This is a genomic window from Pasteurellaceae bacterium RH1A, assembly GCA_012221805.1.
In the GTDB taxonomy this organism is placed as follows: domain Bacteria; phylum Pseudomonadota; class Gammaproteobacteria; order Enterobacterales; family Pasteurellaceae; genus RH1A.
Genome location: CP015195.1, coordinates 2,245,074 through 2,302,021 on the forward strand (window position 1 = coordinate 2,245,074; position 56,948 = coordinate 2,302,021).

A 56,948-nucleotide genomic window follows, 5' to 3' on the forward strand; every position below is an offset into this window, starting at 1 on the left:
TGACAAGCCCCCAAGAGAGCTTTTAGAATGCAGTATTTATTACCCTTTGTTTACAAAAATGACGAAAAAGATCCTGCTGATTTCCTATTCCCAAACCGGCCAACTGACCCAGCTAGCCGACAACTTCATCCAGCCCCTAAAAGAGGTAGGTCTTGACGTGGAAGAATATGTGGTCAAGCCCCTGGATCCCTACCGCTTTCCTTGGAAATTTGAGACTTTTTTCAACACCTTTCCTGAAACGGTGCATTTGCAGCCTAAACCCATCGAAAAGCCGGTTTTTCAGCGTGAAAAATACGATCTGATCATCATCGCCTACAGCGTTTGGTTCCTCTCGCCCGCCCAACCCATTACTGCCTTTATGCAGACAGCAGAGGCCAAAAAGATCTTGCAAGACACGCCAGTTATTACCCTAATTGGCTGTCGCAATATGTGGCTCCAAGCCCAGGAAAAAATGAAGAAATTGATTGCAGATGGTGGCGGCAAGCTGGTGGGCAATGTGGTGAAAGTGGATCAGTCTAACGCTTGGGCCAGTTTTATCACCACACCGGCCTGGATGTTTACCGGCAATAAACAGCACTTTGCCAGCCTGCCAAGTGCCGGAATTAGTGAGGCAGAATTGGCTGATATGCAACGTTTCGGCCAGGCACTCTTGCAAAAAATTCAGCAAAATCAACCGCTTGATCAGCCTCTTTTTCAAGGAATGGGAGCGGTTAAGATTGATGAAAAGCTGATGATGAGCGAAAAGGTTGGCCACCGCAGTTTTTATCTGTGGGGGAAATTACTGATCAAATGCGGTCAAATCTCACCGCACCTACGCCGTTTTATGCTCTATTTTTATATTGTCTTTTTGGTCTGCTTGATCCTCACCGTAGTGCCGATTTCGGCGGTGCTTAAGCATTTATTAAGACCGCTCTTAAAGAAAAAATTAGCCCAGCAAAAAGAATATTACGCCCAACCCAGCGGTGAATAATAATGGAAAATAACGCAATGCTCTCTGATGTTTATATCAACCGAATTTCTGCCTTTTTACCCAATGCGCCAGTCGAAAATGACCAAATGGAGCAGGTGTTGGGGATGGTGGGTGATGTGCCTTCCCGTGTACGCAAGATGATCTTGCGTTCCAATGCCATTAAAACCCGCCATTACGCCATCGATCCAACCACCCGCCAAGCCACCCATACCAGCACCGAGCTGGCGGTGGAGGCCATCAAGGGCTTATTCGAGCAGGGCTTGTCGCCAGATGAGGTTTCTTGCCTGGCCTGTGGGACGTCTTATCCCGATCAAATTCTGCCTGGCCAAGGGGTAATGGTGCACGGGCTCATTCCCAACGCACCGCCCTATGAAGTGCTAACCACCGCAGGCGTTTGTGTGGCAGGAATGGCAGCGATGAAACACGCTTACAATGCCATTCGCACCGGCGAGCATAAAAGTGCTATTGCCGTGGCTTCTGAAGCCGCCTCTGCCATTATGCGGAGCGAAAATTTCCAATCCGAAATCAACCAAAAGCAGCTAGAAAATGCCAAGCCCGATATTGGTTTTGAGAAAGATTTTTTACGTTGGATGCTTTCAGACGGTGCAGGCGCAGTACAACTCAGCAACCAGCCCAATCCGCAGGGGGTGAGCTTTAAGATCCACTGGATTGATCTGATTTCCTACGCCAATGAAATGCCGGTGTGTATGTATGCTGGGGCGGAAATCGAAGATGGCAAGTTTGTTAGCTGGAAGCAGGTCAGCCCCGAAGAGCGAGACCAAAAGAGCCTGATGGCCATCAAGCAGGATGTGAAGCTGCTTAACGAAAATATCGTCCGCTGCACGGTGGAAAATGCCCTACTTCGCCTGATTCCCAAATATAACCTGAAGGCAGAGGAGATCGACTATTTCCTCCCCCACTATTCTTCGGGCTTCTTCCGTGACCGCCTGCTGGAGGGCTTACGCAAGGTCGATTTTGAAATTCCGCAAGAAAAATGGTTCACCAATTTAGAGAGCAAGGGCAACACAGGATCAGCTTCTATTTATATTATTTTGCAAGAATTTGCCCAAATCTATCCGCTTGAAGCTGGCCAAAAGGTGCTTTGTTATATCCCCGAGAGCGGTCGATTTTCCTCTTGTTTTATGTTGTTGGAAGTGGTGAAAAATGGAAATTAAGGACATCCCCCAAGACAACAGCAAGATCTTCCAAGGCCAACGCAAGGTCATTTATGCCACTCGAGACGGCAAATTCGAGGCAGGCAAAACCACTGGCTGGGCAGATGAGGAATTTGCCACCCAACAAGCGGTGGAAGATCTGAATGAACTGACAGCCCAAGCCCTCCAAGCCGTGAAAAGGGGGGAGAAGTCAGTGCTCTATTATTTGATGTACAAGTACCGCTTTGACGAAACCAGTCTCGCCCAGGCGACAAGCTTGTGGAAGTGGCAGGTGAAGCGGCATTTTAGGCCGGAGGTGTTTGCTAAATTGAATGAAAAGACCCTTGCAAAATATGAAGCTGCCTTTAATTGCCCTTTGGAGGTGGCGTAATGCAAAACTTCCCCCACCAACACACTGCCCACTGCGAAAGTGGCGTGATGTCCACCCTACTTAAATCCCACGGGCTGGACTTTAATGAGGCCCTAGTTTTCGGGCTGGCTTCTGCCCTCACCTTTGTCTATATTCCCCTGGTCAAGGTCAGCGGTATGCCTTTGATTTCCTACCGAATGCCGCCTCGTGCCATTATTAAATCCCTGACCAAGCAGCTGGGCATTGGGCTAAAAATGCAGAAATTCCGCTCCCCACAGGCAGGATCTCAAGCCCTTGATCAGGCACTTGCTGAGGGCAAGCTGGTAGGCTTGCAGACCTCGGTCTTTTGGCTGCCCTACTTTCCTCCTGAAATGCGTTTTCACTTTAACGCCCACAATCTTTTGGTTTATGGCCGGGAGAATGAAGAATATCTCATCAGCGATCCTGTTTTTGAAGAGGTGCAACGTTGCAAGGCAGAGGATCTAGAACGAGCCCGTTTTGCCAAGGGGGCCCTGGCTGCTAAGGGCTTGATGTATTATTTTGAAAACCAGCCCAAGTTAGATGCCCTTGATTTGCCCAAACTGGTGCGAAAGGCCATTCGCAAACAGGCCAAACAGATGTTAGCACCGCTCTTTTTTGTGGGTGTGAAAGGCATCCGCACTATCGCCAAGCAGATCGAAAAATTAGGCAAGAGCAAGCAATCAGACAAGTACAAAAAGCTCTACTTGGGCCACATCGTCCGAATGCAGGAAGAAATCGGCACAGGCGGGGCTGGCTTTCGCTACCTCTATGCCTATTTCCTAGAACAGGCCAGCCAAATCTGCCAAGACCCAGCCCTAAAAACCGCCTCAGAACATATGACCCAAATCGGCGACCAATGGCGACAATTTGCCAGCCTTTGTGTGAAACAGTGTCGAAAACCAAGTGCTGAGGGCTATCAGGAAGTGGCTACCTTTTTGAGGGGGATTGCAGAGCAGGAAGAAAAATTATGGCAGGGGTTGAAACAATAAAATGATCCAAATCCACCACCTCACCCACCGCTATCCCAACGCCGATAGCCTTGCCCTGCAAGACCTTAATCTCACCCTCAAACAGGGCGAAACTGTCGGCCTGCTAGGGCCTAACGGAGCAGGCAAAACCACCTTAATGTCCTTGATTTCGGGCTTGCAGGCGGTGCAAAGCGGTCAGGTTTTATTTGAAGGCCTGCCCTTTGAGCAACTCAGCAAAAAACAGCGTCATCAAATTTCCCTAGTGCCACAAGATTTCGCCTTTTATCCCCTGTTGAGCGTCTGGGAAAACCTGAAATTTTTTGCCTCCCTCTATGGCATTTCAGATAAATCATACCTTCAAGAACTGCTCAAAAAGGTGGATTTAACCGCCCACCAGCACAAACTGGCCAAACATCTTTCAGGCGGGCTTAAACGCCGGCTTAACTTTGCCATTGGGCTGATTAACCGCCCCAAGGTCATTTTTTTAGATGAAATCACGGTTGGGATCGACCCCGAATCCCGCCAGTTTATTTTGGAAAGTGTGGCAGAGCTAGGCAAACAGGGCGTAACCGTGATTTACACCTCTCATTACCTGCAAGAAATCGAACAGCTTTGCCAGCGTTTGGTACTGCTTCATCAAGGCAGGCTCATCTATGACGGCGATATTCCCACCATTCTTGCCCAAAACCAGCACCATTCTCTGGAGCGTTTTTACTTGGATTTTCTAAGCCAGGAGGCCAGAAAATGATGCTATTTGCCTCGATCTTAAAGGAAATGCGACTTTTAAGCCGAGATCTACACGGCGTGGCAGTGCTCTTTATTATGCCTATTCTCTTTATGCTGATTATGTCGGCAGCCTTGAGCGATAATAGCGATCTCAAGACAAGTTCTAAAATCGCCCTCTTAAGTGATTCTGAAAACGCCCTGAACCAGGCCTTGTTTAAGGCACTTCAAGGCGAAAATTTGAGTATAGAAGAGGGCAATCTCGCTGAGCTTAACCGCTTCCAAACCGCCCTACAAGCGGGGGAATTTGAGCTAATTATTGCAAATCCTAATTCAGGCAAGAAGGCATTGGATGAAGAGGACAGCCTGCAACTATGGATCAACCCTAGCGTGGATCGAGCCTGGCTCTTGGGCGTGAAAGGGATCTTGCAAAAGCACTACACCCAACAGCGTTTGGCGGTTTATTTGGAGGATAACCACATCCAGCTGGCCAATAATAAACGCAAGCAAATCAAACAGATAGAAAACCAGGTCAATAAAGATTTAGATAAGAAATTCGCCCAAATCAATGCGTATTTGGCCCAAGACTTGTGGGCTGAAACCTACCTCAACCGCCAGGGGCAGGAGGTGGCCAAGCCCAATTCTGTGCAGCATAGTGTGCCGGCCTGGTTGATTTTTGGAATGTTCTTTATCCTGATCCCGCTTTCCAACGTGATGGCAATGGAACGCCAAACTAACACCATCACCAGGCTCAGAATGGCCCGTGCTTCTGCTTTCAGTCTGATGTGTGGTAAGTTTATTCCCTATTTTCTGATTAACCAGTTGCAGTTTGTGGGGATGATTGCTCTGGGCTATTTTGTCCTGCCTCAATTGGATATGCCAGCCTTTGAACTGACGGGAGACTGGCTGCCCTATGCCCTCTTGTCGGTGGCGGTCAGCCTATCTGCCTTGGGCTATGGCCTGCTGATTAGCGTGATTGCCCGCACCACGGAACAAGCGGTGGTCTTGGGCGGTGGTGGTATTATCATTATGGCCGCCCTAGGTGGCATTATGGTGCCGACCTATGTAATGCCGGAAGTGATGCAAACCATCGCCCAATTTTCGCCTATGGGCTGGGCCTTGACCGGCTTCCAACAGCTTCTGCTTAACCAATACACGCTGGCCCAAATCCAAACTCCTTTATATTTATTGATGAGCTTTGGGCTGGTGAGTTTGGCCTTGGCAATGGGGATTTACCAGCACCAGTTAAAGACTCAGGTGCGGTTTTGATAAGAAGAATAGCATTGTAGGGGCGGGTCCTGTGCCCACCCCTTTTACCCTGTGTTTTCGGGCGGGCACAGGACTCTCCCCTACAAATTTTGAATAAATAAGGAATGATAGATGGCCTATACCTTTACCTTGGAACAAGCTGCCCTTGAGCAGGAACTTAAAAAACTTATCCTACAAGAAAGTGAAAAAGACGACTTCGAGCCTGAAGAAATCAGCGATGACGAATACCTCTTTGGTGAGCAAAGCCGAATTCAATTAGACTCGCTAGACGCCCTGCAAATTGTGGTCGCCCTGCAAGCCCATTTTAAGGTGCGGCTACAGGGCGATAGAATGGTGCGTAAGCATATGATGACGGTCAGAGATCTGGCCCATTTTATTCGGCAAGAGCACAGCAAATAATGGCCGTTTACCTCCACACGGCAAGCGCCCGTTTTGCAAAAAACCGCCAAAAACGCACCGCTTGTGCCCTGGGCCAGGCGGTGGATTTGCCCTATTTCAATGCCTTTGATGAACCTCTTTTAAGCCTTGACCAACTCTACGGCTATTTGGAGGAGCAAATTGCCCAAACCCTAGAAGAAGCTGGCTGGACGGAGCAAGACTTCAGCCAAATGCCCATCCTCTTGGGATCGACCGCCTATGTCATCAGCGACTGCGAAGCCCGTTTTGCCCAGCAGGAACCTATGCCCAGCCAATACAGCCTGGCTGTAATTGCTGAGTATTTGCAGGCCCGCTACCAAACCCAGGTCTTTAGCCTTGCCACCTCCTGCACCTCTTCCGCCCAGGCCATACAGACGGCCTATAAAATGCTTAAAAATGGGCTATATGACAAGGCGCTGGTGGTTGGTTTTGAGATGTTTAACCGCCTGACCTTTGAGCATTTTTTTGCCATGAACCTGCTGTCTTTCGAGGAGGATTACCAGCCCTTGGTTCGTTCAAATGGGCTAGTTCTAGGTGAGGGCATTGGCTGTGTGGCACTTTCCAGCCAGCCTTCTGATGTTCCCTGTGAAATTCTGGCGGTTGAAGGGGTAACGGATAACCTCAACCTGACCAACAACAGCCAGCAGGCCTTAGAAGATCTCTTAAGCCAATGCCTAGCCAAGGCCAATGTGCAGGCAGATCAGATCACTTGCGTCAAGCCCCACGGTGTGGGCGGGGCCAGTGATGAGATGGAAAAAAGCCTGCTTGCCCGCTTTTTCCCTAAAGCCCAGGTACTGGCCCTTAAAAGTCAGTGTGGCCATACCCTAGGAGCCAGCGGGGCCATTGAAACCGCCCTACTTTTGCAAGAAATTCGCCAAAATCCCCCGCTTGCAGAGGGGCCTTGCCTTAGCTATTTCCTGGGTTTTGGGGGGAGCAATGTGGCTTGGATCTTAAAATGGGGAAATGATGATGCATAAGGTTTATTTGCAACAAGCCAATGCCTGGATTGGCCAACCGATGGACGACAAAAGCCTGCGACAAGCCCTTAAAGAGATGGGGATTGATGCCCGCCGCCTTAGCCGTTTTACCCAGCTGGCTCTCTTGGGAGCCCTGCCCCTTAAGCCCTACTTGACGGCGGATACGCCCATCTACTTAGGCTCGCCCTTTAACTCACCCAGCAAGTTTAATAAGCTCTTCCAAAACCTGATGGGACATAACCTGCCCAGCCCGCTGGATTTTATGGCCAATATCAATAATGCAGCTACCTTTCATTTGGCAGAACAGTTGGGGATTAGGGCCAATAGCCTCTTTTTGTCCGTCAATGGACAGACCTTTCTCCAGCCCCTAGAACTAGCCTGCCTTGATTTGCAGGAGCATTCTTCTGTGTTAGTGGGTTGGGTTTTGGAAGATAACGAGCAGAAGGAAGAAGGCTATGTTTGGTGGTTGGTTTCTTCTGATCAGGGTAAGGCAATAGAAGGCCTTGAGGCAAGCGATTTGCCTTTTATAACCCAAATGAAGGATTTAGCTAGAACTTAATTTAGGAAAAAACCTCTAAAAACCTATTCGATTTATCAAAGGACACGTATGAAAAAATCCCTCCTCTGCTACGCCCTGTCGGCCATTTTTGCGGCCACGTCGCTGCCCCTTTCTGCCCAAGCACCTCAAGTTAATCAAACCCAGGTGCAAAACCAGTTAGGCTTTGAGCTGATTAAGCAAACCATCAACAAAAGCCCAACTGACAAGGCCATCTACCAAGGCATTAAGCTGGCCAATGGCATGACGGTTCTGTTAATTTCCGATGAAAAGGCCAATAAGTCGCTTATGTCTCTGGCTTTGCCCATTGGGTCCATGGAAGACCCAGTCTCCCAACAGGGCCTGGCCCATTATTTGGAGCATATGGTGCTGATGGGGTCTAAAGACTTCCCTGAAACCAATGGCTTGGACAAGTTTCTCAGCCAAAACGGGGGCTATAACAATGCCTCCACCGCCCCTCACCGCACGGCCTACTATTTTCAGGTCAATAACGAGGCCTTTGATGAGGGCGTAGCCCGCCTGGCTGATGCCTTGGGCCAGCCGCTCTTGCTGGAGTCTAATGCCAAGAAGGAGGTCAATGCGGTCAATGCCGAGATGGTGCGGGCCAAGTCTAATGACGGCTGGTTGCTGCGCAGTGTCGATCTAGCCACCTCCAACCCCGCCCACCCCATGACCAAGTTTGCAGTGGGCAATAATGAAACCCTGTCCGACAAGCCTGACAGTAAATTGCAGGCTGAGCTGGTCAAGTTCTACGACCAATATTATTCGGCCAATCTCATGAAGGCGGTGCTTTACTCCAACCAGCCCATCGAAAAGCTGGCCAAGTTGGCCGAAAGCACCCTGGGCAAGGTTAAGAATAAAAACCTGACCGCCCCAAGCGTGGATGTGCCGCTCTATCGAGATCAGGACAAGGGGCTTTTTATCTCCTACAAGCCTATTCAGCCGGTGAAATTGCTCTCCATTAACTTTGACTACCCTAATGATGAGGGCGAGTTTAAGCACAAGACCGCCCAATATCTGGAGTATGTTTTTAGTAATAATACTGAGGGCACACTTTCGGATTATTTGATTAAGAACGGCCTGTCTGACAGCGGGATTCAGGCCTCAAGCGATCCCAACACCAGCCGTAATCGGGGGGATTTTTCCCTCTATGTGGTGCTGACCGACAAGGGCCTGGCAGAGCAGGACAAGATTATCTCTCTTATCTTTCAACAGATTGAGCTGGTGAAAAAGGCCGGCGCTCAACCCAGCTATTTCAATGAAATCAAGGAAAGTTTGAGCCAGTCCTTCCAGCACCTGCAAATCGAGAAAAATGCCCGCTTTATTGAGGGCTTGGCAGACCAGATGTTGCTCTATCCGCTGGAAAACATCATTGACTCGGCCTATGTGGTGGAAGAGATGGATGAAAAGGCTATCGAAGCCAAACTGGCCGGTATGACCTTGGACAATGCCCGAATTGTGCTGATGAGCGACAAGGCCGTAACCGATAAAACCACGCCCTATATGCAAGCGGGTTATTCTGCCCAAAAATTTACAAATGAGCAGAAAGCACGTTGGTTGGATTTCAGCAAAAATCCTGAGATTAAACTGCCGGAGCTTAACCCCTACTTTGCTACCGACTTTAGCTTGAATAAGGTGGATAGGGAGCGCACCAAGCCTGCCCTGATCGAAAATGGCAAGGGCACCAAAGTCTATGCCATGCCAAGCCATTATTTCGGCCAGGAGCCCAAGGCCAAGCTGCTGATGGTCTTTACCATCAGTGAGGAAAAACACGATCTCAAATCGGCCATGGCCGCCGCCCTGCTCAACTATATGCACGCCCTGGAGCAGAGCAAGCTCCTCTTCCAGGCTTCAGTGGCTGGGATTTCGGCCGACTTTACCTTCGGCCAGAACGGAGCGGTGCTTAGCCTAGAGGGCTACACCCAGCACCTGCAAAAATTGCTGGAAAATGGCCTGGCTAAGACCCAAAACTTCGAGCTAACCGAGGCCACCTTTGCCCAGGCCAAGCAACGGATGTTAGAAGGCATTGAGGCGGAAAACAAGGCCAACAGCCTACGCCAGGCCACCAGCGTACTAGGCAAGATCACCAGCTTCCCTTATTTTGAGCAGGACAAGCGCCGGGCCATGGTGGAAGAATTGACCCTGGCTGATGTGGCAGCCGCCCGTGAGCGTTCTCTGACCCAAGCCAATGGGGCAGGCTTGCTCTCGGTGGGGAATTTGTCGGACGAGCAGGTTAAATCCCTCCTGCAAGCGGCTGAAAAAGTGGTCAAAAATGCAAATGAGGGCCTTAACCTCAGCTCCTATGTGGATCTTAGCCAGGTAACAGATAAGGTCTCTTATATTCAGGCCGTGCCGCATGAGGACAATGCCTTGGCGCTGAGCTACTTTGTGCAGGGCGATGAGGAAATCAAGCAATCGGTGCAGGCAGGCTTGGTGAAAGACATCATCGCCCGTTGGCACTTCAATGATTTGAGAACCGAAAAACAGCTGGGCTATGTGGTTTACGCCACGGCCACTAAGGTGGGCAAGACCTCCGGCCTACAGTTTATGGTTCAAAGCCCCAACGCCACACCTGAAATCATCATGCAGCACAACCAGCGCTTCTTTAAGGAAACCTGGGACAAGCTGCAAACACTCAGCGATGAGGAGTTTGAAAAATACCGGGCCAGCCAGCTGGAAAAACTCCACTACAAGCCTGAATCCCTGGATCAGGAATTTGGCCGCTATGTGGCCGACTTCTCCCGGGGCCTAGACAAGTTCGACACCCGTGAGCAAATTATTGAGGCTCTCAAAGCGGTCAGCAAGCAGGAGGTGATTGACTTCTACAAGCAGGCTGTGATGGAGCAAAAGGGCTTCGTGCTGGCCAGCCAAAGCCTGGGTACCAAGGCCACCAAGGCCGATGCGGCGGTGCTAGAGGGCTTTAAGTTGATTGATAAACTTGAGGATTATCAGAAGGGCTTGCCAAGGACGGCTTGGTAACCGAGAAAAGCAAACGGCATTTACCCCGATAGTGCCAGCCTTCGGGCTGGTGCTGGGGGATTTGTCACTAGCGAGGGTGGTGGTAATATCGGGGATTAAGGATTTATGGAATATAATTATGATGAAGTAATAAATGAACTTTGGAAACTTATGCCTCATGAAGCATCTGAGTATGTGTTTTTTTGTTATATATATGATGGAGATGAGAGTATCAGGGCATTCTGGAAATCTAATACAGGGGAAAAGATAGAGTATGATCTAAAAAACTTTCCTCATGAAATATTATACAAAGTATTAGATCTAATTAAAACGTATAAGAAAAAATATGAGCAGAGTTGGACTCATTGTCGAATTTCCATAGATAACTTGGGAGAGTTTCTAATTAATTTTTCTTATATTGCAGAAGAAGATAGTTGGCCAGGGTTATTTATGAAGGGAATAAGTGATTTATCTTGGGAAGAAACATATGAGCATTTTATTCCTGAAGATGTTTGGTTGGATAGAATAAAAAGAAGAGAGGAGATTTACTCTCCCCGATAGGGACAGACTCCAGGCTGGTGCTGGGATATTTATAATACAAGCGGAGAATTATGCTTAATATTTTGCAAAAATCGACCTTAGGTTTACCGCTTGTATTTGTCGCCAGTGAAGGTGCGGGTAATAATTGTGTTGGTGCATTTATGATTTTAGTAGCAAAAGAAACATCAAGTAGTATAACAAAAAATAAAAAATACATTTGTTTAGGTATATATGTATATATTGATAGGAAAGAGACCTTCGCTTTGATTAGAAGGAATAGCGATCTTACCCCTGTGCTAGAAAAATTTGAGCATTTTAGCCTTTATGATATGGCAAGTTTTTCAGAATGGAATATTAAGTCTTTGTGTGGTAATTTAAGAATTAGCATTGAACCATTGGAACTAGCTGATTTCGACTGGGATTTATACTATGATGGTAATGAGAAGATAGTTGCTATTTTTGAGAGTATTTATAAAAATATGGAAGATAAATATGGACTAAAACGATGATTGACCTTGAAAGATATGTAGAAGTATATAGTAATGCCACTGATGAATTATTGGATTCATACCCTATAACCTTACCAGATAGTGAGGCTATTCCTTATATTAACCCAGTTAATGATGATGAATATGCTATTTATGTTTATGTCTTAAATGAATCTCAAGTGATAAGTTTAGTCGGCGAGGAGATCGTTAAGAAATATCAGGGGCATGATATTGAATATCAGGCAGCGTGTTATGCTAGTTATGAGAGTGAGTAAAATATTTAATAAGCGGTAAATTATGCTCAACATTTTGCAAAAAAGAAAAACGGCATTCTAAACAGAATGCCGTTTTTTATGGAGGGGGATTAAGCGTTAGCGAGTGCTGGTGCTGCTGGTGGTGCGGCTGGCACGTTTACGCTCAACTTCGGTTAAGAGTTTTTTACGCACACGCACGGAGCTTGGGGTCACTTCCACCAACTCGTCATCGTCAATAAATTCTAGGGCCTGTTCCAGGGTGAATTTAACTGGCGTGGTTAAAGTTAAGGCATCGTCCTTGCCTGAAGCCCGCATATTGGTTAATTTCTTACCTTCTAGGGCGTTTACGGTGAGGTCGTTAGAACGGCTGTGGATGCCGATAACCTGGCCTTCGTAAATTTCTGCCCCGTGGCCGATCATAAGCTTACCACGGTCTTGCAGGCCAAAGAGGGAGTAGGCAAGGGCCTTGCCTTGGCCGTTGGAAATCAATACACCATTGACCCGCTGGCCGATTTCGCCTGCTTTAACATCGTCATAGTGGCTGAAGCTGGAGTAGAGCAAGCCTGTGCCGGAGGTCATGGTCATAAATTCGTTACGGAAGCCGATCAGGCCACGGCTTGGGATGATGTATTCTAAACGGGTACGGCCCTTGCCATCTGGGATCATATCCCGCACTTCGCCCTTACGGATACCGAGTGCTTCCATCACTGCCCCTTGGTGCTGCTCTTCAATATCGACTGTGACCTGCTCGAATGGCTCTTGCTTACGGCCGTCGATTTCCTTAAAGATAACCTTCGGACGGGATACGGCTAATTCATAACCTTCACGACGCATATTTTCAATGAGAACGGACAAGTGCAATTCGCCACGGCCAGACACACGGAAGGCATCTGGGTCTTCGGTTTCTTCCACACGCAGGGCCACGTTATGCACAAGCTCTTTTTTCAAACGTTCTAAAATTTGGCGAGAGGTCACGAATTTGCCCTCTTGGCCACAGAATGGCGAGGTGTTTACGCAGAAGAACATGGTGACGGTTGGTTCGTCCACACTCAAGGCTGGTAGAGCTTCTACGCTGTTGATGTCGCAGATGGTGTCAGAAATGTTAAGTTCGCCCAGGCCAGTGATGGCTACGATGTCGCCAGCAAAGGCCTCAGTTGCCTCAAAACGTTGTAAGCCCAAGTGGCCCAAGACTTGGCCGATACGGCCGTTGCGGGTTTTGCCGTCAGCGCCCACGAGGGTAATGGCTTGGTTAGGTTTAACTGAACCACGCTTGATACGGCCAATCCCGATGACACCCACATAGTTGTTGTAGTCTAGCTGGGAGATCTGCATTTGGAATGGGGCATCTAATTCCACTTTAGGTGGCTCAACGTGCTTCACAATGGCTTCAAAGAGCGGGGTCATATCTGGGGCCAATTCTTCGTGCTCTAAGCCCGCTACGCCGTTAAGGGCAGAAGCATAAATAATCGGGAAGTCTAGCTGTTCGTCTGTTGCACCCAAGTTTACAAAGAGATCGAAAACCTGATCCACCACCCAGTCAGGGCGGGCGCCTGGTCTATCCACCTTGTTGATAACCACAATCGGCTTTAAGCCGTGGGCAAAGGCCTTTTGGGTCACGAAACGGGTTTGCGGCATTGGGCCATCAAAGGCATCAACAACCAGTAAAACCGAATCCACCATGGAAAGTACCCGTTCAACCTCGCCACCGAAGTCGGCGTGTCCAGGGGTGTCCACGATGTTGATATGATAATCCTGCCAGTTAATGGCGGTATTTTTGGCAAGAATGGTAATGCCACGTTCTTTTTCCAGGTCGTTGGAGTCCATAACCCGCTCATCCACATCGCCCCGCATTTCGCCGAAGGTGCCAGATTGTTGGAGGAGTTTATCAACCAGAGTCGTTTTGCCGTGGTCAACGTGGGCAATAATTGCGATGTTACGCAATTTGTTAATATCAATTTGTTGCATTGTAAAGTCTTATTTGAGGGAAAAGATGTGATCGAGATCACAGGTAAAGGTGGGCGATTATACCGATTTTTTGCCGAGATTGCGATCAAAGCCGCAGAATAATTTGTAAAAGCGGGCTGACATTTATAAAATGGCCTGACTTATTTTTGATCATTTGGAGGAATATTCCATGCAAACCCTCGAACTTCAAGTCCAAGGCATGACCTGCGGCGGCTGTGCCAAGAGCGTGCAGAAGGTTTTAAGCGCTCTGGATGGCGTTAGCCAGGTAGAAGTGGATTGGCAGGCCGGCCTGGCTCGGCTGATCTTTGATCCTGCCAAGATCGAGCAAGCTGCCCTGATCGAGGCCATCGAAGAAGCGGGCTTTGAGGCTAGCTTATCGTGAAAGCTCACAAGCGGTCTATTTTTGTAAAAAATTTGCAAGAATAGACCGCTTTCTTTTCCCTAAAATGGTGCTTTTCCTGTACAATAGCGACATTTTTGTAAAATCTGAGCAAAGAGGCTCGAATGGCGAAAAAATTATTAGTGATGGCTGGCGGCACAGGGGGGCACGTTTTCCCTGCTATTGCCGTGGCCCATACCTTACAAGCACAAGGCTGGGAGATCCGCTGGTTAGGCACCAAGGATCGGATGGAAGCCGATCTGGTTCCCAAGCATGGGATCCCCATTGAATTTATCCAAATCTCTGGCCTGCGGGGCAAGGGACTTAAGGCCCTTTTAACTGCCCCTTTTGCTATCTTCCGTGCCATTTTACAGGCCCGTAAAATCATTAAAAACTACCAGCCCGATGCTGTTCTCGGCATGGGGGGCTATGTGTCTGGCCCAGGTGGCATTGCGGCCAAATTATGCGGTGTGCCTGTGGTGTTGCATGAGCAAAATGCCGTGGCAGGTCTGACCAATGTGTGGCTGTCGAAAATTGCCAAGCGGGTTTTGCAGGCTTTTCCCTCTGCCTTTCCTGAGGCAGAAGTGGTCGGCAACCCTGTTCGCCAAGATCTCTTCCAACTTCCCCCGCCAGATGTGCGTTTTGCCCAGCGCCAGGGGCCGATTAAGATCTTGGTGATGGGCGGCTCTCAAGGGGCGCGTGTTATCAACCAAACCGTGCCTGTGGTGGCCAAGGTTTTGGGGGAACAGGTGGAAATTGCCCACCAGGCCGGCAAGGGCAGCCTTGAAACGGTGGAAGCCGAATACAACAAGATCTTCCCCCGCAATGCCTTTGTTAGCGAATTTATTGACGATGTGGCCAGTGCCTATGCCTGGGCGGATCTGATTATCTGCCGTTCAGGGGCCTTGACTGTGTGTGAAGTGGCGGCAGCCGGCCTGCCGGCTATTTTCGTGCCCTTCCAACACAAGGACCGCCAGCAATACCTCAATGCCAAATATCTGGCGGATGCAGGAGCAGCGGTGATTATTGAACAGGCCGATTTTAGCCCTGAAAGCCTGCTCAATGCCCTCCAGCCGCTCTTGGCCGATCGCAATCGTTTATTAGACATGGCCCTTAAGGCCAAACAAATGGCCACCCCACTTTCGGCTCAACGTGTAGCGGAAGTGATTGAGGAAGTGGCCAGCCAAAAGTAGATAGCGCCAGCCTCCAGGCTGGTGCTGGCAGCAAATAAGGCACAAGCGAGGACGCTTGCGCCATCCAAAAATAAAAAGAATGAAGGAATAAATCATGGTCAAACATTTCCAAGATAAGGTGAGAAAAATTATCCCTGAAATGCGGCGGGTTCAGCAGATCCACTTTGTGGGGATCGGCGGGGCAGGCATGAGCGGCATTGCTGAAATCCTGCTCAACGAGGGCTATGCTATTTCAGGATCGGACATTGCCGAAAGCCCCGTAACCCAACGTTTGGTCAATGCCGGGGCCAAGGTTTTTATCGGCCACCAAGCGGACAATATCGCAGGCGCCAGTGTGGTGGTGGTTTCTAGTGCCATTAACCACGAAAACCCAGAAGTGGCCTCTGCCCTGGAAAAGCGAATCCCAGTGATTCAGCGTGCCCAAATGCTGGCTGAAATCATGCGTTTCCGCCACGGCATTGCGGTGGCCGGCACCCACGGCAAGACCACAACGACTGCCATGATTTCCATGATCTACACCCAGGCCAAGCTTGACCCAACCTTTGTAAATGGCGGCTTGGTTAAATCCGCTGGCAAAAATGCCTACCTAGGGGCCAGCCGTTACCTAATTGCCGAAGCAGACGAAAGCGATGCCTCCTTCTTGCACCTGCAACCGATGGTGTCGGTAGTCACCAATATCGAACCCGACCATATGGAAACCTACGGTGGTGACTTTGAGAAGATGAAGGACACCTATGTTAAGTTCCTGCATAACCTGCCCTTCTATGGTTTAGCGGTGATGTGTGCTGATGATGAGGTGCTGATGGAATTAGTGCCTAGGGTTGGTCGTCAGGTTTTGACCTATGGCTTTAGCCAGCAGGCCGATTATCGGATTGAGAACTACGAGCAAACTGGCTTCCAGGGCCACTATACCGTGATCTGCCCTAATGGCGAGCGGATTGATGTTTTACTCAACGTGCCGGGTAAACATAATGCCCTTAATGCTACAGCTGCACTTGCTGTGGCCAAGGAAGAGGGGATTGAAAACGAGGCCATTTTAGCGGCCTTGGCTGATTTCCAAGGGGCGGGCAGACGCTTTGATCAGTTGGGCGAATTTATCCGCCCTAACGGCAAGGTGCGTTTGGTGGACGACTACGGCCACCACCCAACCGAGGTGGATGTGACCATCAAGGCCGCCCGTCAAGGCTGGGAAGGCAAGCGGATTGTGATGATCTTCCAACCCCACCGCTATTCCCGCACCCGTGATCTTTTTGATGACTTCGTGCAGGTTCTCTCCCAAGTGGATAGCCTGATTATGTTGGATGTCTATGCCGCAGGCGAAGCCCCGATTGTGGGGGCGGACAGTAAGGCTCTGTGCCGTTCTATCCGTAACCTGGGTAAGATAGATCCGATTTTAGTGTCGGATACGGAACAATTAGGCGAAGTCTTGGATCAAATCATCCAAGACGGCGACCTGATCCTGGCCCAAGGGGCGGGCAGTGTGAGCAAGATTTCCCGTGGTTTGGCGGAGAGTTGGAAGCACTAAGGCTTTCATTCGGAGTCTTAGTAGGGACGCACTGCGTGCGTCCGCAAACATCTTCACAACATAGATATCGCACGGACGCATGCAATGCGTCCCTACAATATATCAAGGAATATATAAGATAATGACCATCAAAAACGAAAAAATCGCCGTCCTCTTTGGCGGGGTGTCGGCAGAGCGGGAAGTGTCGCTCAATTCTGGGGCGGCTGTGCTAGAGGCCCTCAAAAGCCAGGGCTATAATGTAGAAGGCATCGACACCAAGGACTTTCCTATTGAAAAACTCAAAGAACGGGGCATCCAGCGGGTCTTTAATATCTTACACGGCGGCATTGGCGAAAATGGCGTGCTGCAAGGGGCTTTGGAACAACAGGGGATTCCCTACACGGGCTGTGGCGTGATGGCTTCTGCTATTACTTTAGACAAATTCCGCACCAAGCTCTTGTGGAAGGCTGTCGGCCTGCCAACGGCTGACATGGTGGTGATTCGCCGTGGGCAAGTGGTGGATTCTGAGGCTATTCTTGCAAAATTAGGCCTGCCAGTCTTTGTGAAACCGTCTAGCGAAGGATCCAGTGTCGGGGTCAGCAAGGTTAAGACGGCCGAAGCCCTGTTACCTGCCATTGAAGAAGCCCTCAAACATGATGAGATCGTTTTGGTGGAAGAAAATTTATCGGGCAAGGAATACTCCGTGCCGGTCTTAGATGGCCAGGTGCTGCCTGCGGTGCAGATTATTCCTGAAGGGGAGTTCTACGACTATCATGCCAAATATATTTCAGACAATACCCAATATGTCTGCCCGGCCCTGAGCGATGAACGCCAGGCCCAGGTAGCGGAATTAGTCAAAGCGGCCTACGATGTGGTGGGTTGCCGGGGTTGGAGCCGGATTGATGTGATGGAAAATGGCAAGGGCGAGTTCAACCTGGTTGAAGTCAATACCTGCCCAGGCATGACCAGCCACAGTATCTTTCCTAAATCAGCCGCCCAGGTGGGCTATTCCTTTGAAGCTTTAGTGGCTAAGGTCTTGGAGTTAAGTGCCTAATGTTTGGTCGTAAGAAACAGCCCGCTGCCGTTAAACGCAGAACCAGCCTGGATCAGCCCAAGCGATCCATTTCTTGGCTGGCCTTTGTGAAGCCGCTTCTGGCCTTATGTGGGGTGCTTCTGGGTTATTCTCTTTATAGCAACTGGCAAGCGGTGCTGGAAAGTTTCGACCGCACACCCATTCGGGCCTATGCCCTAACCCATAAAACCCAGTTTACCACCAATGCCGATATTCGGGAGTTTTTGGCGGCAGAACCAGCACTCAAAGGCTATTTTGGGCAGAATATTGATGAGGTGGAGCAAAAATTACAGGCCATTCCCTGGGTTAAGGCCGTGGTGGCTCGTAAGCTCTGGCCAGACAGGCTAAGCCTTACCCTCTTTGAATACCAGCCTGTGGCCGTGTGGAACGACAACCATTTTGTCTCCAGCCAGGGCGAGGTTTTTACCCTGCCGGCCAATCGAGCCAGCAAGGAAGGCCTGCCCATCCTTTATGGGCCTGATTCTGAGGGCAAACGGGTGCTAGAAGCCTGGACAAAAATCAAGGCGGATTTGACCTCCCGCCATCTTGGGTTAAAATCGGTTGCCATTGATAACCGAGGCTCTTGGAGCATTACCCTAGATAATAATGTTCAGCTCCGCTTAGGACGGGGTGAATGGACACCGAAAATTGACCGTTTTGTGGCCATTTTTCCCCATATTTCTGTGCCCGAAAACAAGCGTTTAGCCTATGTGGACTTACGCTATGAACACGGGGCAGCGGTTGGTTTTGGCCCTCAATTTTAACCATAAGAGATAAGAATAGAGAAGATGTCGAATGTTGCAGAATCCAGAATTGGAGTAAGTTTAGAAGTCGGTTCCTCCAAGGTGATTGCCGTGGTGGGCGAGGTTTTGCCTGATGCGGTGGTCAATGTCTTGGGGTGGGTGTTAGCCCAACCAAGGGTATTGAGCGAGGCAGCGTGATTGATTTGGATGCGGTGGTCAATTCCATTCGCCATGCCATTGAACAGGCCGAGTCCATGTCGGATTACGAAATTAGCCACGTTACCCTGTCCATCACAGGCCAGCATATCCGCACGGTTAATCGCAGCACCTCCCTGCCGCTGCAAAATGGCGAGGTGACCTATGACGATCTTGAAGAAGCTATTCAGCGGGTAAAAAACATCAAGTTTTCCGATGGGTCGGAAGTCCTGCACGTTATTCCACAAGAATATATGGTGGACAACCTGCCCCGCACCAAAAACCCCCTCCACTTGCAGGGCATGGACTTGCACACCCAGGTTCACCTCATTACCTGCCATAAGGATTGGCTGACCAACCTAGAGCGGGCGGTGGAACGCAGCAAACTCAAGATTGAACGTACGGTCTTCTCTGGCCTGGCTTCGGCTTACTCGGTGCTGACCGAGGAAGAAAAGGAGCTGGGGGTTTGTTTGATTGATATTGGCGGCGGCACCATGGACATTTGTGTTTATACGGGCGGCGCCCTGCGTTATAGCAAGGTGATTCCCTTTGGTGGGAACGATATTACCGAATACATTGTCCAAATGTTCGCAACCTCCCGCAATGAAGCCGAAAACATCAAGGTTCGCCATGCCAGTGCCATTTCCCCGCCAACCTTTGCAGCGGATAAGAAAATTGAAATGGCAGGCCTGGGGGGGCGTGCCACCCGCACCTTTACCAAGACACAGCTTGCCAGCACCACGGCCAAGTGTTATAACGATTTATTGCAGGTCGTACAACAAGATTTGAATCAATGCAAGCTAGAATTGACCCGAAATGGCATAAAATCTGATTTAATTGCAGGAATTGTGCTTACAGGTGGTGGTTCAGAAGTGCAAGATATTGTAGAATGTGCAAAATCTGTCTTTGGGGCACAGGTGCGCGTTGGAAGCCCGCTTAATATTAAGGGGCTAACAGATTATGTTAATAAACCCAAATATGCAACCGCATTAGGTTTATTGCAGTATAGTTATTTGGCTGATAGTGATGTTTCTACCTACCAAACGCCTAAACCTGTAGGACACGCATTGGATTTTACCAAAAAAATCGTGCGTTGGATAAAATCAAATTTCTAAAATGGACACAAGAGTGCGAGTTTGGTGCTTGCACGAAGGGAGAATAAATAATGTTTGAACCTGTTTATGAAACAACCCCTGATGCAATCATCAAAGTTATCGGTGTAGGCGGTGGCGGCGGTAATGCCCTCAATCACATGGTGGATGCCAACAATGATATGGGTGGCGTGGAGTTTTTCTCTGTTAATACCGATGCCCAGGTTTTGCGTAACAGTGCGGTACGCCAAACCGTTCAAATCGGTGCCTCTATTACCAAGGGTTTAGGTGCAGGTGCTAACCCGAATGTGGGCCGCCAAGCTGCAGAAGAAGACCGTGAAGCCCTCACCAATATGTTGGCGGGTGCAGACATGGTCTTTATCTCCGCAGGTATGGGCGGCGGCACGGGGACAGGTGCAGCGCCAGTGATTGCCGATATTGCCAAAAATGATCACAAGGCCTTAACCGTTGCCATCGTGACCAAGCCCTTCCGTTTTGAAGGGGCCAAGCGTATGAATTACGCCGAGCAAGGCATTCAGGAGCTTTCTAAGCACGTTGATTCTCTCATCATTATCCCAAATGACAAGCTCTTAAAGGTTCTACCAAAGAACACCAAAATGACCGATGCCTTTAATGCGGCCAACGATATTTTACGCAATGCGGTCTTGGGCATTACCGATATGATCACCTCCCCAGGCCTGATTAACGTGGACTTTGCGGATGTGAAAACCGTTATGTCTGAAATGGGCCGTGCCATGATGGGAACAGGCCTAGCAGAAGGCGATGACCGTGCAGAGCGTGCAGCCCAAGAAGCGGTAGCCAGCCCACTCTTGGAAGATGTGGATTTATCAGGTGCCAAAGGTATTCTTGTTAGTATTTCATCAGGCTTGGATATTGAATTATCTGAAGTTGATACCATTATGGCCCATATTCAGCAATTTGCCGCAGAAGATGCTACCATTGTATTTGGTACTTCAGTTTACCCAGAAATGGAAGGCAGTGTGCGTGTCACGCTAGTTGCAACAGGCATTGGCATGAACGAGCCTGTGCAAGTGGCTAAGGTGCCGCCACGCCCAATGCAGCCTACACACCAAGATCCTCCGATTAATCGCCCAGGCTTTTTAAATGAAAGCGGTGGTTATGCAGCCCAACATCAGGCTGAACCACAACCTGTTCAACAATCTTACGGTGGATACGGCCAGCCTGTTCAACAGCAACAACCTGCCGCTCGCCCACAATCGGTTGATTCAGGCAACCTATTTAGCCCAAGCAGCATTCCGGGCTTTATGAAAAATCGCTAAAGCGAAGACAAGCGGGGCAAATTTGCGAAAAATCTGCAAATTCCACCCGCTTGTGAGGTAAGTATATGATTAAACAAAGAACACTCAAGCAAAGCACCAAGGTGACTGGCATTGGCCTTCATAGTGGCAAGAAAGTGACCCTGACTTTGCGCCCAGCTCCAGCCAACACCGGCATCATCTATGCCCGCACGGATTTAGACCCAGCGGTCTATTTCCCTGCCAGTGCCGAGTCCATTCGGGACACCCAGCTCTGCACCTGTATGATCAACGATGATGGCGTGCGGATTTCCACGGTTGAGCACCTTAACGCAGCCATGTCTGCCCTAGGTCTAGACAACCTGATTGTGGAAGTGGATGCCCCTGAAATCCCGATTATGGACGGCAGCTCCAGCCCTTTCATCTATCTTTTATTAGATGCAGGCATTGAAGAGCAAAATGCAGCCAAGAAATTCATCCGCATTAAAGAAACCGTGCGGGTGGAAGAGGGCGACAAATGGGCAGAAATCAAGCCTTATAGCCAAGGCCTCAAATTGGATTTCACCATTGATTTCACCCACCCCATGATCAGCAAGAATGTGCGCAACTACAAGTTGGAGCTTTCCCCAGAAAACTTTATCCAGCACCTAAGCCGTGCCAGAACCTTCACTTTCATGAAGGATGTGGAATACCTCCAATCCATCGGCCTGGCCTTAGGCGGAAGCCTGGACAATGCCATTGTGTTGGATGAATACCGCATTCTTAACGAAGACGGCCTACGCTTTAAGGACGAGCTAGTCCGCCACAAAATGCTAGATGCCATCGGCGATCTCTTTATGTGTGGCTACAATATTATCGGCGACTTCACCGCCTATAAATCAGGCCACGGCCTTAACAACAAGCTCCTGCGTGCCATTCTAGCCAATGAAAAGGCCTGGGAATTTGTGACCTTTGAAGAAAAAGAGGCCGCTCCACAAGGCTATCGTATTCAGCAAGAAATTTATATCTAGTTTGAAGATAATTAAAAAAGGGAAATCTAACGATTTCCCTTTTTGTTTTATACCAATCCCTTCTTTAACCGCTCAAAATAATTCTTGGTTTCCTCAATCACCACGCCACGCAGGGCCACCAAGGCCACCAGGTTTGGGAAGGCCATAAGGCCGTTTACAATGTCCGCCAAGGTCCAAATGGTATTCAAATGAATAAAGGGCGCAGCGGCGATTAGGCCAATAAAGACCATGCGGTAGAACTTTATGCCCCGGGTTTTGCCGCCTGTGAGATAAACAAAGCAACGCTCCCCGTAATAGCACCAGCCCAGAATGGTGGTAAAGGCAAAGAAAATCAGGCCTAGGGTCACAGCAATAGCCCCCCAGTTGCTGCTCAGGCCCTGGGAAAAGGCCAGATTGGTAATGGCAGCCCCTTGTACACTGCCCTTCCAGGCACCTGTCATCACAATCACCAGGCCTGTCATGGTGCAGACAATAATCGTGTCTAGGAAAGTACCAGTCATAGAAATCAGGCCCTGGCGGACAGGTTCCTTGGTTTGGGCGGCGGCGGCTGCAATCGGGGCAGAGCCGAGGCCAGACTCATTGGAGAAGATCCCCCGAGCCACGCCTGACTGAATGGCCTTCATCACGCTAAAGCCCAAGACCCCGCCCAGGGCCGATTGCGGATCAAAGGCAGCGTGTAAGATTAAGCCAACGGTTTCAGGTAATTTATCGGCATTTAGCACCAAGATCAGCACTGAAATGCTCACATAGCTAACTGCCATAAAGGGCACAATCACACTGGCAATTTTGGCAATTCGCTGCACCCCGCCTAAAATAATCAGGGCAACCAAGAGGGTTAAGATCACCGCACTGGCAACAATGGGCAAGTCAAAGGTATTGTGTAGGGAGTGGGTGATGCCGTTAATTTGCGGGAAGGTGCCAATGCCAAAGAGGGCAACCAGTACGCCAAAGAGGGCAAAGAGCTTGGCCAGCCAGCGCCACTTAGGCCCCATACCCAACTCAATGTAATACATGGGGCCGCCTGCTATATAGCCGTCCTTATCCTTGGTGCGGAACTTGATGGCCAGCAGGCATTCGGCATATTTGGTGGCCATACCAAAAAGGGCAATCAGCCACATCCAAAAGAGCGCCCCAGGCCCGCCCGCCTGAATGGCCGTGGCCACGCCCACAATATTGCCGGTGCCGATGGTGGCGGCCAGTGCCGTGGAAAGGGCGGCAAAGGCGGAAATATCCCCCTTTTGGTTGCTGCCCTTTTCAGGCTTAAACATATAAACAAAGGCACGGGGCAGCTGGAAAACCTGCAAAAGCCCCAGCCGAAAGGTGTAGTAAACCCCCACACCTGCAAGCAGGATAAGTAGCGGCGGGCCCCAAATAAAGGTATTGATAGCATTAAGAATGGTGTCGATTGACATAATGATTCCTCGTAAAAACTGCTTACAAGGAAAGAAAAGCGAAGGGCAAGCGGGCAGGCATTTGCAAAATCTTGCAAATTTTCAACCGCTTGTAGTAGGGCGTGTCCTCAATTTTCTTACGGCGGTATTTTCGGCAAAAATTCGCCATCTACTTCGTCAAAAATACTGGCCAACATTTCAATTTGGCTGCGTTTTTTCCTCGTATCTGTCGTTTTTTGCTCGAAAAACCGACTCGTTTTCAAATTGAGGACACGCCCTAAAACTTTTCTCCCCTGTCCTTTTGCCTGAGCGTTTCACGGCCTTGCCGCTTGCGCCTTCGGCGTCCATTTTCCGCACTGCGGAGTGGATCTCTCCAAGGGTTCGTCCAGTAACTGTCCTCGCACTTGCACCTGAAAGAGTTTACCTCGTCGGTATGGGCTTCCCCATTCTCCAGCTACCTTCATCCGAACGTGCTTTTTCTCAAAAGCGGGGAGGGATTTTAGCAAGTTTCCTTATGGGGTCAAGAGGAAGGGCAGAAAATCTTGATCAGACGCAAGGGAAGTAAGTAGGCAAAGCCACAGGCTCGCTCTTTGGCTGGAAATAGAGGTTTACAAGCGGTGAAATAATGCTAAGATTTTGCAAAATTTGGCTTCAAATCACCCGCTTGCACGGGTCAAAAGTGTTAATTTTGGAGTAACCACGATGCCTTCTCTTTATGATCAACCCGATATGCTTTCTTATGTTCAAGAGGTCAAGGATTTTTACCTCAATCTCGATCTTAAGCAGATCCAAGCCTCTTATCATGCCTTGGATTTTGAAAAGATGGATTGGTTTTATGCACGTTATACTTCATATTATGATTATGCCCATTTATATAATGAGTTGAATGAGATTAAATATAGGGTCTTGAAAAGTAAAAAAGTTAAGAACCTCTTAGATGCCATTAACCAAAAAATAGATGTTTCTGGGGTGATTGATAATACCCAAATTATTTTCTTCAGTGGCACTGGTATTGCCTCCAATACCAATTATATTCCAGCTACAATAAGGATAAAGGAATACTATGTGAATGTAGAGATATCAAAAGATTTATTGGAAGTTAAAAAAATAGTATCTGTGTTTAAAAAGTTCATATTAAATGCTGATATAACATTAGATGTTGGTATCGGTGGCGACTATAAAGGAGAAAGAAGTGCTTTAACACTTGATGAATATAAAAAGGGTAAAAAATATAAAACCATTAGTGCAAGTAACGATGAAATGTTTTTTAACCCTCATACGCATAAAATCAACAATGAGTATTTTTATGAGTTTGAGGGTGAAAAATTAAAAAAAATTTATTTTATTGGGAAAGATGGGAGTGAGGTAAGTAGGTATTTTTAACACTCACCCCCCGATGTCGCCAGCCTCCAGGCTGGTGACAAATACCCCAGAACCAGCCTGGAGGCTGGCACTATCAGGGGCCATATCTCCCACCCCACGCATACTCATAGTCAAGCCCAACAACTCCCTACCATCATCCGTCAGCTCCTGCGGTGTGCCTAAATGGTTGTTGTGGTGATGATAGATTTTAAATAATAAAAAGGTGCGTGGTATTCACCCTGTGGCAACTATTCTTATTTTAATAACCTTATCCAAAAATACTTTTTACAAAATTATTTATTTGATTCCTAGTACATATTTTATGTAGTTTATATGTTAATTCTTCTATGAAATTGCTATTAACTTCATAGTCTTTATCTAATATATTTTCTTGAAAATCAATATAATAAGTCTCTATGTAAATCTTAATTATGTGTAAGAAATTTTTTATATTATTAGATATCTCTATTGTAGTCCAGTAACCTATGCCATGCTGAGCATAAAGTATTTGTCCCCGCTCTACATCTAAGATAAAGGGATTGTTGATAGCATCAGCAACAACCAGCCAAGATTTATTCCAACCAACATCGTTGTTGTAGGCAATCTGTCTTTGGTGTATGCTGGTTTTACCATATATTGTTAAGTATTCAGCTGACCAATCAATAACAACATCGTTGTTTTTTATGATTGCACACCATAACTCAGATGTTGAGTAGGTATACTGAATGCTGTTATTCAACTTTTCTATGATTAAGTCTATTTCATTTAACAATTCTGATTTTTTTGCCATTGTCTAATCATCTCCCCGATGTCGCCAGCCTCCAGGCTGGTGACAAATACCCCAGAACCAGCCTAGAGGCTGGCACTATTGGATGGTTACCACTCTCCGAATTTTTCTTTTAAATCTGCTTTACTATGAGTAGATTTTTTGGATATTTTTTTGATATAAGCTTTCTCAAGCTCTGAAAAAAATATAGGGGTAAGGTCTCCACTTGTAACTTCATTACAAAATAGTATTTTTAAATCAGGCATAGCTTCAATAAAATTACAATTACCCACTTTTGTCCTCAAATATAGTGATTCGATCGTTTTGCAATTTATTAGATCATCAAATTTACATTTATCATTTATTTTTTCCAGTTCAAGAGTTTTTAATTTTAAGTTTTTTAAATAAAAAACACTTTCCAATTTTTTAGCAAAAATTAATGTGAAATCATTGATATTTGGAAAGGCATTTTCAATATTCTTTAAGTCTATACTTTTATATCCAAGTATTTTCAATTTTTTTACAGAATTAATTGTTGGTATTTTTAAAAAATCTTCCAAATCTCTAATAAATATATTTTTGACACTATGGCAACCTTCTAATAAAACATTACTGTTTCCGTTAAAAGCAATATTTTCTAAATTTCTAAATTGCTTAATTTCTATTTGAGAATCTAAGTTATTAAAATCTAATGATGTTAAATTTTTTAAAGAGTATATGGGTTCAATGTTTATATCTTTAGATAATTCTGGTACTGATAAACTTTCCAAAAAACCCATTTCATACAAAAACTCTAAATTATTAATTTTTGCATCAAATCTAATAAATAATTTTTTTAGATTGTTTTGTTTTAAATAAGATGTCAAATAATTAACATCAGATCCTAAAAAGTAAATTTGATCATCTATTTGATAGAACTCATTTTCGTCTAATGAATTTAACATTGATACTCCAAATTGTTAAATAACCCCCGATGTCGCCAGCCTACAGGCTGGTGACAAATACCCCAGCATCAGCCTGGAGGCTGTCCCTATCGGAGGGACAAGCACCCACTCTACGCAGGGTTTTTAAACTCACACAATACTTAAATAATCCAATTTCATATTATTTATAATGTCTTTTTCTTCTTCTGTTGGATTGAATTTACTATAAGCAATCTCTAAGGCCCTTAAGGAAGGGATAAGGCTAATCGCAGCAATATTTTCAAATTTTTTACTGTTCCAAATGGTGATTTCTTTAAGTTTGCTTGCGCTTTTAAAAATTTCAAAATCAATCGGCATGGCGATGTTATTAATAAACAGGCATTCCAACTCACTCAGATCAATGATCGATAATAAAGATTGCTTTTTGTGGAAATTATATAAAATGGACAGGCCAGTTAATTGTAATTCGCTTAAGATCGATAAATCCAGCTTGGTGGAAATACTTTCTAATTGTAAGTATTTAACTTGTTTTAAAAAACCAATCTTGCTTAGATCATTCTTAACTCTGTCTTCCAAGTTAATGGAAAATGCTTCAATATTTTTTGGAATATCTGTATTAATCAAACGGTGATTATAGGCCATAACTCTTAATCTTTTTAGATTGATGAATTTGCTACAATCAATGTCAATCATGGTGCTTATATCATGAGAATGTGTGATATCTAATAGGGTTAAATTTTGCAAAAATTCCGATTGAGTGAATTTTTCATCAAGAAAAAAGTTAATTGGAAGGGACAAATAAGAAACCTGCTTGGTTTTATAAAACCATTCAGGTACTTCATGAGTTGAAAAATCTCCCATGCTTCTTATAAATCTAATATTTTTTATCTTATTTAAGATACTTTGGTTAGGGATTTCATCTATAAAAATATAGTTTTCTTGATGTTTTCCATACTCATCGGTTAAATTAACATTTCTATGTAGCACATGAAAAATATCTTTATTTTTGCCGCTGATCATTTGTGGGTTGTTTAGCGGATTTCTAATCGGTTGATATGGTCTATTCACTAAGTTTACCCTCTTTTAAAGATTGGGGGAAAAAATGCTTAATGAGCATCTCTTCTTAAAAGCCTTTAAAGCTAGCTTATAAGAGGATAATACCAAGAGGAAGGATAAAAATAAAGGAAATATAAATGGTGCCCGAGGCCAGACTTGAACTGGCACGCCCCGAAAGGCGAGGGATTTTAAATCCCTTGCGTCTACCGATTCCGCCACTCGGGCACAATACGAAAGAATTTGGAGCGGGAAACGAGGCTCGAACTCGCGACCCCGACCTTGGCAAGGTCGTGCTCTACCAACTGAGCTATTCCCGCATAGGTAAGATAGATGAAATGGTGCCCGAGGCCAGACTTGAACTGGCACGCCCCGAAAGGCGAGGGATTTTAAATCCCTTGCGTCTACCGATTCCGCCACTCGGGCACAATAAGAAAAAATTGGAGCGGGAAACGAGGCTCGAACTCGCGACCCCGACCTTGGCAAGGTCGTGCTCTACCAACTGAGCTATTCCCGCTTTTTTGTCTCTGCTGTGCAACAGAAAACGAGGCGTATTTTAGCGTGTTAAAAAATTTCGTCAAACCTTATTTGCAAAAAATTGTTTGGATGATGAAAATTTATTGATATTTTCGCTAAAAATTCATCAAAGAGCGGATCTTGGCCGAAAAATAGGCAAAATTCCAAGCAAAAAAGGGGTTGTTGGCTGTTTTCCTGAAATCTTGCTTAAATTTAACTCAACAGATCCGACAAGTCAGCTTACACTTGTTCGCTGAATTGAAAGGGCGTATGATGGCCCTCATTCAAAAAGGCTGAAAATAAGGCCTTTTTTCTTATCATATAAAGGAAGAATTCATGAACACCTGTACACCCAACATCAAACCAAGCTATACCTACGAAGATCTATTAGCATCAGGGCGGGGCGAGCTTTTCGGCAAAGAAGGCCCACAATTACCTGCACCCACCATGCTGATGATGGACAGAATCACCCGTATGAGCGAAACCGAGGGCTTGTTTGAAAAGGGTTACATTGAAGCAGAATTAGACATTCACCCAGACCTGCCTTTCTTCGGCTGCCACTTTATTGGCGACCCTGTTATGCCAGGCTGCTTGGGCTTAGATGCCATGTGGCAGCTGGTCGGCTTCTATTTAGGCTGGATTGGCGGCAAGGGCAAGGGCCGGGCCTTGGGCGTGGGTGAGGTTAAATTTACCGGCCAAATCCTCCCAACCGCTAAAAAAGTCATTTACCGCATTAATATGAAGCGGGTCATTAACCGTAAATTGGTCATGGGCATGGCCGATGGTGAAGTGGAAGTGGATGGCCGTGTGATTTATACGGCAACCGATCTGAAGGTCGGCCTCTTCCAAGATACCAGCGCTTTCTAAGCATAGCAAAATCCCCCAAGTTGAGCATTTGGGGGATTTTTGTTTTTAGGCCCGGCTTATATAATCGCTGGAGCAGACCCATTTATAGGTAGTCAGCGCTTCCAAGCCCATAGGCCCCCGGGCGTGGAGTTTTTGGGTACTAACTGCCACTTCTGCCCCCAGGCCAAACTGGCCGCCATCAGTAAAGCGGGTGCTGGTATTAACATAAACCGCTGCACTGTCCACCGCTCGCACAAAGGCCTCAGCCATTTGTGGGTTCTGGGTCAAAATGCCATCAGAATGCTGGCTGCTGTATTCCCGAATATGGGCCAGGGCTGCTGCAAAATCCTCTACCACCACCACGTTAAGATGGGTTGAAAGCCATTCCTGCCGTAATTCCTCATCTTTGACCGGCTCAACCTTGGCTCCGGCCTGGCTGAGAATCCTGCAAGCGGTCGGGCAGGCGTGAAAACCTGCAATTTTTTGGCCCAGTTCTTGGGCTAGACGCGGCAGAAATGTTTCTGCAATGGAGGCCTGAACCAAGAGGGTTTCTAGGGTATTGCAGGTGCTTGGCCGCTGGGTTTTTGCGTTTTCAATCAAGGGGATAGACTTAATCAGGTCAGCCGTTTCTTCCACAAAGAGATGGCAGATGCCAATTCCGCCCACAATCACGGGAATGGTGGCGTGCTGTTTGCAAAGTTCCTGCAACTTGGCCCCGCCCCGAGGGATAATCATATCTACATATTTGTCGAGTTTGAGCAAGTCCATGACCAACTGGCGATCAGGATCGGTAATGGCCTGCACAGCCGCACTTGGCAACCCCGCCTCTTCCAAGGCCTGCTGGATAACTTCCACCAAGACCTTGTTGGTATGCTGGGTTTCGCTCCCGCCCCGCAGGATAACCGCATTGCCGGTTTTGAGGCAGAGGCTGGCCACATCCACCGTGACATTAGGCCGGGCCTCATAAATCGTGCCAATCACCCCAAGCGGAGTGGCGACACGTTGAATTTGTAAACCGCTATCCAGCCGCCCGCCATCTAAGATCTTGCCCACAGGATCGGCCAGGCTAATGACCTGGCGGACATCATTGGCAATGCCCTGCAAGCGGGCTGGGGTTAAAAGTAAGCGGTCAATCAAGGCCTCGCTCAAGCCCCTGTTTCGGGCGGCTTTAATATCCTTGCAATTTTCGGCCAAAATTAGCCCGCTTGTGGCCTCTAATTTATCCGCAATCAGCGCCAGGGCCTGGTTTTTTTGCTGGGAAGAAAGCTGGGCCAGCTCAAATGCGGCCTGCTTGGCCGCTTTTCCCAGTTGAATCAGATCTGTCATGGTTATTCCTCGTAAAAAATTTCCTAAAAATTACCTGACAAGCCTCAATTTGTCGAGCTTTAAAATAAATTTGTGACATGGATCGAGAAATTGTGCGAGCCTTATCGCTTTTTTAGTCAGCTTTTCTTAAAATAAGAGCGTATGCGTGTTTGGAGGTAAGCAACGAAATGAGCCAACTGTATGAGGATTTGATGGAGGCCGCAGAGGCTATGGAGCAATATTTACAGGATCAAATTCCCCTCAAAACGATCAAACGTTCACAGCTTGATCCCATGGATATTTTGCCTGATGAGGTGACGGCAGAACAATCCATCCAACCTTCGAACTAATCGCAAGAATTTAAAAACACTGTAAAAATTTACTTGACTGTATATGTAGGCAGTATATTATAGGCAGGTATTTTACGAACCTATGCGTTAAGGATTTATTATGGCAGCAGAGAAAAAAACAAAAAAACAACCGGCAGTAGAACAGATCACCAATCCAGAGGACAGAGAAAAGGCCCTGTCCGCAGCCCTGGCTCAAATTGAAAAGCAGTTTGGTAAAGGCTCGATCATGAAATTGGGCAATACACCAAAATTGGATATTGAGTCAGTTTCAACAGGTTCTATTGGCCTAGACTTAGCCTTGGGCATTGGCGGCCTGCCAATGGGGCGGATTGTAGAAATCTTCGGGCCGGAATCCTCGGGTAAAACCACCCTTACCCTCTCTCTTATTGCCCAGGCCCAAAAGGCCGGTAAAACCTGTGCCTTTATTGATGCCGAGCACGCCCTAGACCCAATCTACGCCCGCAACCTAGGTGTGGATACTGATGAGCTTTTAATTTCCCAGCCAGATAATGGGGAGCAGGCTCTGGAAATCTGTGATGCCCTAGTGCGTTCAGGTGCAGTGGATGTGGTTATCGTGGACTCGGTTGCAGCACTTACTCCAAAAGCCGAAATTGAAGGCGACATGGGCGACTCCCACATGGGCTTGCAGGCACGACTTATGTCCCAAGCCCTGCGTAAGCTCACGGGTAACATCAAAAATGCCAACTGCTTGGTAGTCTTCATCAACCAGATCCGCATGAAAATTGGTGTCATGTTTGGCAATCCTGAAACTACCACTGGTGGTAATGCCCTTAAATTCTATGCCTCCGTACGTTTAGACATTCGCCGTGCCGGTGCGGTTAAAGATGGCGATGATGTGATTGGTAACGAAACCAAAGTAAAAGTCGTGAAAAACAAGGTGGCTCCGCCATTCCGTGAAGTCCTCTTTGACATTATTTATGGCCAAGGCATTTCCCGTGAGAGTGAGATCCTCAACTTTGCGGTTGAGCAAAAAATGATTGAAAAATCAGGTGCCTGGTTCTCCTATCAAGGCAAGAAAATCGGTCAAGGTAAGGCCAATGCCCTTAAATGGTTGAAGGAAAACGTGGAAGAAGCACAAAAACTCGAGGAAGCATTACGTGCCAAACTCATGAGTTCGCCACAAAGTTTTAACGTAACCCCAAAAGCGGCTGACGAAGAGGCCGAGATTGTGGAGTTGAACGGCTCTGACTATAACGAAAACGAGTTTTAGCTAAACGGCCCCACGGCCTGTGGGGCTAAATAGTTTGATGATGCAAAAATATTCTGCCACCCAATATCTAGTTTATCTATTAGCCCGCCGAGATTACAGCGAGCAGGAACTGCGCCAGCGGCTCAAGCGTAAGGAGTATTCCGAGCAAGAGGCTGAAGAGGCCCTGGCCAAGGCCCAGGAACATAACTGGCAAAGCGATGTGCGTTTTTGTGCAACCTATGTTCGCTCCCGCTCCCAGCAAGGCTATGGCCCCCGCCGTATTCAGCAGGAACTCTACCACAAGGGCATTGCCCAATGGTTGATTGAACAAACCTTGGAAGAGGCTGAAATTGATTGGTATGAGCTGGCAGAGTATCAGTTCAATAAAAAGCGGCCTGAGGTTTGGGACATCAAGGCCAAGCAAAAAATGTGGCGCTTTATGCTGTCCCGTGGCTTTGAAAACGATCATTTCCGAGACTTAATGGATCTAGACTATGATGAGTAAAATCACCTTTTTCAGCCGTTTCGAGGCAGATATTCTAAGCAGGCGTAAAACCATTACCATTCGAGACAGCTCCGAATCCCACTTTCAAGCGGGGCAAAAATTAGCGGTTTTTACAAATGAAACCGACCGGCTCTTTGCCCATATTGAAGTAAAATCCGTCAAGCCCATTACCTTTGATGATTTAACAGAGCAAGAAGCCGCTCAAGAAAATATGAGCTTGGTGCAACTTAAACAGGTTATTCGGGAGATTTACCCTCAAGAAGACGCCCTTTTTGTGATTGAATTTGAATTAGTAGATGAGCCTCTTTAAATCAACCAAACACACAGAAGCCTGCCCAGAATGCGGTGCGGCCCTTCAAATCAAGCGGGGCAAGCAGGGCCTATTCTTGGGTTGCACGGCCTACCCAGCCTGCCATTACCTCAAGCCCCTACAGCAAAACAGCCGCATTCTCAAAACCCTTGATGAAGCCTGCCCCAATGCCAAGCCCCCCTACAACTCAAACAGGGCAGCTTTGGCCTTTTTATTGGTTGCAGTGCCTATCCTGACTGCCATTTTATTGTGCATGAAGAAAGCGAGGCTGAGGAAAGTTTTGATTGCCCTGAATGCAAAAGCCATAAATTAGTGGCCCGCCGAGGCCGTTCGGGCAAGACCTTCTACGGCTGCACGGGCTTTCCCGATTGCAAGTTCACCCTAAGTGCCAAGCCTGTCGCCAAAACCTGTCCCCAGTGTGGTGGGCCTTTAGCCATTCCTAAAAAGCAGGGCTACCAATGTATCAACAAGGCCTGCCAACACCTTTTTAATGATCAAGACCATGAATAATTTTTCCCCTATTGTTGAAGCCCTCCAAGCAGACCAAGTAGTGGCCTACCCCACGGAAGCCGTCTTTGGCCTGGGCTGTAACCCCCAAAGTGAAGAGGCCGTCAGAAAACTCCTGGCCCTTAAACAACGCCCTGAAGAAAAGGGCTTGATTATCCTTGCCCACGACCTTAGCCTGTTTTTACCCTATATTGATGCAAGCCGCTTAGGTGATAAGGAATGGCGGAAGCTTGAAAACGTGGGTGAACAGGCCATTACTTGGATTGTGCCGGCCAAGGCCAGTGTGCCCCGCTACCTCAGGGGCCAGTTTGACAGCATTGCGGTTCGCCTTTGCCACTTGCCTGCTGTGGTAGAACTCTGCCAGGCCACAGGCTTTGCCCTGACCTCGACCAGTGCCAACCTGACAGGCCAGCCCCCCTGCCGCACGGCCGAGGAAGTCCACCAGCAATTCGGCCCAGACTTCCCTGTACTTGATGCGCCTACAGGCGGCAGAAGCAAGCCATCAGAAATTCGTGATATTTTTAGCCAGCATATTTTTCGCCAAGGATAAGCCATGCACCACTACGCCGTCTGGGGCAATCCTATTGCCCAAAGTAAATCCCCCCGCATTCACCAACTTTTTGCCCAACAAGCGGGTAAAAACCTGCAATATCTTGCAAAATTAGGCAGCGAGAGCGAGTTTGAAAAGGAACTTGAAGCCTTTTTCGCCCAGGGTGCCCAGGGCTGTAACATTACCGCCCCCTTTAAGGAGCGGGCCTTCCGTCTTGCCCACCTCCATAGCGAAACCTGCCTCTTGGCTGAGGCCTGCAACACTCTAAAACGTCTAGAAGACGGCAGACTTTATGCCGACAACACAGACGGCAAGGGCTTAAGTGCCGATTTAGCACGCCTGGGCTGGCTTAAGCCCCAACAAAAGGTCTTGATTTTGGGAGCAGGGGGGGCGACCAAGGGCGTCTTGCTGCCTCTCTTACAGGCCCAACAAAACATCACCCTTTATAATCGCACCCATGAGAAAGCGGTTGAGCTGGCCCAAAAATTTGCAAATTTTGGCCAAATCCAGGCCGCTTGTTGGGAAGAATTGGTCAATCAATCCTTTGATCTGATTATCAACGCCACCTCCCTAGGCCTTGCAGGCAAGTGTGTGGAACTGCCGGCCCAACTCCTTAAATCCGCCAAGATCTACGATATGCAATATGCTCTAGGCCAGAATACGCCCTTTTTAAATTATGCCAAAAGCTGTGGCGCAGAAGCCCTGGCTGATGGGCTGGGCATGCTGGTCGGCCAGGCCGCCCATGCCTTTGCCCTCTGGGAGGGGGTTATGCCCGAGATTGAGCCTGTCCTTAAACAGCTTCAGGCGGAAATGTAAGCCGCAACTTTTTCTGCATAAAATTTGATTTAGGTAAAATTCGCCCCTTTTGTGCTAGGAAGCAAAGCCGTAAAATATACCTCTTTTTTACTATTCGAGGTCTTTTTATGCTTTATGCAGAATTTCTCTTTTTACTCTTAATGCTCTATGTCGGCAGTCGCTACGGCGGGATTGGCTTGGGCGTGGTGTCAGGCATTGGCCTGGCCATTGAGGTCTTTATTTTCCGTATGCCGCTGGGTAAGGCACCTGTTGATGTGATGCTCATCATCTTGGCGGTGGTTACCTGTGCATCCATCTTAGAAGCGGCCGGTGGCCTGAAATTTATGCTGCAAATTGCCGAACGGATTTTGCGCAGCAACCCTAAACGGGTAACCCTGCTTGGGCCTATTGTTACCTATGTGATGACCTTTATGCTGGGCACAGGTCATTCGGTCTATTCTGTTATGCCAATCATTGCAGATGTGGCCCTGAAAAATAAAATCCGCCCAGAACGCCCAATGGCGGCGGCTTCTGTAGCTTCGCAATTAGCCATCACCTCCAGCCCCCTTTCTGCGGCAGTGGCTTTCTATCTCACCCAAATTTCAGGCATTCCAGGCTTTGAACAGGTCAGCCTGCTTAATATTATCAGCGTGACCGTGCCGGCCACCTTCTTGGGAACCTTGGCTCTAGCCCTTTACAGTATGCGCCGTGGCAAGGAGCTTGAGGACGATCCAGAATACCAACGCCGCCTGCAAGACCCTGTTTGGCGTGAGCGTATTCTCAATACCACCAACACCACGCTGAATGAGGAACTGCCAAAGGCTGCCAAGCTCTCGGTTTACCTCTTCCTGCTTTCCTTGGTGACCATTGTGGCCATTGCTATGCTGCCAGAAATCCGCACCATTGCTGATGCCAAGAAGCCGATTTCCATGTCTCTGGTCATTCAAATGATGATGCTCTGCTTTGGTGGGATCATCTTGCTTCTGACCAAAACCAACCCACAAACCGTGCCGAATGGCGTGGTCTTTAAATCGGGTATGGTGGCTGCCATCGCCATTTTCGGGATTGCCTGGATGAGTGACACCTACTTCCAATACGCTATGCCAGAATTTAAGGCTGCGGTTACAGGTATGGTAGAACACTATCCATGGACCTTCGCCTTTGCGCTTTTCGCTGTATCGGTGGTAATCAATAGCCAAGCAGCAACAGCGGTTATGATGTTGCCGGTGGGCATTAGCTTGGGCCTAGAACCTGCCCTCTTGGTCGGTTTAATTCCAGCCACCTATGCCTACTTCTTCATCCCTAACTACCCATCAGACATTGCGACCGTAAACTTTGACGTAACCGGCACAACCAAGATCGGCAAATACTACTTCAACCACAGCTTTATGGTGCCAGGTTTAATCGGCGTGATTGTTGCCTGCTTGGTGGGTATGGCCATTGCCAGCGTGGTCATCTAAAAGAAGATTGATCGAAATCAAAACTTGATGGATAATATCCCACATATTGATTATGTGGGATTTTTTATAAAATGAGTGATATTGCAATTCCTCTTATCTTTACCGACGCTGCGGCAAACAAGGTAAAGAGCTTAATTGAAATGGAAGAAAATCCAGACCTCAGACTGCGTGTTTATATTACAGGTGGTGGTTGTAGCGGTTTCCAATACGGCTTCACCTTTGATGACAAGGTCAATGAAGGGGACTTAACCATCGAAAATCAAAGTGTGGGTTTGGTGGTCGATCCAATGAGTTTACAGTATTTGATTGGTGGCACCGTGGACTATGTGGAGGGCTTAGATGGCTCCCGCTTCGTGGTACAAAACCCCAATGCCAGCTCCACCTGCGGTTGCGGGTCTTCTTTCAGTATTTAAAGATGAGATAATCAAAAGCCCAAAGTGTGATGCTTTGGGCTTTTGCTATATGGTTAGATGGAATAATCACTTTCAACCGCTACCTTGGCCTGCATGAGAAACTGCCTAGTGCGGGGTTCCTGCGGGCTTTCAAAAAAGGCCTTGGCCGTGTTTTGTTCAATAATCTTGCCCTCTGCCATCAAAATCACCCTGTCTGCCACTTCACGGGCAAACTGCATTTCATGGGTGACAATAATCATGGTCCAGCCCTCTTGGGCTAGTAATTTTAAGGCTTGTAAGACCTCGCCCACTAATTCTGGGTCAAGTGCAGAAGTCGGTTCATCCAATAAAATAACCTCTGGCTCTACTGCCAAGGCCCGGGCAATGCCCACTCGTTGCTGCTGGCCGCCTGAGAGCTGAGAGGGGTAGAGATGGGCCTTGTCTTTCAGCCCTACCTTGGCCAAGAGTTCAAGAGCCTTGGCCCTGGCCTCTTCCTTGGATTTCTTCTGTACCACAACCATGCCTTCCATCACATTTTCCAGGGCGGTGCGGTGGGGGAAGAGGTTATATTGTTGGAAGACTATGGAGGTTTTGCGGCGTAGGGTTAGTTCATCCTTTTGGCTGACCTTTTTGCAAAAATCCAGTGATAAATCACCGCTTGTAAAGGCCAGGGTGCCCTGATCGGGGCGTTCTAATAAATTCAGGCAACGCAAAAAAGTGGTCTTGCCCGAGCCTGATGGCCCTAAAATGGCTACCACCTCGCCCTTTTTAAGGCTCAAATCAATGCCTTTGAGTACCTGATTGCTCTTGAAGGATTTGTGGATGTTTTTTATTTCTAGCATGATGAAACCCTCTTACAAATGCCGTGACAATCTGGCCTCTAACCTGCCCTGTAAAAGGGATAAGACAAAACAGAAGATCCAATAAATCAAGGCCGCCTCGGTGTAAATTAGGATAAACTCATAATTGGTGGCCGTGATATTTTGGGCTACACGGAAAAGTTCTGTCACCAAAACCAGAGAGGCCAGCGAGGTATCCTTAACCGTGCTGATAAAGGTATTGGCCAGGGGCGGCACTGATACCCGCAGGGCCTGGGGCATAATGGTGCGGCTAAAGGCTTGAAAATAGTTCATGCCAATGGCGTAAGAGGCCTCCCACTGGCCCTTGGGAATAGACAAAATGGCTGCTCGCACCGTTTCCGAAGCATAAGCCCCGATATTGAGGGAGAAAGCAATAATGGCCGTTGGGAAGGGCTCCAACATAATGCCCACTTCCGGCAGGCCATAAAAGATAATGAAGATTTGCACCAACATAGGCGTGCCACGAATGATAGACACATAAACCCGGCAGAGCAACTGCAAGGCCTTGATGAGGGGGCTGTCGCTGGGCATGGTACGCACCACGGCTACCAGCAGGGCAATGAGCAGGCCACTAAAAAAGGAGATGACCGCAAGGGGAATAGTGTAAAGGATTGTGGCTTCCAGCATAGGCAAAAACGAGCTGATGACCTCATCAGCTCGTTGTGCGTTCATAAAGGGAAGCGAGGCTAAAAAGCTATTTAGTGACATCGTCGCCGAACCATTTGATAGAGAGTTGCGATAATGTACCCTCTGCTTGGAGTTCTTGCAAGGCCTTATCAAACTTTGCAATCAACTCGTCTTCGCCTTGAAGGAAAGTGAAGTGAGAACCCACGCTTTCATCCGCCTTGACTGCAATTTTTAAGCCTGCATTTGGGTGTTGCTTGAAATAATCCAAGACGGCAATTTGGTCATTGACGGTGGTTTCTACCCGCCCTTGTTTTACCAGCTCTAGGTTTTGTGCCAGGCTATCCACCGTGACTAAAACCGCCCCATTTTCACGGGCCAAGGCCGTATAGTTGCTGGTGAGGGATTGGGCAGATTTTACCCCCTTAAGATCGGCAAAGGATTTGATCTTGTCGTTATCAGCACGGGTAACAATAACCGCACGAGAAAGATTATAAGGCAGGGAGAAGCTGTATTTTTTCTTGCGTTCCTCGGTTGCCCCCACTTGGTTGGCAATCACATCAAAACGTTTGGCATTAAGGCCTGCGAACATGGCATCCCACTGGGTTTCCTTAAACTCAACCTTGAGGCCCAGTTTATCGCCGACTGCTTGGATAACCTCAATATCATACCCTGTTAATTTGCCCTCCTTATCGTGGAAGGTAAAAGGAGCATAGGTGCCTTCGGTGCCAACCAGCAAGGTTTTGGTTTGTTCCACACGGTCACTGATTGGGCCAGCATGGACTGTAAGAGCGGTCAAGGCAAGGCCTGCACTTAAGAAGAGTTTGCTTAAAAGGGCTTTTTTCATTGTGATTTCCTATAAATAAAGTCTGAAAGATAGGTGGATTATAGGCAAACAAAAAAGGAAGGCCAATAGCCTTCCCTTATTTTATATAACTTTTGGTTATATTACTCTGCCCTGAGCGACATTTCCCCAATGGCAAAGGCGCTTATCTGCCCATCTTGCTCCAGCAGCAATTCGCCCTTGGCGTTAATGCCCTTGGAAATGCCGTGGATTTCGGTTTGTTCTGTAACCAGTTTTACCGCTTGATTAAAAAAGACATCAAAGCCCTGCCAGTCGGCCACATAGGGGGCAAAGCCTGTGGTGGGGTAGGTGCTTAGAGCGGTTTGTAATCGCTTGGCCAGGGTGGCGACCAGTTGGTTGCGATCTAACTGGTAGCGGGATAAGTCTGCCCAGGCCTGGGTGACTACACTTTCATCCACCTGCTTCATGCCTAGATTGAGGCCAATGCCGATAACCAGGTAAATACCAGACTTGTCCACCTTACTTTCAATCAGGATCCCGCCCATCTTCTTGCCCTGGTAGTAGATATCGTTGGGCCACTTGATCTGGATCTGCTCAACCTCCAACTCCTCAAAGGTTTGGGCAATCACCAAAGCGACTACTAGGCTAAGAGAAGAAAGATCCTGGACCTGGCTGTTGTAACGCCAGAGCATGGAAAAATAGAGGTTTTGAGACAGGGGCGAATACCACTGCCGGCCCGCCGGCCCCGGCCTGCGGTTTGGCTTTCGGCCAGGCAGAGGGAGCCGGATTCAAAGGCCTGATAGTGTTCCAGCAAATAGGCATTGGTGGAGTTGATCTCATCGAATATAAAGACCCCGCCCTGGGTCAGAGCGGCTTCGATTTGGGCTTGGTTAAAGCGGCTCATCGGGTGGTGGCCTCGCTGTCCACCTCGCCTGTCGCCCCCATAAAGCGGACTTCTGGGTGGAGTTCTACCCCGAATTTTTCCCGTACCTGACGGCGAACTTCACGGGCCAAGTCGGCCACATCTTTTCCTACCGCATTTTCCTTGTTAATCAGTACCAGGGCCTGCTGGGTATGGACAGCTGCCCCGCCTACCTGGAAGCCCTTGAGGTTGCATTGGTCAATCAACCAGCCAGCCGGCAGTTTGACCGAGCCATCGGCCTGTAGATAATGGGGGATGTTGGGGTAAGCGGTCTGAATTCGCTCAAAATCTGCAAAAGCCACCACTGGGTTCTTAAAGAAGCTGCCGGCATTGCCAACCTGATCTGGGTTGGGCAGCTTAGATTGGCGAACCGCACACACTTCCTCAAAGACAGCTTGAGGGGTGACGGTTTGCGGATCTAAATTGGCCAGCGAACCATAGCTGAGGACAGGCTGCCAAGCCTTGGCCAGCTTAAGGCCAACGGCTACAATGGCGTAACCTTCCTTGTACTGGTGTTTGAAGATGCTTTCACGATAGCCAAATTGGCATTGGTCAGCCGTCAGGCGGAAGGTTTCCCCCGTCTTTAAATTGAGCACCTCCACATAGTCGCAGACCCGCTCAAATTCCACCCCATAGGCCCCGATATTTTGAATGGGGGCGGAACCCACACAGCCTGGGATAAGGGCCAGGTTTTCTAGGCCTGCCATACCTTGGGCTAAGGTCCACTGCACTAACTCGTGCCAGTTTTCCCCGCCTGCCACATGGAGGTAGTGGAAGTCAGTATCTTCTTTATGCTCAATGCCCTTAAGGCGGTTGATGATCACCTTGCCTAAAAAGTCCTCTAAAAACAGGACGTTACTGCCCTGGCCTAGGAGTAAGACAGGTTGGTTTTCTGCCTGGGCAGCCTGCCACTGACTTAATAATTGCTGGGCCGTTTCAACCTCAGCAATATGATTGGCCTTGGCCGGCAGGTGAAAGGTGTGGAAGGGGGTGAGGGATTGGTTCATGTTATTGCCTTAGTTTGACCTCAAGCTGGCTTTCGCTCCACCCGCTTGCGGGGGAGCTGCCGAAGGCTGAGGGGGGGAATTACAAAATAAGCGGGTAGATTTTGGATAAAATTTGCAAAAAAGCAAGTATTTTCAACCGCTTGTCTAATTAACTATCGCCCCCCTCCGCCTTTGGCACCTCCCCCGTGAACGGGGGGAGGGAAGGAGATAAGGGCGTAAAAATTAAGTTCGGATATACCCATCATAAATATGGGTGGCATCGCCTGTCATATAGAGCGGATGGCCGACACCGGCCCATTCGATCTGAAGCGTACCGCCTGGTAAATCCACTCGCACAGACGGATCCAAGAGGCCTTGCATAATCCCAACCGCTACCGCCCCGCAGGCCCCGCTGCCGCAGGCCTGGGTTTCACCTGCACCACGTTCATAGACCCGCAGCTTGATATGGTTGCGGTTGATCACCTGCATAAAGCCGATATTGGCCCGCTCGGGGAAGCGTTCGTGGCTTTCCAGTAGGGGGCCAAGTTCGTTTACAGGAGCAGTTTCAAGGTCGTCCACTTGAAGAACGCAGTGGGGGTTGCCCATGGAAACCACGCCACAGAGGACGGTTTGCAGATCGGTACGCAGAATATAGTTCTTCTCGAATTTATTGGCGGTAAAAGGCACCTGAGCTGGCTCCCAAATGGGTTCGCCCATATTAACCCGCACCTGATCATTATCTTTCAGGCTTAAGACCATCTTACCCTTGGCCGTGCTGACCTTGATGTCTTTTTTGTTGATAAGGTTTTTTAGGGTCACAAAGCGGGCGAAACAACGGGCGCCGTTGCCGCACTGGGAAACCTCGCTGCCGTCAGCATTGAAGATGCGGTAGTGGAAGTCCAGTTCTGGATCGTAGGGTGGTTCGACTAATAATAGTTGATCGAAGCCAATACCACGATGGCGGTCGGCCCATTGGCGAATCAGATCTGGAGTCAGGTAAACGTTTTGGGTGACGCCATCGATGACCATAAAATCATTACCCAGCCCGTGCATTTTGGAAAATTGCATATTGTGTCCTTTCAAATTTACAACCATCAACGAATTTCTTGATCTAGGTTATGGCTGCCACTTGGGTTTATTGCTATCATTAGCCTGTTTATAACAGGTCTATTTACCCTATTCTATCATTTAAACTTAAAAAGGTAACAATATGTCTGCGATGTTTTTATTGCAATTCGCCATTGTCTTGGTGTGTATCTTAATCGGGGCCCGGGTCGGCGGGATCGGCTTGGGCGTCTTTGGTGGCCTTGGCTTGGCCATCTTGTCCTTCGTCTTTGGGCTAAAACCCGCCAGTTTGCCAATTGACGTGATGTTTATGATTATGGCCGTGGTGGCCGCAGCCGCTGCTATGCAGGCTGCTGGTGGTTTGGATTATATGATCAAAATCGCCACCAACATCCTACGCCGTAACCCGAAATACATCACCTTTATCGCTCCACTGGTTACTTGGACTTTCACCGTGCTTGCGGGAACAGGCCACGTTGCCTACTCAGTGCTGCCTGTGATTGCAGAGGTCAGCCGCCACAACGGCATTCGCCCAGAGCGTCCGCTTTCTATGGCCGTGATTGCCTCCCAGTTCGCCATTGTGGCCAGCCCGATTGCGGCAGCCGTGGTGGCCGTGGTGGCCTTCCTAGAGCCACAGGGCATTACCCTGGGTAACGTGCTAGGCGTAACCATGCCAGCAACCATTTTAGGCTTGGCCTTGGCCTGTGTCTTTGTTAATAAAATGGGCAAAGAGTTGAAAGACGACCCAATTTATTTGGCCCGCCTGCAAGACCCTGAATACGTTAAGGCCAACCAAGCCAACGTTAAAATGGACGACATCCAAATCAGTCCAACGGCTAAAACCTCGGTTGGCCTCTTCCTCTTTGGTGCCTTGTTAGTGGTCTTGATGGGGGCTATTCCATCCCTGCGTCCTGTCTTTGATGGCAAACCAATGGGTATGGCTCACACCATTGAAATCGTGATGTTGTCTATCGGTGCCTTGATTATTCTTTTCTGCAAACCAAATGGCGATGCCATTACTAAAGGTTCAGTCTTCCATGCGGGTATGCGGGCGGTGATTGCCATTTTCGGCATTGCCTGGTTGGGCGACACCCTCATGCAGGCCCACATGACTGAAGTCAAAGAAATGGTTAAGGGCTTGGTGGAAACGGCTCCGTGGGCCTTTGCCTTCGCACTCTTTGTATTATCTGTGTTAGTTAATAGCCAAGGGGCTACGGTGGCTACCCTCTTCCCATTAGGGGTTGCTTTAGGGATTGAACCTGCCGTGCTTATCGGGGTCTTTGTAGCGGTAAATGGTTACTTCTTCGTGCCAAACTACGGCCCAATCATTGCCTCCATCGACTTCGACACCACAGGCACCACCCGCATTGGTAAGTTTATCTTTAACCATAGCTTTATGATCCCAGGCCTGCTTAGTATGGTCTTTAGTATTGCCTTTGGTCTCTTATTCGCCAATATCCTACTCTAACAAGCGGTTGATTTTGTGAACTAAGTTGCAAATTTGGCATAAGGCTGTTGATCTGCTACCCTAACTAAACTAGAGTAGCTGGCAACAGCCTTTTTCTTAGGAGGAAAAATGAAATATACACTCACTGCCGCAGCCCTCTTGGTGCTTTCCCCAGCCTTATTTGCACAAAATAAGGACAGTTGGTTCGATAATTACCACGAGAGCACCTCCCAAACCTTAGACGGTTGGGCTAGGTCCATTGATGGCTGGATTGCCGAGCCAGACCCAGACCGCCCAGCCACGGCCAACCTGCGTTTTATGCTAGATAACCAATGGAACCGCTATGATGGCTACTCAATCAAGCCCCGTGTGCGGGCTAAAATCCGCCTGCCTTCCCTGAAAAAACGCTGGAGCCTGGTGATTGGGGATGATGACTTAGACAACCAAAACCGTGACAAAACCAATGTTTACCCCAACTATCACGGCCTTGAGAAGGAAAGACACTACGACAGACAACAGGCCCGTAATGATAACGCTTCTGTTGCCCTGCGTTGGTCGAATTTCAGTAAGTCTTGGGGGGTAGATACCGATGCCGATATTGGTTTACGGGCCAGGGGCGATCTTTATCTCCGCTTAAAAGCCAATAAAGAGTGGCGCTTAGATGATGTGACCACCACAAGGCTGGAGCAAATCTACCGCTACGGCGCCAAGAGCCGGCATTATGCTCGCACCAACTTTGAGGTCAAACGCTACTTGGCTGACAATTTCTTCGTGGCCAACCACCTCTTTTTAGACTATCGCCACAATAAAAAAGACGAATCCCTCTGGTGGGGCAATAGCCTCTACGGCCAGCACCATTTTGCCAACCACAAGCGCCTTAATTATGGGGTTTTAGTTGGCGGGCCAATTCGGCATAAGGCGGCCAAGCTTAACGGCTACGGGCCTTTTGTCAGCTGGCGCCAGCCTATTTACCGTGACTGGCTCTTCTTACAGACCGAATTAAATTACTACAACAATAAAGAATTGGATCGCAGCCACCACCTAGGCGGCTTTATGCGCTTGGAAGTGATTTTTTAGTTGCAAAAATCTTGCCAAACTAGACCGCTTGCAGGCTATAATAAGGGCATTTTTCGCATCAAGTTTAGGAATAAGTAAAATGTCAGACAAATTTAACGTAAAAACCTTCCAAGGCATGATCTTGGCCCTGCAAGATTACTGGGCCAGCCACGGCTGCACCATTGTTCAGCCCCTGGATATGGAAGTCGGCGCCGGCACCTCTCACCCCATGACGGCACTTAGAGCCTTAGGCCCAGAGCCGATGGCCTTTGCCTATGTGCAGCCTTCCCGCCGCCCAACAGACGGCCGCTATGGCGAAAACCCAAACCGTTTGCAGCACTACTACCAATTCCAGGTGGTGATTAAGCCTTCGCCAGACAATATTCAAGAGCTCTATCTCGGCTCCCTTAAAATGCTGGGCTTTGACCCAACCCAAAACGATATCCGCTTTGTGGAAGACAACTGGGAAAACCCAACCTTGGGCGCCTGGGGCCTAGGCTGGGAGGTTTGGCTAAACGGCATGGAAGTGACCCAATTTACCTACTTCCAACAGGTGGGTGGCCTAGAATGTCGCCCAGTAACAGGTGAAGTCACCTATGGCCTGGAGCGTTTGGCCATGTATATTCAGGGCGTGGACAGCGTTTATGACCTGGTTTGGTCAGACGGCCCGCTAGGCAAAACCACCTACGGTGATGTCTTCCACCAAAATGAAGTGGAGCAGTCCACCTACAACTTTGAATATGCCGATGTGGACTTCCTCTTCCAATGCTTCGAGCAGTATGAAAAAGAGGCCAAGGCCCTTTTAGAACTGGAAAAACCTTTGCCACTGCCAGCCTATGAGCGGATTTTAAAGGCCGCCCACAGCTTCAACCTTTTAGATGCCCGCAAGGCCATTTCCGTGACCGAACGCCAGCGTTATATCCTGCGCATTCGCACCCTGACCAAGATGGTGGCCGAAGCCTACTACGCCAGCCGTGAGGCACTGGGTTTTCCAGGGTGTAAGGCTTAATCCTTTTAGATCACCTCTGCCCCCCTCAGCCCTTCGGGCAGCTCCCCCCGCAAGCGGAGGGAGCGAAAGCTTGTAAAGATCGCTTTCCTCCACCCGCTTGCGGGGGGAGGTGCCGAAGGCGGAGGGGGTAAATACTTACTCAAACCCCTTTTTCTGATCAACCAGCGGAAAAGGATTAACCGCTGTCCTATCCCATTCATAAATCCCATAATGCAGGTGGGGCGGTGTGCCCTTGGCATTGCCGGTGTCGCCCACATAGCCGATAATATGGCCTGCTGGAATGATTTTAAAGCGATGTAAGTCTTCAGCCACGCTGTCTAAATGGGCATAGTAGTGCCACATAAGCCCCTCGCCCAAGACGGTCACAAAAATCCCACCCAAACGGCTTTCCCCAATCCTCATAACCACACCTCTGGTCGTGCTTTGAATGGGCGTGCCCCGCTTGGCGAAAATATCCACGCCCTCATGCAGCCGTCCGCCACCCCGAGGGGCGTGCCAGGTGTCGATAAAAGAGCGGCCCTGAACAGGGTTGGGCAGGCTTTGGGCTGTCGGCGGCTTGCCTATAAACCAGACGGCTGCCAGGCTAAGTAGGAGGCCTAAAAGGGCCAAAGATAAGATGATTTTTTTCATAGCTCCTCCAATTTGGGCCGATTGTAACAGAAAATCCCAAGCAACCAAGCGGCAAAAATAATTGCCCTTAAAAGCCATAATTGCCTTGCTAAAACCGCCTTTAAAATGCCATAATGCCCCGTTTTTTGTGCGTGTAATCTATTTGCAAAAAATCGCCAAAAACACCCCGCTTGTCACTTGAAAAGCAAGCCTAAGTGGTTGATTATGCAGTCAAAATTTTGAGTGTTAGACATAATGACCGCCGATTTTCGCCTAAGTTGAGAGTCGTGAGATTGACAAAACCTAAGCGAGTATTGACAGAATAACGATATAACAATGAGAAAACACAATGAAAAGAATGTTAATCAACGCAACCCAAAAAGAGGAGTTGCGGGTTGCCCTGGTTGATGGGCAACGTCTCTTCGATTTAGATATCGAAACCCCAGGACACGAGCAGAAAAAAGCCAACATCTATAAGGGAAAAATTACTCGTGTTGAACCCAGTCTTGAAGCTGCCTTCGTTGATTACGGGGCAGAACGCCACGGTTTCCTGCCACTAAAAGAAATTTCTCGGGAATACTTCCCTGAAGGCTATGTCTTCCAAGGCCGCCCCAATATTCGTGACATCATCAGCGAGGGTGCTGAGGTTATCGTTCAGGTCGCCAAGGAAGAACGGGGCAACAAGGGTGCAGCCCTGACTACCTTTATCTCCCTGGCAGGTAGCTATCTGGTTTTAATGCCTAATAACCCAAGAGCCGGTGGGATTTCTCGCCGCATTGAGGGCGATGAGCGTTTAGAACTCAAAGAAGCCCTAGACTGCCTAGATGTGCCTGATGATGTGGGCTTGATTGTGCGTACCGCAGGTGTGGGCAAGTCGCCAGAAGAGTTGCAGTGGGACTTAAAAGTGCTCCTGCATCACTGGGAAGCCATCAAAAAAGCAGCAGAATCTCGCCCAGCACCTTTCCTTATTCACCAGGAAAGCGATGTGATCGTGCGAGCCATTCGGGACTATCTCCGCCGGGATATTGGCGAAATTCTCATCGACAACAAGAAGGTCTTTGAGAAGGCGAAAAACCATATCCGCCTGGTCCGTCCAGACTTTATCAACCGTGTCCGCCTCTATGAGGGCGAAGTGCCACTCTTTAGCCACTACCAAATCGAATCGCAAATCGAATCCGCCTTCCAGCGTGAGGTTCGCCTGCCGTCTGGTGGTTCCATTGTGATTGATGTAACCGAAGCCCTAACCGCTATCGACATCAACTCTGCCCGTTCAACCCGGGGCGGCGACATTGAGGAAACGGCTCTTAACACTAACTTAGAAGCAGCTGATGAAATCGCCCGTCAATTACGCTTGCGGGACTTGGGCGGCCTGGTGGTGATCGACTTTATCGATATGACCCCTGTTCGCCACCAGCGTGAGGTGGAAAACCGTATTCGTGAAGCTACCCGCCAAGATCGGGCCCGCATTCAGTTCGGTCGCATTTCCCGCTTTGGTCTTTTGGAAATGAGCCGTCAGCGTCTCAGCCCATCTTTAAGTGAGGCCTCCAGCCACGTTTGCCCACGCTGCCAAGGCACAGGCAAGGTGCGGGATAATGAGTCCATTGCTCTATCCATTCTTCGCTTGCTGGAAGAAGAGGCCATTAAGGACAATTCTGCCCAGGTTCACGCCATTGTGCCTGTGGAAGTGGCTTCCTACCTACTTAACGAAAAACGCCGAGCCATCAGCGACATTGAAAAACGTCAGGATGTGCAGATTGTGGTCGTGCCAAGCGAAAGCATGGAAACCCCGCACTTCAGCGTTTACCGCCTGCGGGAAAGTGAGATTATCCCAGCCCTCAGCTACGATTTGGCCAAACGCTACCAAGAGCGGGAAGAAGAGCAAAATGTATCGGTAGCCAGCCGTGAAGAAACCTTGGTCACCCGCAATGAGCCGGTGATTACGGTCGAAAGTGTGCTCAACAGCAGTGAGCTTAACCTGCAACCAGCCCCAAGCCCAGTTGAGCCGAAAAAACCATCGCTCTTATGCCGTATTGTGACTGCCATCAAGGGCCTTTTTGCCAAGGAAGAAGAGCAGAAGCCAGTCAAGAAAACGACTAGCCGTAGCCGCAACCAACGTGATCGCCGCAACCCACGCCGTGAACGTTCCCAAACCCGAGCCAACCAGGCCAAGGATGAAACCAAGGCTGCACCGGTTAAGGAGCGTCAGGAAGCTAAAAAACGCCGTGTCGTGGAAGAGGTGGTGGAAGCCCCACGTTCAGAGCGTAACGAACGTGCCGAGGCACCAGCCAAAGAAGCCCAGGTTGCAGAACGCCGCCAACGCCGTGATCTGCGTAAGCGGGTGCGGGTGGAACAAGCACCAGCAGAACAGGCAGAAGCCTCGGTACAGGCTGTAGTCGCCCCAGTGCAAGCGGAGCAAAATCTGCAAAAACCTGCAAAAGTGCAACCGCTTGTCAACCAGGCCAAGGCCCAAAACCCAGAGCCAGCAACTCAAGAGCCAGCTGAAACACCGGTAAGTGAAGAACGCAACGAGCGTGAGGGCAACCGCCAACGCCGCCTGCCTCGCCACCTGCGTGTGGGCAACCAACGCCGCCGTGACGATCGCAAACGCCAAACGGTCACTTCGCCAGTGCCACTAACATCTGCCGTGATGTCGCCAGAACTGGCCAGCGGCAAGGTTTGGGTTCGTTTTGAGGCAGTCCCTGCCAAGGCGGAAGAAAAACCACGCTTCTTGTCGGTAGATGAAATGCTCCAGCAACAAGAGCCAGCCCAGGCAGCAGAAAAGGCTGAAACAGTTGTCAAGGCTCAACCTAATAAGGATGCTACTTCAACTGTGCCTTTTGGTGGTTTTGTGGCTCAGCCGACTGACCGTGATCTGGTTAAAGAAAATCAGGAAAAACGCCAGCATCCTCAAGAGGAAGCCCAGGCGCAAGCCGTCAAGGCCGACAGTAAGTCAGAGGCTCATACTTCAACCGTGCCTTTTGGCGGCTTTGTGACCCAGCCGACCAACCGTGATTTGGTCAAAGAGAAGAACGAGCGGGTTAAGCATAAGCCAGCCCATATCGAAACGGTGGACGAGCATAAGGCCCTGCCTGAGATCGCCCTTTACCAAAGCGATTATGCCTTTGCCGGCAAGCTAGGCACCTTCTCCCGAGCCAGTCACACCAAGGCAGAGGCCACAGTGGCCAGTGCCCCAAGCGAGGAGATTAAAATCCTCCAAGCCCAAGAGTGGAACAACTCCCGTTACTACTTCTATGGCAAGGGCTTCGGCGGCCATTCGAGTGCAGTCAGCCATGTTTATTCGGCTCCAAGAGTGGCGACAAACGATTAAAGTCTTGAAGGCTTAATCAAGCGGTGGAAGCGTAATTATCGTATGCTTCCACCCTTTCTTGTTTTTATGCCCATCTTTACAAAAAATTATTGTGCTGATTATCTAAAACAAAATTTATCGAAAAAACTGCTATTTTTCATATTTTGGTTTTTTATCTCAAAAATAAAATCAAAATCAGCCATTTATACTAGCAAAAGCCAAAATCATCGCGTTTAAAATTATTTTTATCACTTTACTTTTGAGGCTTTCTTGGGCATATTTGCCCAGTATTTTTAGTTTAGAGGTAACTTACTTATGGCAAGTGTAAATTCATCGGTTCCACAACGTGAAACCTTTTCAGGCCGCAAGGCCTTTATCCTTGCTGCTATCGGTTCAGCCGTGGGCTTGGGTAACATTTGGCGTTTCCCTTATACCACCTATGAAAACGGCGGCGGCGCCTTCATTCTTCCTTACCTTATCGCCCTTTTAACGGCCGGTATTCCCCTGCTTTTCTTAGATTATGCCATTGGCCATCGCCACCGTGGCGGGGCGCCCTTGTCCTATCGCCGTTTCAGCCGACACTTTGAAACCTTCGGTTGGTGGCAGGTTATGGTCAATGTTATCATCGGTATTTACTATGCGGTGGTTTTAGGCTGGGCGGCCAGCTATACCTATTTCTCCGTCAATGGCGCCTGGAGCGACAAGCCAATCGACTTCTTTATTGGCGAATTCCTCAAAATGGGTGACATCACCCAAGGGGTTAGCTTTGAGTTTGTTGGCATGGTGACAGGCCCGCTTGTAGCCGCTTGGCTCATTGCCCTTGGCGTATTAGCCCTGGGCGTGCAAAAGGGGATTGCCAAGGCCTCAAGCATCTTAATGCCTATTTTGGTGGTCATGTTTGTTATCTTAGTGGTCTATGCCCTCACATTGCCCGGTGCGGCCAAGGGCTTGGATGCCCTTTTCACCCCAGACTGGGCAAAACTGGCTGACCCAAGTGTGTGGATTGCGGCCTATGGCCAGATCTTCTTCTCATTGTCTATCTGCTTCGGGATCATGATCACCTACGCCTCCTACCTCAAGAAAGATTCAGACCTCACCGGCAGCGGCCTAGTGGTCGGCTTTGCCAACAGTGGCTTTGAATTATTGGCCGGTATCGGTGTGTTCGCAGCCCTGGGCTTTATGGCAACAGTTGCTGGCCAAGAGGTTAGCGAAGTGGCCAAGGGTGGAATTGGCTTGGCCTTCTTTGCCTTCCCAACCATCATTAACCAGGCGCCATTTGGCGAAATCTTGGGCGTGCTCTTCTTCGGCTCCCTCACCTTTGCTGCCTTAACCTCCTTTATTTCGGTTATTGAAGTGATTATTTCAGCCGTTCAAGACAAGCTCAACGTCAGCCGTGTGGCCGTGACCTTTATTGTTGGCCTGCCAATGATGTTCCTTTCTGTCGTTCTCTTTGGCACAACAACCGGCCTGCCGATGTTGGATGTGTTAGATAAGTTTGTAAACTACTTCGGCATCGTGGCCGTGGCCTTTGTGTCCTTGATTGTGATTGTGTCAGACGAAAAATTAGGCGTGCTTGGCCAACACATCAACAAAACCTCTTCCTTCAAGGTCGGTTTCTTCTGGCGCTTCTGCATCGTTTTAACCACCGGCGTCTTGGCCTTTATGCTCTTTAGTGAAGGGGCCAAGGTCTTCAACGAAGGTTATGAGGGCTACCCGAACTGGTTTGTAAACACCTTCGGTTGGGGTATGGCTGTGAGTTTATTAGTGGTTTCCTTCTTGCTCTCCCGCTTAAAATGGAAGAAAGAAGTCTTAGAGGCCCATCAAATTCAAGAGGAAGATTAAGATGAGTACCAGTGCAATTATTATGATGGTTGTTGCCCTATCCATCCTTTGGGGCGGCTTAATTCTAGCGGTAAAACGTTTGCCGAAAGAATAGTGTAAAAAAACCATAAAACATAACCGCTTGTGGGCAACTGCAAGCGGTTTTTTCATGGAAATCCTGCTTGTGAGCGGCCGCTTCTTTGCGTAAAATGGTGGCCAATTATTCCTTTCAACGAGTGCCATGTTAAGCCATAAAAAAATCCTGGTGGGCATTACAGGCGGGATTGCCGCCTATAAGACCATCGAACTTATCCGCCATTTTAAAACCGCCAATGCAGAGGTGCGGGTGGTCTTAACCCCTGCGGCAGAAGCCTTTGTCACCCCGCTTACCTTGCAGGCCATTTCAGGCAATGCGGTTTCCACCTCCTTGTTAGACCCTCAGGCTGAACTGGCCATGGGCCATATTGAGCTGGCCAAGTGGGCGGATTTGGTTGTGATTGCTCCAGCCTCGGCCGACTTTATTGCCCGTCTCAATCTGGGCCTGGGCAACGATCTCCTTTCCACCCTTTGCCTGGCCACGCCTGCCCCCCTCATGCTGGCACCAGCCATGAACCAGCAGATGTACAAGCGGCCATCTGTGCAGCGAAATTTGCAAGGCTTGGTTGAGGATGGTGTTGAACTGATCGGCCCCAATAGCGGCTTTCAGGCCTGTGGCGATGTGGGCAAGGGCCGAATGGCCGAACCTAGCGAGATTTTTGAAGCGGTTTGTAAGCACTTTCAGGGCAAGCAAGACCTGGCTCACTTGCATATTGCGATTACTGCCGGCGGCACCCGTGAGGCCATTGACCCCGTGCGTTATATTTCCAACCACAGTTCAGGCAAGATGGGCTATGCCATCGCATCTGCTTTCGCTAAACGGGGAGCCAAGGTCAGCCTAATTTCAGGCCCTACCAATCTGGCCACGCCAGCTCATGTGGATCGCTTTGATGTGGTTTCCGCCCAGGAGATGTTGCAAAAAGCGGAGGAAATCGCCCCGCTTGCAGATATCTTTATCGGCTGTGCGGCGGTAGCTGATTACCGTGTGGCTGAGGTAGCTGACCAGAAAATCAAGAAAACCGATGACAATGGGGAGCTGACCCTAAAACTGGTCAAAAACCCCGATATTATCGCCAGCATCGCAGCCATGGAGACAAACCGCCCCTTTGTAGTGGGCTTTGCCGCTGAAACCCAGAATGTGGCAGATTACGCCAAAGCTAAGCGAGAGCGTAAGAACTTGGACTTAATTTGTGCAAATGATGTGTCAGGCGGCCAAGTCTTTAACGCTGATCAAAACGCTCTTCAACTCTTCTGGCATAATGGGGAAAAAGCCTTGCCGCTGATGAGTAAGGAGAAGTTGGCGGAAGTGTTGGTGGAGGAGATTATTTCACGCTACCAATCCATTCACTGATGGCGCCAGCGTCCTCGCTGGTGCCTTAGCTTTATTAGCACTAGCCTGGAGGCTGGCGCTATCAAAAGCGAAAATATAGATTATAGAAAATATAAGGGACAATACATAAATGAAACAAATCGACTTAAAAATTTTAGACAGACGGATTGGCAGTGAATTTCCCCTGCCGGCCTATGCCACAGAGGGTTCGGCAGGCTTGGACTTACGAGCCTTGATCGATGGCCCGATGACGGTAGAAGCCGGCCAAACCGTGCTAATCCCAACCGGGATTTCTATTTATATTGCAGACCCCAATCTGGCGGCAGTGATTTTACCCCGCTCAGGCCTGGGCCATAAGAATGGGATTGTTCTGGGCAATTTGGTGGGTTTGATTGACTCGGATTACCAAGGCCCGCTCATGGTTTCTCTTTGGAACAGAAGCGAGCAGCCCTTTACTGTTGAGGTGGGCGACCGCATTGCCCAGCTGGTCTTTGTGCCGGTGGTGCAAGCTTCTTTTAACATCGTTAATGACTTCGCCCAAACCCAGCGGGGCGAGGGTGGATTTGGCCATTCAGGGAAGCAGTAATGACAGAGCCAAAGGTAAAAATGCCGAAGAAATCGGTCAAAGAACGCCGCCAGCAGGTGCTGGAAGTTTTGGTGGGCTTGCTCAACTCCGAAGAGGGCATGCAGCGGATTACGACCGAACGCCTGGCCGCTGCGGTCGGCGTGTCGGAGGGGGCCCTTTATCGCTATTTCCCCAGCAAGAGCAAGATGTATGAGGCGCTCTTAGAAAACATTGAGGCCACTTTGGTTAGCTACATCAATGCGGTCAATCGCAATGAAAAGGACACCATGAGCCGGGTCAAGGGGATCTTGAATACCATCCTGGCCTTTGCCCAGAAAAACCCAGGCGTTACCCGCCTGCTGACGGGCCATGCCCTTATGTTTGAAGATGAAGCTCTGCAAAATCGTGTGGCCAAGTTCTTCGACAGCCTGGAGCTGCAATTCACCAACATTTTGCAACTACGCAAGCTGCGTGAAGGCCAAACCTTTGACATGGATGTGCGGGTGCTGGCGGGTTATTTGGTCACCTTCTGCGAGGGCCAGTTCTTGCGCCTGGTTCGCTCTAACTTTAAATACAACCAACACCAGCATTTTGAAAAACAATGGCTTTTAATTAAGCCGATTTTTGAGTAACGTATGATTATTCCTTGGCAATCTCTTGAAGAAGAAACCCTGATGAACGTGATTGAGTCCGTTGTCCTGCGAGAGGGGACGGACTACGGGGCAGTTGAGCTGTCGCTGGCAACCAAAAAGCAGCGTTTACGCAAGATGTTGGAGCGAGAGGAGGTGGTGATTGTTTGGTCTGAACTTCACCAAAGCCTTGATATTAAAGACAAAAATTCTTTTTTAGGTTAATTGTAAAGCTCGTGTTACAATTTGCCTGTGTTAAGCTATAAATGATTTATAGAGGATCGTATGCAGGATTTATCAAAAACCATTCCACCCATCCCTGTGCTGCCAATGCATTCCCCAACCATGGAGTGGTTTCTCACCCATTGCCATATCCACCGCTATCCCGCCAAAACCACCCTCATTCACGCTGGTGAAGATGCGGAAACCCTCTTTTACCTGATTAGCGGCTCTATGGCGGTCTTTATCAAGGACGAAGAAGGCAAGGAAATGATCCTGTCTAATGTATGCCAGGGGGAATTTGTCGGCGAGATTGGCCTTTTTGAAGAAACTGTGCAAAAACGCACCGCTTGGGTTCGCACCAAGGGCACCTGTGAGGTAGCTGAAATCTCCTACAAAAAATTCAAGCAACTGGTCAATCTTAACCCAGATATTCTCATGTACCTGTCTGCCCAAATGGCCCGCCGCCTGCGTTTCACCTCCATGCAGGTGCGTAACCTGGCTTTCCTAGATGTGGCAGGCCGTATTGCCAATACCCTGATGAACCTGGCCAAGCAGGCCGATGCCATGACCCATCCAGAGGGTATGCAGATTAAAATTACCCGCCAAGAAATCGGCCAGATGGTGGGCTGTTCCCGTGAAACGGTGGGCAGGATCTTAAAAATGCTGGAAGATGACGGCACTATTGCCGCCCACGGCAAAACCATTGTGGTTTATGGGACACGTTAGAACAAGAAAAATGCTAGGCCTTGGCCTAGCATTTTTTATGTCTCTTTTAGACCTGCAACCAAAAGGTCACTGGCCCATCATTTTGTAAGCTAACCTGCATATCGGCCGCAAACTGGCCTGTAGAAACGGGGAGTTTTTGGGCCGCTTGTTGGTGAAAATAATCGTAAAGGGCCTCGGCCTCTTGGGGGCTGGCTCCCTTGGAAAAGCTGGGGCGTAGGCCCTTTTGGGTGTCAGCGGCCAGGGTAAACTGGGAAACCACCAAGAGGCTGCCACCAGCCTGCTGAACGTTGAGGTTCATCTTGCCTTGGCTGTCGGCAAAAATACGGTAGCCCAAGACCTTATCCAGCAGGCGATCAGCCTTGGCCTGATCATCACCCTGTTCCACCCCAAGTAAAACCAAGAGGCCTTGCTCAATCTGGCCAATAACCTGACTTTCCACCTCCACCTTGGCCCATTTGACCCGTTGAATTAAGGCAATCATTGGATGGCCTTACCGTCTTCAGACAGGCTCAGTTCACCTTCTTCAATTAACATTCTATCCTTCAAGACGGCGGCAAATTGGGCGCCTAAAAGGACGACCAACCAGCTAGCGTGAATCCACACAATCATAATCGGCAGGGTGGCCAGGGCGCCATAAATGGCCTGGTAGGATGGGAAGGTGGTGATATACCAAACAAAGGCTTGCTTGCCGAGCGTGAAGAAGATGGCGGCCAAAAGTGCCCCGACTGCGGCATGGCGGAAGAGAACCTTAGTGTTAGGCACCACGGTATAAACCAGGGTAAACATCAGCCAGGTTAAACAGAAGGGGGCTAGCTTGAGCAGGTGGTAGCCAAAGGAAAAGACCCCATCCTCGCTAAAGATTTCCATGGAGAAAATATAGGAGCTGATGGCAATGCTGGCCCCGCCTAAAATCGGGCCCAGGGTTAGGATCATCCAATAAATGGCAAAGGAGACCAGGGGCGAACGCATTTTGGTGTTGTGCCACATATCGTTGAGGGTGTTATCAATGCTGAAAATCAGCATCAGGGCGACCACAATCAAACCGATGATCCCCACCGCACTCATCTGCTTGGTATTGCTGACAAAATTATCAATATATTCCTGAACCATGTCCCCCGCATTAGGGGCGAAGTTGGAATAGATAAAGCCCTTGAGCTGGCCGGTGACCTCCTCAAAAATAGGGAAGGCCGAAAAGACCGAAAAAATCACCATAATCAAGGGCACAATGGCCAAAAGCGTGCTGTAGGTTAGGTAGCCTGCATGTACGGTCAGTTTGTTTTCCTGAAAGCGGATATAAAAAATTCGTATAAAATGTAACAAAGATGACTTCATTTTTCCTCCAATTTAAGGCTATAGTATAGCCCAAAATATTTAGAAGGAAAAATTATGCCTCAGGTTTATATTATCCACGGCTACACCGCCTCCCCCGACAAACACTGGTTCCCTTGGCTAGAAGCGGAACTGGCCAAAGGCCAAATTGCCTGCACCCGCTTGGCCATGCCCGATGCCTCCAACCCAACTCCCCAGGCCTGGCAGGCCTATTTGCAGGCTCACATCAGGCTGGATAGCCAAACCATTTTGGTTGGCCACAGCCTGGGCTGCATTGCTGCTCTGAATTTCTTAGCCACCCAAACCCAGCAGCCTCTAGGCTGTGTCTTTGTATCAGGTTTTCATCAAGCCCTGGATACCCTGCCCGAGCTAAACCCTTTTGCAGATTTTTACCAAAACCAGCCCGCTTGTTTGCCGCCCAAGGCCTTTGCGGTGGCCGCCCTTGATGATGAGATCGTCCCTCACCACTACACCGATGCCCTAGCCCAACACTTGGGGGCCGACTACATTCGCCTTAACACAGGCGGACACTTTCTAGACAGACAAGGCGTAACAGAGCTGCCCATCGTGCTGGAGCTGATTGAAAAGCTATGCAAGTAGCCTGAATTTAGCTATATTAGCCGCCATTTTCTAACAATAACAAGAAGGACAAACCGACAGATGAAAATTGGTATTATTGGTGCTATGGCACAAGAAGTTGAAATTTTACGCAATGTGATGGTGGATGTGAAAACCACCGAAGTTGCAGGTTGCAAGATTTTTGAGGGCAAGATCAACCACACCAAAATCGCCCTCCTGCAATCAGGCATCGGCAAAACGGCAGCGGCCATCGGCACGACGCTTTTGCTCCAACAGGCCAAACCCGACTTAGTGATCAACACGGGTTCAGCAGGCGGCCTTAACAGCAGCTTGAACGTGGGCGATATTGTGATTTCCGATGAGGTGCGCTACCACGATGTGGATGTCACCGCCTTTGGCTACGAAAAAGGCCAACTGCCAGCCAACCCAGCCGCCTTTGTGGCCGACCAAGAATTGATTGAACTGGCCAAACGCAAAACCGAACAAGCTGGCTTTAATGCGGTGACGGGCTTGGTTTGTAGTGGCGACTTGTTCGTGAATGGCAAGGCCGCCATTGAGCAAATCCGCCAAGCCTTCCCAAGCGTGGCCGCCGTAGAAATGGAAGCCGCCGCCATCGCCCAAACCTG

The 56,948-nt window shown here is 48.7% G+C and carries 55 protein-coding genes, 4 tRNA genes, 3 pseudogenes and 1 other annotated feature (1 of these 63 only partly in view); of the genes and pseudogenes, 43 read left to right on the forward strand and 19 right to left on the reverse strand.

Annotated features, from left to right (window positions below):
* The first annotated feature begins 58 nt into the window (after positions 1–58).
* From A4G20_10630 to A4G20_10690, 13 genes are all read left to right on the forward strand, one after another.
* Positions 59–970, forward strand: a complete 912-nt coding sequence (locus tag A4G20_10630) for a dialkylresorcinol condensing enzyme (protein QIW16751.1) — start codon at positions 59–61, stop codon at positions 968–970.
* Between the two features lie 2 nt (positions 971–972).
* A complete protein-coding gene (locus A4G20_10635; GenBank protein QIW16752.1) occupies positions 973–2,145 on the forward strand; it encodes a hypothetical protein in 1,173 nt (390 codons plus the stop codon).
* Positions 2,135–2,515, forward strand: coding sequence for a hypothetical protein (locus tag A4G20_10640; protein QIW16753.1), 381 nt, complete (start codon positions 2,135–2,137; stop codon positions 2,513–2,515). Before A4G20_10635 ends, A4G20_10640 begins: the two co-directional genes overlap by 11 nt.
* Positions 2,515–3,504: a peptidase gene (locus A4G20_10645; protein QIW16754.1), complete on the forward strand. Its 990-nt coding sequence runs from the start codon at positions 2,515–2,517 to the stop codon at positions 3,502–3,504. The genes A4G20_10640 and A4G20_10645 overlap by 1 nt, the downstream gene beginning before the upstream one ends.
* Before the next feature lies 1 nt (position 3,505).
* Entirely contained in the window at positions 3,506–4,231 is a 726-nt protein-coding gene (locus A4G20_10650; protein ID QIW16755.1) for an ABC transporter ATP-binding protein, read from the forward strand.
* Positions 4,231–5,475: an ABC transporter gene (locus tag A4G20_10655; protein ID QIW16901.1), complete on the forward strand. Its 1,245-nt coding sequence runs from the start codon at positions 4,231–4,233 to the stop codon at positions 5,473–5,475. The genes A4G20_10650 and A4G20_10655 overlap by 1 nt, the downstream gene beginning before the upstream one ends.
* A 111-nt stretch (positions 5,476–5,586) precedes the next feature.
* Positions 5,587–5,874, forward strand: a complete 288-nt coding sequence (locus A4G20_10660; protein QIW16756.1) for an acyl carrier protein — start codon at positions 5,587–5,589, stop codon at positions 5,872–5,874.
* Entirely contained in the window at positions 5,874–6,869 is a 996-nt protein-coding gene (locus tag A4G20_10665) for a beta-ketoacyl synthase (GenBank protein QIW16757.1), read from the forward strand. Before A4G20_10660 ends, A4G20_10665 begins: the two co-directional genes overlap by 1 nt.
* Positions 6,862–7,428, forward strand: a complete 567-nt coding sequence (locus A4G20_10670; protein ID QIW16902.1) for a hypothetical protein — start codon at positions 6,862–6,864, stop codon at positions 7,426–7,428. The genes A4G20_10665 and A4G20_10670 overlap by 8 nt, the downstream gene beginning before the upstream one ends.
* Before the next feature lie 48 nt (positions 7,429–7,476).
* A complete protein-coding gene (locus A4G20_10675) occupies positions 7,477–10,404 on the forward strand; it encodes a pitrilysin (protein ID QIW16758.1) in 2,928 nt (975 codons plus the stop codon).
* A gap of 105 nt (positions 10,405–10,509) precedes the next feature.
* A complete protein-coding gene (locus tag A4G20_10680) occupies positions 10,510–10,944 on the forward strand; it encodes a hypothetical protein (protein QIW16759.1) in 435 nt (144 codons plus the stop codon).
* A 140-nt stretch (positions 10,945–11,084) separates the two neighbouring features.
* On the forward strand, positions 11,085–11,432 hold the full coding sequence (locus tag A4G20_10685) for a hypothetical protein (protein QIW16903.1): 348 nt from the start codon (positions 11,085–11,087) through the stop codon (positions 11,430–11,432).
* The gene (locus A4G20_10690; protein ID QIW16760.1) at positions 11,429–11,686 is read left to right on the forward strand and encodes a hypothetical protein; all 258 of its coding nucleotides are present in this window, start codon (positions 11,429–11,431) and stop codon (positions 11,684–11,686) included. The genes A4G20_10685 and A4G20_10690 overlap by 4 nt, the downstream gene beginning before the upstream one ends.
* 96 nt (positions 11,687–11,782) lie before the next feature.
* Here A4G20_10690 and A4G20_10695 read toward each other — a convergent pair whose 3' ends face one another.
* Complete coding sequence (locus A4G20_10695) at positions 11,783–13,630, reverse strand: GTP-binding protein TypA (protein QIW16761.1); 1,848 nt, start codon at positions 13,628–13,630, stop codon at positions 11,783–11,785.
* Between the two features lie 169 nt (positions 13,631–13,799).
* On the opposite strand from A4G20_10695, the gene A4G20_10700 reads away from it, so the two are divergent.
* The 8 genes and pseudogenes from A4G20_10700 to A4G20_10735 all read left to right on the forward strand — a co-directional run bounded on the left by A4G20_10700 (position 13,800) and on the right by A4G20_10735 (position 22,094).
* Positions 13,800–14,012 (forward strand): hypothetical protein, encoded by a 213-nt coding sequence (locus A4G20_10700; protein QIW16762.1) that lies wholly within the window; start codon positions 13,800–13,802, stop codon positions 14,010–14,012.
* A 122-nt stretch (positions 14,013–14,134) separates the two neighbouring features.
* Positions 14,135–15,202: an undecaprenyldiphospho-muramoylpentapeptide beta-N-acetylglucosaminyltransferase gene (locus A4G20_10705; protein QIW16763.1), complete on the forward strand. Its 1,068-nt coding sequence runs from the start codon at positions 14,135–14,137 to the stop codon at positions 15,200–15,202.
* Between the two features lie 94 nt (positions 15,203–15,296).
* Complete coding sequence (locus A4G20_10710) at positions 15,297–16,727, forward strand: UDP-N-acetylmuramate--L-alanine ligase (protein QIW16764.1); 1,431 nt, start codon at positions 15,297–15,299, stop codon at positions 16,725–16,727.
* 121 nt (positions 16,728–16,848) lie between these two features.
* Complete coding sequence (locus A4G20_10715) at positions 16,849–17,760, forward strand: D-alanine--D-alanine ligase (protein ID QIW16765.1); 912 nt, start codon at positions 16,849–16,851, stop codon at positions 17,758–17,760.
* Positions 17,761–17,879: 119 nt separating this feature from the next.
* Complete coding sequence (locus A4G20_10720; protein QIW16904.1) at positions 17,880–18,542, forward strand: cell division protein FtsQ; 663 nt, start codon at positions 17,880–17,882, stop codon at positions 18,540–18,542.
* A 24-nt stretch (positions 18,543–18,566) separates the two neighbouring features.
* Positions 18,567–19,831: pseudogene (locus A4G20_10725) on the forward strand (cell division protein FtsA).
* A gap of 50 nt (positions 19,832–19,881) precedes the next feature.
* Positions 19,882–21,108 carry a cell division protein FtsZ gene (locus A4G20_10730; GenBank protein ID QIW16766.1) on the forward strand — a complete coding sequence of 409 codons (1,227 nt, stop codon included), beginning with the start codon at positions 19,882–19,884 and terminating at the stop codon, positions 21,106–21,108.
* Positions 21,109–21,173: 65 nt separating this feature from the next.
* Positions 21,174–22,094 (forward strand): UDP-3-O-[3-hydroxymyristoyl] N-acetylglucosamine deacetylase, encoded by a 921-nt coding sequence (locus A4G20_10735; GenBank protein ID QIW16767.1) that lies wholly within the window; start codon positions 21,174–21,176, stop codon positions 22,092–22,094.
* A 47-nt stretch (positions 22,095–22,141) separates the two neighbouring features.
* On the opposite strand, the gene A4G20_10740 is transcribed toward A4G20_10735, so the two are convergent.
* Positions 22,142–23,506, reverse strand: coding sequence for a sodium:alanine symporter (locus tag A4G20_10740; GenBank protein ID QIW16768.1), 1,365 nt, complete (start codon positions 23,504–23,506; stop codon positions 22,142–22,144).
* A gap of 262 nt (positions 23,507–23,768) precedes the next feature.
* Positions 23,769–23,872 (reverse strand) — a binding site (glycine riboswitch).
* Between the two features lie 315 nt (positions 23,873–24,187).
* On the opposite strand from A4G20_10740, the gene A4G20_10745 reads away from it, so the two are divergent.
* Positions 24,188–24,868: a hypothetical protein gene (locus tag A4G20_10745; protein QIW16769.1), complete on the forward strand. Its 681-nt coding sequence runs from the start codon at positions 24,188–24,190 to the stop codon at positions 24,866–24,868.
* A 247-nt stretch (positions 24,869–25,115) separates the two neighbouring features.
* Here the strand turns inward: A4G20_10745 and A4G20_10750 are convergent, their stop codons facing one another.
* The 7 genes from A4G20_10750 to A4G20_10780 form a co-directional block, all read right to left on the reverse strand.
* On the reverse strand, positions 25,116–25,637 hold the full coding sequence (locus A4G20_10750; GenBank protein QIW16770.1) for a hypothetical protein: 522 nt from the start codon (positions 25,635–25,637) through the stop codon (positions 25,116–25,118).
* 86 nt (positions 25,638–25,723) lie between these two features.
* Positions 25,724–26,557, reverse strand: a complete 834-nt coding sequence (locus A4G20_10755) for a hypothetical protein (protein QIW16771.1) — start codon at positions 26,555–26,557, stop codon at positions 25,724–25,726.
* Between the two features lie 129 nt (positions 26,558–26,686).
* On the reverse strand, positions 26,687–27,556 hold the full coding sequence (locus A4G20_10760; protein QIW16772.1) for a hypothetical protein: 870 nt from the start codon (positions 27,554–27,556) through the stop codon (positions 26,687–26,689).
* A 174-nt stretch (positions 27,557–27,730) separates the two neighbouring features.
* Positions 27,731–27,817 (reverse strand) — tRNA-Leu (locus tag A4G20_10765).
* 16 nt (positions 27,818–27,833) lie between these two features.
* Positions 27,834–27,909 (reverse strand) — tRNA-Gly (locus tag A4G20_10770).
* 19 nt (positions 27,910–27,928) lie between these two features.
* A tRNA-Leu gene (locus tag A4G20_10775) sits at positions 27,929–28,015 on the reverse strand.
* A 15-nt stretch (positions 28,016–28,030) separates the two neighbouring features.
* A tRNA-Gly gene (locus A4G20_10780) sits at positions 28,031–28,106 on the reverse strand.
* Positions 28,107–28,441: 335 nt separating this feature from the next.
* Between A4G20_10780 and A4G20_10785 the strand changes: the two genes are divergently transcribed.
* On the forward strand, positions 28,442–28,972 hold the full coding sequence (locus tag A4G20_10785) for a 3-hydroxyacyl-[acyl-carrier-protein] dehydratase FabA (protein ID QIW16773.1): 531 nt from the start codon (positions 28,442–28,444) through the stop codon (positions 28,970–28,972).
* Positions 28,973–29,017: 45 nt separating this feature from the next.
* On the opposite strand, the gene A4G20_10790 is transcribed toward A4G20_10785, so the two are convergent.
* A complete protein-coding gene (locus A4G20_10790; protein ID QIW16774.1) occupies positions 29,018–30,277 on the reverse strand; it encodes a glutamate-5-semialdehyde dehydrogenase in 1,260 nt (419 codons plus the stop codon).
* Between the two features lie 429 nt (positions 30,278–30,706).
* Between A4G20_10790 and A4G20_10795 the strand changes: the two genes are divergently transcribed.
* The 8 genes and pseudogenes from A4G20_10795 (at position 30,707) to A4G20_10830 (ending at position 36,356) form a co-directional block, all read left to right on the forward strand.
* Positions 30,707–31,837 carry a recombinase RecA gene (locus A4G20_10795; protein ID QIW16775.1) on the forward strand — a complete coding sequence of 377 codons (1,131 nt, stop codon included), beginning with the start codon at positions 30,707–30,709 and terminating at the stop codon, positions 31,835–31,837.
* Between the two features lie 40 nt (positions 31,838–31,877).
* Complete coding sequence (locus A4G20_10800) at positions 31,878–32,321, forward strand: recombination regulator RecX (protein QIW16905.1); 444 nt, start codon at positions 31,878–31,880, stop codon at positions 32,319–32,321.
* On the forward strand, positions 32,314–32,631 hold the full coding sequence (locus A4G20_10805; GenBank protein ID QIW16906.1) for an ASCH domain-containing protein: 318 nt from the start codon (positions 32,314–32,316) through the stop codon (positions 32,629–32,631). The genes A4G20_10800 and A4G20_10805 overlap by 8 nt, the downstream gene beginning before the upstream one ends.
* Positions 32,618–33,141 (forward strand): annotated as a pseudogene (locus A4G20_10810) (hypothetical protein). The gene A4G20_10805 and the pseudogene A4G20_10810 overlap by 14 nt, the downstream one beginning before the upstream one ends.
* On the forward strand, positions 33,134–33,688 hold the full coding sequence (locus A4G20_10815) for a tRNA threonylcarbamoyladenosine biosynthesis protein RimN (protein QIW16776.1): 555 nt from the start codon (positions 33,134–33,136) through the stop codon (positions 33,686–33,688). The pseudogene A4G20_10810 and the gene A4G20_10815 overlap by 8 nt, the downstream one beginning before the upstream one ends.
* A 3-nt stretch (positions 33,689–33,691) precedes the next feature.
* A complete protein-coding gene (locus tag A4G20_10820) occupies positions 33,692–34,504 on the forward strand; it encodes a shikimate dehydrogenase (protein ID QIW16777.1) in 813 nt (270 codons plus the stop codon).
* A 107-nt stretch (positions 34,505–34,611) separates the two neighbouring features.
* Positions 34,612–35,943: an anaerobic C4-dicarboxylate transporter gene (locus A4G20_10825; protein ID QIW16778.1), complete on the forward strand. Its 1,332-nt coding sequence runs from the start codon at positions 34,612–34,614 to the stop codon at positions 35,941–35,943.
* Positions 35,944–36,014: 71 nt separating this feature from the next.
* Positions 36,015–36,356, forward strand: coding sequence for an iron-sulfur cluster insertion protein ErpA (locus tag A4G20_10830; protein QIW16779.1), 342 nt, complete (start codon positions 36,015–36,017; stop codon positions 36,354–36,356).
* Between the two features lie 53 nt (positions 36,357–36,409).
* Here A4G20_10830 and A4G20_10835 read toward each other — a convergent pair whose 3' ends face one another.
* The 6 genes and pseudogenes from A4G20_10835 to A4G20_10860 form a co-directional block, all read right to left on the reverse strand.
* Positions 36,410–37,177 carry a polar amino acid ABC transporter ATP-binding protein gene (locus A4G20_10835; GenBank protein ID QIW16780.1) on the reverse strand — a complete coding sequence of 256 codons (768 nt, stop codon included), beginning with the start codon at positions 37,175–37,177 and terminating at the stop codon, positions 36,410–36,412.
* A 12-nt stretch (positions 37,178–37,189) separates the two neighbouring features.
* On the reverse strand, positions 37,190–37,903 hold the full coding sequence (locus A4G20_10840) for a cysteine ABC transporter permease (protein QIW16781.1): 714 nt from the start codon (positions 37,901–37,903) through the stop codon (positions 37,190–37,192).
* Positions 37,890–38,666 (reverse strand): amino acid ABC transporter substrate-binding protein, encoded by a 777-nt coding sequence (locus tag A4G20_10845; GenBank protein QIW16782.1) that lies wholly within the window; start codon positions 38,664–38,666, stop codon positions 37,890–37,892. The genes A4G20_10840 and A4G20_10845 overlap by 14 nt, the downstream gene beginning before the upstream one ends.
* A gap of 101 nt (positions 38,667–38,767) precedes the next feature.
* Positions 38,768–39,528 (reverse strand): annotated as a pseudogene (locus tag A4G20_10850) (biotin--[acetyl-CoA-carboxylase] ligase).
* Positions 39,525–40,553: a UDP-N-acetylenolpyruvoylglucosamine reductase gene (locus A4G20_10855; GenBank protein ID QIW16783.1), complete on the reverse strand. Its 1,029-nt coding sequence runs from the start codon at positions 40,551–40,553 to the stop codon at positions 39,525–39,527. The pseudogene A4G20_10850 and the gene A4G20_10855 overlap by 4 nt, the downstream one beginning before the upstream one ends.
* A gap of 222 nt (positions 40,554–40,775) precedes the next feature.
* A complete protein-coding gene (locus A4G20_10860) occupies positions 40,776–41,600 on the reverse strand; it encodes a diaminopimelate epimerase (protein ID QIW16784.1) in 825 nt (274 codons plus the stop codon).
* Between the two features lie 142 nt (positions 41,601–41,742).
* Here A4G20_10860 and A4G20_10865 point away from each other — a divergent pair, with 142 nt between their 5' ends.
* The 3 genes from A4G20_10865 to A4G20_10875 all read left to right on the forward strand — a co-directional run bounded on the left by A4G20_10865 (position 41,743) and on the right by A4G20_10875 (position 45,109).
* Positions 41,743–43,065 carry a C4-dicarboxylate ABC transporter gene (locus tag A4G20_10865; GenBank protein QIW16785.1) on the forward strand — a complete coding sequence of 441 codons (1,323 nt, stop codon included), beginning with the start codon at positions 41,743–41,745 and terminating at the stop codon, positions 43,063–43,065.
* Positions 43,066–43,173: 108 nt separating this feature from the next.
* Complete coding sequence (locus A4G20_10870; GenBank protein ID QIW16786.1) at positions 43,174–44,121, forward strand: hypothetical protein; 948 nt, start codon at positions 43,174–43,176, stop codon at positions 44,119–44,121.
* 79 nt (positions 44,122–44,200) lie between these two features.
* On the forward strand, positions 44,201–45,109 hold the full coding sequence (locus A4G20_10875; GenBank protein ID QIW16787.1) for a glycine--tRNA ligase subunit alpha: 909 nt from the start codon (positions 44,201–44,203) through the stop codon (positions 45,107–45,109).
* A gap of 135 nt (positions 45,110–45,244) precedes the next feature.
* On the opposite strand, the gene A4G20_10880 is transcribed toward A4G20_10875, so the two are convergent.
* Positions 45,245–45,673: a peptidase M23 gene (locus A4G20_10880; protein ID QIW16907.1), complete on the reverse strand. Its 429-nt coding sequence runs from the start codon at positions 45,671–45,673 to the stop codon at positions 45,245–45,247.
* A 403-nt stretch (positions 45,674–46,076) separates the two neighbouring features.
* Here A4G20_10880 and A4G20_10885 point away from each other — a divergent pair, with 403 nt between their 5' ends.
* From A4G20_10885 to A4G20_10915, 7 genes are all read left to right on the forward strand, one after another.
* Entirely contained in the window at positions 46,077–49,046 is a 2,970-nt protein-coding gene (locus A4G20_10885) for a ribonuclease E (protein ID QIW16908.1), read from the forward strand.
* Between the two features lie 294 nt (positions 49,047–49,340).
* Positions 49,341–50,867 carry a transporter gene (locus A4G20_10890; GenBank protein QIW16788.1) on the forward strand — a complete coding sequence of 509 codons (1,527 nt, stop codon included), beginning with the start codon at positions 49,341–49,343 and terminating at the stop codon, positions 50,865–50,867.
* A gap of 220 nt (positions 50,868–51,087) precedes the next feature.
* The gene (locus A4G20_10895) at positions 51,088–52,293 is read left to right on the forward strand and encodes a bifunctional phosphopantothenoylcysteine decarboxylase/phosphopantothenate synthase (protein QIW16789.1); all 1,206 of its coding nucleotides are present in this window, start codon (positions 51,088–51,090) and stop codon (positions 52,291–52,293) included.
* Positions 52,294–52,402: 109 nt separating this feature from the next.
* The gene (locus A4G20_10900; protein QIW16790.1) at positions 52,403–52,858 is read left to right on the forward strand and encodes a deoxyuridine 5'-triphosphate nucleotidohydrolase; all 456 of its coding nucleotides are present in this window, start codon (positions 52,403–52,405) and stop codon (positions 52,856–52,858) included.
* On the forward strand, positions 52,858–53,469 hold the full coding sequence (locus A4G20_10905; GenBank protein ID QIW16791.1) for a nucleoid occlusion factor SlmA: 612 nt from the start codon (positions 52,858–52,860) through the stop codon (positions 53,467–53,469). Before A4G20_10900 ends, A4G20_10905 begins: the two co-directional genes overlap by 1 nt.
* 3 nt (positions 53,470–53,472) lie before the next feature.
* Complete coding sequence (locus A4G20_10910; protein ID QIW16792.1) at positions 53,473–53,691, forward strand: hypothetical protein; 219 nt, start codon at positions 53,473–53,475, stop codon at positions 53,689–53,691.
* Between the two features lie 60 nt (positions 53,692–53,751).
* A complete protein-coding gene (locus A4G20_10915) occupies positions 53,752–54,414 on the forward strand; it encodes a transcriptional regulator Crp (GenBank protein ID QIW16793.1) in 663 nt (220 codons plus the stop codon).
* A gap of 46 nt (positions 54,415–54,460) precedes the next feature.
* Here A4G20_10915 and A4G20_10920 read toward each other — a convergent pair whose 3' ends face one another.
* Positions 54,461–54,895, reverse strand: coding sequence for a D-tyrosyl-tRNA(Tyr) deacylase (locus A4G20_10920; protein QIW16794.1), 435 nt, complete (start codon positions 54,893–54,895; stop codon positions 54,461–54,463).
* Positions 54,892–55,746: a hypothetical protein gene (locus A4G20_10925; protein ID QIW16795.1), complete on the reverse strand. Its 855-nt coding sequence runs from the start codon at positions 55,744–55,746 to the stop codon at positions 54,892–54,894. The genes A4G20_10920 and A4G20_10925 overlap by 4 nt, the downstream gene beginning before the upstream one ends.
* 54 nt (positions 55,747–55,800) lie before the next feature.
* On the opposite strand from A4G20_10925, the gene A4G20_10930 reads away from it, so the two are divergent.
* Together A4G20_10930 and A4G20_10935 are read left to right on the forward strand one after the other, a co-directional pair.
* Positions 55,801–56,343, forward strand: coding sequence for an esterase (locus tag A4G20_10930; GenBank protein ID QIW16796.1), 543 nt, complete (start codon positions 55,801–55,803; stop codon positions 56,341–56,343).
* A gap of 60 nt (positions 56,344–56,403) precedes the next feature.
* Positions 56,404–56,948: the 5' portion of a 5'-methylthioadenosine/S-adenosylhomocysteine nucleosidase gene (locus A4G20_10935; GenBank protein ID QIW16797.1), read on the forward strand. The gene runs 148 nt beyond the window's last position; the window shows 545 of its 693 coding nt (coding positions 1–545); its start codon is at positions 56,404–56,406; the stop codon falls past the right edge of the window.

Coding starts and splice junctions, on each gene's coding strand:
- A4G20_10630 (QIW16751.1), top strand. CDS start 59: ATGACGAAAAAGATCCTGCTGATTTCCTATTCCCAAACCGGCCAACTG.
- A4G20_10635 (QIW16752.1), top strand. CDS start 973: ATGGAAAATAACGCAATGCTCTCTGATGTTTATATCAACCGAATTTCT.
- A4G20_10640 (QIW16753.1), top strand. CDS start 2,135: ATGGAAATTAAGGACATCCCCCAAGACAACAGCAAGATCTTCCAAGGC.
- A4G20_10645 (QIW16754.1), top strand. CDS start 2,515: ATGCAAAACTTCCCCCACCAACACACTGCCCACTGCGAAAGTGGCGTG.
- A4G20_10650 (QIW16755.1), top strand. CDS start 3,506: ATGATCCAAATCCACCACCTCACCCACCGCTATCCCAACGCCGATAGC.
- A4G20_10655 (QIW16901.1), top strand. CDS start 4,231: ATGCTATTTGCCTCGATCTTAAAGGAAATGCGACTTTTAAGCCGAGAT.
- A4G20_10660 (QIW16756.1), top strand. CDS start 5,587: ATGGCCTATACCTTTACCTTGGAACAAGCTGCCCTTGAGCAGGAACTT.
- A4G20_10665 (QIW16757.1), top strand. CDS start 5,874: ATGGCCGTTTACCTCCACACGGCAAGCGCCCGTTTTGCAAAAAACCGC.
- A4G20_10670 (QIW16902.1), top strand. CDS start 6,862: ATGCATAAGGTTTATTTGCAACAAGCCAATGCCTGGATTGGCCAACCG.
- A4G20_10675 (QIW16758.1), top strand. CDS start 7,477: ATGAAAAAATCCCTCCTCTGCTACGCCCTGTCGGCCATTTTTGCGGCC.
- A4G20_10680 (QIW16759.1), top strand. CDS start 10,510: ATGGAATATAATTATGATGAAGTAATAAATGAACTTTGGAAACTTATG.
- A4G20_10685 (QIW16903.1), top strand. CDS start 11,085: ATGATTTTAGTAGCAAAAGAAACATCAAGTAGTATAACAAAAAATAAA.
- A4G20_10690 (QIW16760.1), top strand. CDS start 11,429: ATGATTGACCTTGAAAGATATGTAGAAGTATATAGTAATGCCACTGAT.
- A4G20_10695 (QIW16761.1), bottom strand. CDS start 13,630: ATGCAACAAATTGATATTAACAAATTGCGTAACATCGCAATTATTGCC.
- A4G20_10700 (QIW16762.1), top strand. CDS start 13,800: ATGCAAACCCTCGAACTTCAAGTCCAAGGCATGACCTGCGGCGGCTGT.
- A4G20_10705 (QIW16763.1), top strand. CDS start 14,135: ATGGCGAAAAAATTATTAGTGATGGCTGGCGGCACAGGGGGGCACGTT.
- A4G20_10710 (QIW16764.1), top strand. CDS start 15,297: ATGGTCAAACATTTCCAAGATAAGGTGAGAAAAATTATCCCTGAAATG.
- A4G20_10715 (QIW16765.1), top strand. CDS start 16,849: ATGACCATCAAAAACGAAAAAATCGCCGTCCTCTTTGGCGGGGTGTCG.
- A4G20_10730 (QIW16766.1), top strand. CDS start 19,882: ATGTTTGAACCTGTTTATGAAACAACCCCTGATGCAATCATCAAAGTT.
- A4G20_10735 (QIW16767.1), top strand. CDS start 21,174: ATGATTAAACAAAGAACACTCAAGCAAAGCACCAAGGTGACTGGCATT.
- A4G20_10740 (QIW16768.1), bottom strand. CDS start 23,506: ATGTCAATCGACACCATTCTTAATGCTATCAATACCTTTATTTGGGGC.
- A4G20_10745 (QIW16769.1), top strand. CDS start 24,188: ATGCCTTCTCTTTATGATCAACCCGATATGCTTTCTTATGTTCAAGAG.
- A4G20_10750 (QIW16770.1), bottom strand. CDS start 25,637: ATGGCAAAAAAATCAGAATTGTTAAATGAAATAGACTTAATCATAGAA.
- A4G20_10755 (QIW16771.1), bottom strand. CDS start 26,557: ATGTTAAATTCATTAGACGAAAATGAGTTCTATCAAATAGATGATCAA.
- A4G20_10760 (QIW16772.1), bottom strand. CDS start 27,556: ATGATCAGCGGCAAAAATAAAGATATTTTTCATGTGCTACATAGAAAT.
- A4G20_10785 (QIW16773.1), top strand. CDS start 28,442: ATGAACACCTGTACACCCAACATCAAACCAAGCTATACCTACGAAGAT.
- A4G20_10790 (QIW16774.1), bottom strand. CDS start 30,277: ATGACAGATCTGATTCAACTGGGAAAAGCGGCCAAGCAGGCCGCATTT.
- A4G20_10795 (QIW16775.1), top strand. CDS start 30,707: ATGGCAGCAGAGAAAAAAACAAAAAAACAACCGGCAGTAGAACAGATC.
- A4G20_10800 (QIW16905.1), top strand. CDS start 31,878: ATGCAAAAATATTCTGCCACCCAATATCTAGTTTATCTATTAGCCCGC.
- A4G20_10805 (QIW16906.1), top strand. CDS start 32,314: ATGAGTAAAATCACCTTTTTCAGCCGTTTCGAGGCAGATATTCTAAGC.
- A4G20_10815 (QIW16776.1), top strand. CDS start 33,134: ATGAATAATTTTTCCCCTATTGTTGAAGCCCTCCAAGCAGACCAAGTA.
- A4G20_10820 (QIW16777.1), top strand. CDS start 33,692: ATGCACCACTACGCCGTCTGGGGCAATCCTATTGCCCAAAGTAAATCC.
- A4G20_10825 (QIW16778.1), top strand. CDS start 34,612: ATGCTTTATGCAGAATTTCTCTTTTTACTCTTAATGCTCTATGTCGGC.
- A4G20_10830 (QIW16779.1), top strand. CDS start 36,015: ATGAGTGATATTGCAATTCCTCTTATCTTTACCGACGCTGCGGCAAAC.
- A4G20_10835 (QIW16780.1), bottom strand. CDS start 37,177: ATGCTAGAAATAAAAAACATCCACAAATCCTTCAAGAGCAATCAGGTA.
- A4G20_10840 (QIW16781.1), bottom strand. CDS start 37,903: ATGTCACTAAATAGCTTTTTAGCCTCGCTTCCCTTTATGAACGCACAA.
- A4G20_10845 (QIW16782.1), bottom strand. CDS start 38,666: ATGAAAAAAGCCCTTTTAAGCAAACTCTTCTTAAGTGCAGGCCTTGCC.
- A4G20_10855 (QIW16783.1), bottom strand. CDS start 40,553: ATGAACCAATCCCTCACCCCCTTCCACACCTTTCACCTGCCGGCCAAG.
- A4G20_10860 (QIW16784.1), bottom strand. CDS start 41,600: ATGCAATTTTCCAAAATGCACGGGCTGGGTAATGATTTTATGGTCATC.
- A4G20_10865 (QIW16785.1), top strand. CDS start 41,743: ATGTCTGCGATGTTTTTATTGCAATTCGCCATTGTCTTGGTGTGTATC.
- A4G20_10870 (QIW16786.1), top strand. CDS start 43,174: ATGAAATATACACTCACTGCCGCAGCCCTCTTGGTGCTTTCCCCAGCC.
- A4G20_10875 (QIW16787.1), top strand. CDS start 44,201: ATGTCAGACAAATTTAACGTAAAAACCTTCCAAGGCATGATCTTGGCC.
- A4G20_10885 (QIW16908.1), top strand. CDS start 46,077: ATGTTAATCAACGCAACCCAAAAAGAGGAGTTGCGGGTTGCCCTGGTT.
- A4G20_10890 (QIW16788.1), top strand. CDS start 49,341: ATGGCAAGTGTAAATTCATCGGTTCCACAACGTGAAACCTTTTCAGGC.
- A4G20_10895 (QIW16789.1), top strand. CDS start 51,088: ATGTTAAGCCATAAAAAAATCCTGGTGGGCATTACAGGCGGGATTGCC.
- A4G20_10900 (QIW16790.1), top strand. CDS start 52,403: ATGAAACAAATCGACTTAAAAATTTTAGACAGACGGATTGGCAGTGAA.
- A4G20_10905 (QIW16791.1), top strand. CDS start 52,858: ATGACAGAGCCAAAGGTAAAAATGCCGAAGAAATCGGTCAAAGAACGC.
- A4G20_10910 (QIW16792.1), top strand. CDS start 53,473: ATGATTATTCCTTGGCAATCTCTTGAAGAAGAAACCCTGATGAACGTG.
- A4G20_10915 (QIW16793.1), top strand. CDS start 53,752: ATGCAGGATTTATCAAAAACCATTCCACCCATCCCTGTGCTGCCAATG.
- A4G20_10920 (QIW16794.1), bottom strand. CDS start 54,895: ATGATTGCCTTAATTCAACGGGTCAAATGGGCCAAGGTGGAGGTGGAA.
- A4G20_10925 (QIW16795.1), bottom strand. CDS start 55,746: ATGAAGTCATCTTTGTTACATTTTATACGAATTTTTTATATCCGCTTT.
- A4G20_10930 (QIW16796.1), top strand. CDS start 55,801: ATGCCTCAGGTTTATATTATCCACGGCTACACCGCCTCCCCCGACAAA.